Here is a 55,346-nt window from a genome sequence, read left to right as displayed (position 1 = left end):
CAGACCATGATGTATTTGGCGCCGGCACCTTGCAGCGTACGGACGCTGTCGGCCAGGCGATCTGCCGCCGCGCTGGCCTGATCGAGGCTGAGCACGCGGCCCTGGAGGAAGTCGTTACCGCCACCGGACAGGTAATACAGCGCATTCGGATCGGCGCGCAAGCCATTCGAGGGCAGGTAACCGCTGCGGGTGCGCTCACCGGTGGCCGATTGCGTGGTGATCGAGTCGAGAATCTGGTCAGTGCGGTAGCCACCCACCGCCCAGTTGTTGCCATCCGCCAGACCCTCACCGGCACGCACGGCCGAGGACGAGGACGCCGTCTGATCCGGGCTGAAACCCAGTTTGCCGCCGATAATCTGCGTGGCGTTGAGGTCGCGGTTTTCGCCAGTGCCATCCTTGTACAGCGGGCCGGTGCGGTTGGTGTAGCGCTGCGTGGCGCCGGCCGGGCCGCCAGTGTCCTTGAAGGTCCCGGCATCATTCAGGCTGTCGCCGAAGACGATGAAATTGGAATAGGGCGCGGGTGCTGCGTAGGCCTGGGCGCATGCAATGGCGAGCAGGCATCCGGCAAGCGGTACAAACAACGTCTGTTTGATCATGAGCAAGTCCGTTTATTTATTGTTGTAGGTGAACGAAACGACAGTACCAAAAACTTCCGGCCTTTTGCCATCGGTCGTGAACCCTCCTAAAGTTTGACCCCCTGCCGACCCCGCCATATTGCACGCTCTGCCCAGCTAAGTTACTGTGCTGGAACGTATGAACGAGACCTTCCCCGTGTTGATCACCAGCAAACTTCTGGATCAAGTCATCAAGGCACACGCCCGCTGGCGTTGGCGCGCCTGAATCCTTTCTGCCGGCCCCGCCGGATCTGTATCGCTTTGCCTTCCTTGCCCGTTTGATATCCCGCTGTGCCGACGCGCATCCCCGCGTCCGACATCGTGCAGCGCCCTGCGGGCAAGTCATCTGAAGGCTGTCTTCAAGTCAGAATTCAAGAGGTTCGAAACGCCATGTTGCTGATGATCGACAACTACGACTCCTTTACTTACAACGTTGTGCAATACCTCGGCGAGCTGGGTGCCGAGGTCAAAGTCGTGCGCAACGACGAATTGACCATCGCCGAAATCGAAGCGCTCAACCCGGAGCGCATCGTGGTTTCCCCAGGTCCGTGCACACCGACCGAAGCCGGCATCTCCATCGAAGCCATCAAGCACTTCGCCGGCAAACTGCCGATCCTCGGCGTTTGCCTGGGCCATCAGTCCATCGGTCAGGCCTTCGGCGGCGATGTGGTGCGTGCCCGTCAGGTGATGCACGGTAAGACTAGTCCGGTATTCCACGAGGACAAGGGCGTTTTTGCCGGTCTGAATCATCCGCTGACGGTTACCCGCTACCACTCGCTGATCGTCAAACACGATACTTTGCCCGATTGCCTGGAGCTAACGGCGTGGACCCAGCACGATGACGGCAGCGTCGACGAAATCATGGGCCTGCGTCACAAGACCCTGAACATTGAGGGCGTACAGTTCCACCCCGAGTCGATCCTGACGGAGCAGGGCCATGAACTGTTTGCCAACTTCCTCAAACAAACCGGCGGCACGCGCTAAGGACTTTCCATGAATATCAAGACAGCCCTGAGCCGTATCGTCGAACACCTCGACCTCAGCACCGAAGAAATGCGCGACGTGATGCGCGAAATCATGACCGGCCAATGCACCGACGCGCAGATTGGCGCGTTCATGATGGCCATGCGCATGAAGAGCGAGAGCATCGACGAAATCGTCGGCGCCGTGTCGGTGATGCGTGAGCTGGCAGATCAGGTCGAACTCAAAACTCTCGACGGCGTAGTCGACGTGGTCGGCACCGGCGGTGACGGCGCGAACATCTTCAACGTGTCGACCGCTTCTTCCTTTGTTGTCGCAGCCGCCGGTTGCACAGTGGCCAAGCACGGCAACCGCGCGGTATCGGGCAAGAGCGGCAGCGCCGACTTGCTGGAAGCCGCCGGCATCTACCTGAACCTGACGCCGGTGCAGGTTGCCCGTTGCATCGACAACGTCGGCATCGGTTTCATGTTTGCCCAGACCCATCACAAAGCCATGAAGTACGCCGCCGGCCCGCGCCGCGATCTCGGCCTGCGTACGCTGTTCAACATGCTCGGCCCGCTTACGAATCCGGCCGGTGTGAAACATCAGGTGGTGGGCGTGTTCACCCAGGCCTTGTGCCGGCCATTGGCCGAAGTCTTGCAGCGCCTGGGCAGCAAACACGTGCTGGTGGTGCATTCCAAAGACGGTCTGGACGAGTTCAGCCTGGCCGCGCCGACGTATGTCGCCGAGCTGAAGAACAACGAGATCACTGAGTATTGGGTCGAGCCGGAAGATCTGGGCATGAAGAGCCAGAGCCTGCATGGCCTGTCGGTTGACGGTCCGGAAGCGTCGCTGGCGCTGATCCGCGATGCACTGGGCAAGCGCAAAACCGAAAACGGCCAGAAAGCTGCTGAAATGATTGTGCTCAATGCCGGTGCCGCACTGTACGCTGCCGACCTGGCCTCAAGTTTGAAAGAAGGCGTGGCGCTTGCGCACGACGCCCTGCACACCGGTCTCGCTCGGGAGAAACTCGAAGAGTTGGGTGCCTTTACCGCGGTATTCAAAGTGGAGAATGAGGGATGAGTGTACCGACGGTTCTGGAAAACATTCTGGCGCGCAAAGTCCAGGAGGTCGCCGAACGTAGCGCTCGCGTCAGCCTGAGCGAGCTGGAAAGTCTGGCCAAGGCGGCCGATGCACCCCGTGGTTTTGCCCAGGCATTGCTGGCGCAGGCCAAGAAGAAACAACCGGCGGTGATCGCTGAAATCAAGAAGGCTTCGCCGAGCAAAGGTGTGATCCGCGAGAACTTCGTGCCCGCCGACATCGCCAGGAGCTACGAGAAGGGCGGGGCGACCTGCCTGTCGGTGCTGACCGACATCGATTACTTCCAGGGCGCCGATGCTTACCTGCAACAGGCCCGCGCCGCGTGCAAGTTGCCGGTGATCCGCAAGGACTTCATGATCGATCCGTACCAGATCGTCGAAGCCCGCGCGCTGGGCGCCGACTGCGTGCTGTTGATCGTCTCCGCACTGGATGACGTGAAAATGGCCGAGCTGGCTTCGGTCGCCAAAGGCGTCGGTCTTGACGTGCTGGTGGAAGTGCACGACGGTGATGAGCTGGAGCGCGCGCTGAAAACCCTCGACACGCCACTGGTCGGGGTCAACAACCGCAATCTGCACACCTTCGACGTCAGCCTGGAAACCACCCTCGACCTGCTGCCGCGCATCCCGCGCGATCGTCTGGTGATCACCGAGAGCGGCATCCTCAACCGCGCCGATGTCGAACTGATGGAAATCAGCGACGTCTACGCGTTCCTGGTGGGCGAGGCGTTCATGCGTGCCGAAAGCCCGGGCACCGAGCTGCAACGCCTGTTCTTCCCGGAGCGTGGCGTTCCGGTCAGCGGTTCGACCCTCGACTGACTCGGTCAGACCGAGTAGACGCCATTGCGAGCAGGCTCACTCCTACACTTGGAATGCGTTCCCCCTGTAGGAGTGAGCCTGCTCGCGATGACGACATAAGATTCACCTCAGACTGAACGTCCTACGGAAACCTTATGATCCCTGCCTCCCTCACCATCGAAGCCGGCCTGCAAGCCGAACAGGATTTGCTGGCCTCGGTCTGCGCTGGTAACGCCGAATTCGACCTGCTGTTCTGGCAACCCAGCGATCGCGCGCTGGTCATGCCGCGCCGCCTCAACCGCCTGCCCGGTTTTGAGCATGCCTGCGAAGTCTCCGCCGCTGCCGGCTGGCCGGTGCTGTTGCGTGAAACAGGCGGCGAACCGGTCCCGCAATCGGCTTCAACCATCAACATCGCTCTGGTCTATGCTCCGCCTCGCAGCGAAGGCGATCTGAACCGCATCGAAACCGGTTACCGGCGTCTGTGTGATCCGATCCGCGAGTTGCTGGATGAACTGGGCGGCACGTCGTCCTTGGGTGAAATCGACGGTGCATTCTGCGACGGTCGTTTCAACGTCAACCTCGACGGGCGCAAGATGGTCGGTACGGCCCAGCGCTGGCGCCAGAGTCAGGGCGGTCAGCGCCCGGTGGGTCTGGTGCACGGGGCGATGCTGGTGGCTAACGAGCGCGAGTCGATGGTCGCAGCGGTCAATCGCTTCAATGAGGCTTGCGGACTGGAGCAGCGAGTGCGTGCCGAAAGCCATATCGCCCTGCACGAGAAGTTCGCCGCGCCAAATGCACTGGCGCGTCTTGCTGAGCTGTTTCGTTTGATGCTGGCGCAGGTCTACAGCGCCTGACGGTGCGCGCTTAGCGGGTACCGAAGACCACCATGGTCTTGCCTTTCACATCGACCAGGTTGCGTTCTTCCAGATCCTTGAGCACGCGACCGACCATCTCCCGCGAACAACCGACAATCCGCCCGATTTCCTGACGGGTTACCTTGATCTGCATGCCGTCCGGGTGGGTCATAGCGTCGGGTTGTTTGCACAGTTCCAGCAGGCAGCGAGCCACGCGACCGGTGACGTCGAAGAACGCCAGGTCGCCCACTTTGCGCGTGGTATTGCGCAGACGTTGTGCGATTTGTCCGCTGAGGACGTAAAGAATGTCTGGATCCTGCTGCGACAATTCGCGGAACTTCACATAACTGATTTCAGCGATTTCGCATTCGACCTTGGCCCGCACCCAGGCACTGCGCTCCTGTTCCTGGCCAGCTTGTTCGAACAGGCCCAGCTCACCGAAGAAATCTCCGGCATTGAGGTAGGCGATGATCATTTCGCGACCGTCGTCGTCCTCAATCAGGATGGTGACCGAACCCTTGATGATGAAGTACAGCGTGTCCGAGCGATCGCCGGCGCAGATGATGTTGCTCTTGGCCGCATGGCGACGGCGCTGGCAATGCAACAACAGCTTGTCGAGGTTCTTGATTTTGGGTGTGGGGGTAATAGCAACCATGGTTGTATCCCGAAAAGACTGCACGGTGATGTTTGATTTTTTTATGAGGCGCTGAAGGTGGTCGCTACACAGGCTGACAATTGGCGCCAGCGAATTGGCGCCAGCTTACCAGACACTTCGTCGAAAATTCGAGAAATTACCTACGTTGCAAAGGCCTCCGTCCTAAGAGCGGCGTGCGCTGTCAAAGCAAAGGCCTGTGCTAAGCTGGCGACCCTTTTTTCTACAGTGGAGTCTTGGCGATGAAGGCACGCATCCAATGGGCTGGCGAAGCCATGTTCCTCGGCGAATCCGGTAGCGGTCATGTCGTGGTCATGGACGGTCCGCCGGACGCCGGTGGTCGTAATCTAGGGGTTCGCCCGATGGAAATGCTCCTGTTGGGCGTTGGCGGTTGCAGCAACTTCGACGTGGTCAGCATCCTCAAGAAGTCGCGTCAGGCGGTTGAGAGCTGCGAAGCCTTCCTCGAAGCCGAGCGTGCAACCGAAGATCCGAAGGTGTTTACCAAGATCCACATGCACTTCGTGGTCAAGGGTCGTGGCCTGAAGGAAGCCCAGGTCAAACGCGCCATCGAACTGTCTGCAGAGAAGTATTGCTCGGCCTCGATCATGCTCGGCGCGGCCGGCGTGGCGATCACTCACGATTATGAAATCGTCGAACTCGGTTGAACCGACATTCAACTATCATAAAAGCAGTGCAGACTCTGGCGATCCCTCGCTGACGTCTGCATAATGCGCCACTTTTTTCAGGGCAGTGATCGGTCAACCGACGGGTCATCCGCCTGAACAGATAACCAAAATCGCCATCGCGAAGAGGTGTTAACCGTCCTACGCAGGTGCGTTGTTCGCACTTGACGGGCATGCTTGATCACGCGGCTGCGCCGCATACATAGAGAGTTTTTAACGGTGAAAAGCAAACTCAAGCTCCACGGGTTCAATAACCTGACAAAGACCTTGAGCTTCAACATCTATGACATCTGCTACGCGGAAACCCCGCAAGACCAGCAGGCTTACGTCGAGTACATCAATCAAGAGTACAACGCCGAACGCCTGACGCAGATCCTCACGGAAGTTGTCGAAATCATTGGTGCCAACATTCTGAACATTGCCAGTCAGAACTATGAGCCTCAGGGTGCCAGCGTCACGATTCTGATCTCGGAAGAGCCGGTGACCCCGACTGACAGCCAGATCGAAGAGTCCCCGGGTCCATTGCCCGAAATCATCCTTGCCCACCTCGACAAGAGCCACATCACGGTGCACACCTACCCGGAAATCCATCCGGACGCCGGTATTGCGACGTTCCGTGTGGACATTGACGTGTCGACCTGTGGTGTCATTTCACCGCTTAAAGCGCTCAACTTCCTCATTCACCAGTTCGATTCGGACATCGTGACTGTGGACTACCGTGTGCGCGGCTTCACCCGTGACGTTGAAGGCAACAAGCACTTCATCGATCACGAGATCAACTCGATCCAGAACTACCTTTCCGAAGACACCCGCGACGCGTACCAGATGACCGACGTGAACGTGTACCAGGAAAACCTGTTCCACACCAAAATGCTGCTGAAGAACTTCGAACTGGATAACTACCTGTTCGGCGACGCCACCAGCAACCTGTCCCCTGAGCAACGCGCTCAGGTGACCGAGCGGGTGAAGCACGAAATGCTCGAAATCTTCTACGCACGCAATATGCCGGCGTAAGCTTTCAACGCACAAAAAAGGCGACTACTTTGCGGTAGTCGCCTTTTTTATTGCCGAAATGCAGAACCTGTAGGGGTTGCGCCAGACAGCGCCAAATTCAGATCCTGTAGGTGCTCTTGGTCATCACCTTGGCCAACAGACTCATCCCGAATTTCACCGGCGCCGGAAAACGGAAACCACCGGCATCCAGCGCACTCTCCGCATGATGTTCTTCATCGATGCGCATCTGCTGCAGAATCGCCCGGGACTTCTCGTCTTCGGCCGGCAATTGCTCAAGGTGCTCGTTCAAGTGCTTGCACACCTGATGCTCGGTGGCCGCGACGAAACCGAGGCTGACCTTGTCGCTGATCAGGCCGGCCACCGCGCCAATGCCGAACGACATGCCGTAGAACAGTGGGTTGAGCACGCTGGTGTGGCTGCCCAGTTGATGGATGCGCTGTTCGCACCACACCAAGTGATCAATTTCTTCTTCGGCAGCGTGCTCCATGGCGGCACGCACCTGCGGCAACTTGGCGGTCAGCGCCTGCCCTTGGTACAGCGCCTGGGCGCAGACTTCACCGGTATGGTTGATGCGCATCAGGCCGGCAACGTGACGGGTGTCCTCGTCGCTCATTTGCACTTCAGGCTGCACGATCGCTGGCGACGGGCGGTAAGGCTGGCCGCTGAAGGGCAGCAGGGTACGCATCGCGGCATCGGCTTGCAGCAGAAGACGGTCAATCGGCGAGTAGTGACGTTGGGTAGTCATGCTGACCTCCGGGAAAAATCTCGACCGCCAGTTTAACCGAATCGGCCGGGGAAGGTTTGCGCTGGGTCATTTGCCGCACGGTATAGGGGGGCGTGCGTTCATGCTCTGGGTGGGAGTGGGCTTGCTCGCGAAGACGCCGGCACATTCAAAATCTCATTGCCAGACAATCCGCTTCGCGAGCAAGCCCGCTCCCACAGGATTTCCGCTGAATCAGCCCGGTGGCCAGTTCATCTGGCGCTGACCCAGTACGTGCATATGAATGTGATAGACGGTCTGCCCACCTTTTTCATTGCAGTTCATTACCACCCGGAAACCTTCCTCGCAGCCCAGTTCCAGCGCCAGGCGCTGAGCAGTGAACAGAATGTGCCCGGCCAGTGCCTTGTCGTCCTCGGTCAGGTCATTGAGGGTGCGCACCGGTTTCTTCGGGATCACCAGAAAATGCACCGGTGCCTGTGGGGCGATGTCGTGGAACGCCAGAACCTGGTCGTCCTCGTAGATGATCTTGGCCGGGATCTCCCGGTTGATGATCTTGGTGAACAGAGTATCCACTGCTGTTTTCTCCGTTGTGTGGGCTGGCCTGAGTGTACTCATGGGAAATGACCCCGCCCAGTGTTTTGCCGTAGGACAGTTCAGCGCGGGCAGTAAGCCTTGTTGACCATGCCGACGATGGTGCGATTGAGCCAGCGTGAACCGAGGCGCGGCAGGAAGGCGAGCCAGCGGTTGCGGCGTCCCGGAATGATGATTGCGCGGTTTTTCTCCAGTGCGCGCACGGTGTACAGCGCGACTTCCTCAGGACTCATCAGTAGCTTGCTGTCCTTGAGTTTGTCGCTGTTGAGCTGCGCGGTGCGGAAAAACGCGGTGCGGGTCGGGCCGGGGCAGAGCACCGAGACCTTGACCGCGCTCTGTTTGAGCTCAACCCGCAGCGCTTCGGAGAAGTGCAATACGTAAGCCTTGCTGGCGTAGTAGGTGCTCATCCACGGACCGGGATTGAACGCCGCCATCGAGGCGACGTTGAGAATCTGCCCACCGCCCTGCAACGCCATGCTGTTGCCAATGGCGTGGCACAGGCGGGTGAGGGCGAGGATGTTCACTTCGATTAGGTCCTGCTCGGTCATCCAGTCCTGCGCCAGAAACGGGCCGCAGGTGCCGATGCCGGCGCAGTTGACCAACAGATCGATCTGTCGGTCGCCTTCTTCCAGTTCCAGCAGGAAGCCGGACAGGCGCAAAGGCTCGCCGAGGTCGCAGGCACGGAACAAGACCTCCACGCCAAAGCGCTGGGTCAGTTCGATTGCGATACTTTCCAGCTGATCACGCTGTCGGGCCACCAGAATCAGGCTGCGGCCGCGCCGGGCCAGGGCTTCGGCCATGGCCAGGCCGATGCCGCTGGAGGCGCCAGTGATCAGAGCGTAACGGGTCATGCAATTCTCCATCGCAACAGCTCCGCGCCAGCGACGCAGGTGTCACGGCGGGGAGCGTTGTTCATTCTTTCGCAGAGTCTACAGGGGCCGGAGCCGCTTCGGCTGCATCGTCCACCGAATTCGCCGCGGGTGTGGTCTCGATCTCGACTTCATCGGTGGTGACCGAACCGCTTTCATAGCTGCTCTCAAGGTTGGTCTCATATTCCTGCTGAATGGCCGAGATGCCGCCCAGCATGCCGCCGGCAAATACCAGCGCGAAGAATACGATCCACAGCGAGCACAGCACCTTGACCGCGGTGCTGTTGGGGGGCGGTGGCGGGCCGTAGCGGTTGGCGCCGGTGTTGCCGGGTACGACCATGATCACCAGCGGGAAGAAGCTGCCCACGAAGGGCACCAGGTTCAGCAGCCATAACCAGCCGGACCAGCCGATGTCGTGCAGGCGCTGCACGCTGAACAGGATGCTGACAATGATGAAACCGAGGAACAGGAAGACCGCAAAAATCCCGCCGATGATCAGGCCGGTGGTGGAGTCGCCGCTGACAAGTCCCAAGGCGATCAGTGCGAATACGCCAACGATCGGCAGGGTCACCAGGCTCAGCACCATCGTCCATGCGAGGAAGCGCAGGCGACCGATCCGTCCTTCGACACTGAATGGCTTGAGCGCAGCGAACGCCGGCAGGTGCTCGCCAACGTTGGCGCGCGGTGGTGCGTAGGGGGAGTCCGGTTCTGCAGCAGCGGACGGATGTTCGTGCACGTCCGCCAGGTTCAGCTCGATCGCCGTTTCGCTTTCGATCCGCGCGTCGATCCCGGTCTTGCTCAGTGCTTGCAGATAGGTCTGGGCGTCACTGTGGGACAGGTCGTGCTTGAGGGCGATGGTGTTGCCATTGAACAGGCGTTCGATGGCGGCCACATCGCTTTTGAACAGGGCTGCCAGATTGAGCTTGGCAGTGTTGATATCGACACCGGGCTGTAGAGCACCGTCGAAAACAATCTTGTAACGGGGTTCGCTCATGGCCGAGGCATCCTTGTCGCGAATGAATTGAAGGTCGAATTGTAAGGCCAGTCGGTCGGCGACTGACCTGGTTTTTCTCAGCGTGGCCAGCGTTTCTGCAACTGCGCTGCGCGTTCCAGTGCCTGACGGTATTGCGCGTCGAGCCGGGCGATCAACTGATCCACACTCGGCAGGTCGTCGATTTGCCCTACGCCCTGACCGGCGGACCACACGGTTTTCCAGGCTTTGGCTTCATCGTTGATCGGCTTGAGCTTGTCGCCGAAATTGACTTCGCCCTTGCCTTGCAGCGCGGCCATGTCGAAACCCGCTGCCTCCAGACTCTGGCGCATGAAGCTGGCCGGTACGCCTGAGACCGCAGGAGTATGAATGATGTCCGTCGCTTTGGCAGTCAGGAGCATCTGCTTGTAGGCGTCAGGCGCATGGCTTTCGGTGGTGCCGATAAATCGCGTGCCGAAGTAGGCCAGATCGGCACCGAGCAACTGTGCGGCAAGAATTTCATGGCCGTGGTTAAGGCATCCTGCAAGCAGCAGGGTTTTATCGAAGAATTCGCGGATCTCGGCGATCAGTGCAAACGGGCTCCAGGTGCCGGCGTGGCCGCCAGCGCCGGCCGCAACCGCGATCAAACCGTCGACCCCGGCTTCGGCGGCTTTCTCGGCATGGCGGCGCGTGGTCACATCGTGGAAAACCAGGCCGCCATAACTGTGAACCGCGTCGACCAGTTCCTTCACCGCGCCGAGGCTGGTGATGACAATCGGCACCTTGTGTTCGACGCAGATGTTCAAGTCCGCCTGCAGGCGCGGGTTGCTGCTGTGGACGATCAGGTTCACCGCATACGGTGCCGGATTGTCGAGTGTCGCCAGTCCGGCCTCGATCTGTTCCAGCCAGGCTTTGAAGCCGCTGCTTTCACGCTGGTTCAGGGCTGGAAAGCTGCCGACCACGCCGTTGCGGCAGCAGGCTAGCACCAGCTCCGGGTTGGAAATCAGGAACATCGGCGCCGCCACGACGGGCAGACGCAGACGTTGTTCGAGCAGAGCGGGCAGCGACATTGGAAATCCCCCGAAGTGTGGTGCCTGTTGAAGTTAGAACGGCTTGACCACGACCAGAATTACGATAGCCAGCAATATCAGAACCGGCACTTCATTGAACCAGCGATAAAAGACATGGCTGCGGGTGTTCTCGCCACGGGCGAAACGTTTTACCTGCGCGCCGCACATGTGGTGATAGCCGATCAGCAAGACCACCAGGGTCAGCTTGGCGTGAATCCAGCCGCCCATGCTGAAGATGCCCGGATTGAGGTAGATCAGCCAGCCGCCGAAGATCAGCGTAGCGATCATCGCCGGGCCCATGATGCCGCGATACAGCTTGCGTTCCATGAGGCTGAAGCGTTCCTTGCTGATCGCGTCTTCACTTTGCGCGTGATAAACGAACAGCCGCGGCAGGTAGAACAGCCCGGCAAACCAGCACACGACGCTGACGATATGAAACGCTTTGATCCATAGATAGAGCATTTTTGGTTATTCCCAGGTTCACGGTAGCCGGGATAGTAGAGGCTTGAGCGTCCGCACGTCACCTTGACGGTTGTCGCAGGCGCGCGCGGCCCCTATTATCGACAGCTTTCCAGTGGGTTCGTTGAGGGCAGGTTTATGGTCAAGGTCGGTATCGTCGGCGGCACGGGTTACACCGGTGTCGAACTGCTGCGTCTGTTGGCACAGCATCCGCAGGCAGAAGTGGTTGTGATCACTTCTCGATCCGAGGCCGGTCTGGCCGTGGCTGACATGTATCCGAACCTGCGCGGCCACTACGATGGCCTGGCATTCAGCATGCCGGACATCAAGACCCTGGGTGCTTGCGACGTGGTTTTTTTCGCCACCCCGCACGGCGTAGCTCATGCTCTGGCCGGCGAACTGCTGGCGGCGGGCACCAAGGTCATCGACCTGTCGGCGGATTTTCGTCTGCAGGACGCTGAAGAGTGGGCCAAGTGGTACGGTCAGCCGCACGGCGCCCCCGCGCTGCTGGACGAAGCGGTCTACGGTTTGCCCGAAGTGAATCGCGAGCAGATCAAGAAGGCACGCCTGATTGCCGTTCCGGGTTGCTATCCAACCGCTACGCAACTGGGTTTCCTGCCGCTTCTGGAAGCGGGTCTGGCCGATACTTCGCGTCTGATCGCCGACTGCAAATCCGGTGTCAGCGGTGCCGGTCGTGGCGCAGCGGTAGGCTCGCTGTACTCCGAGACATCGGAAAGCATGAAGGCTTACGCGGTGAAAGGTCATCGTCACCTGCCGGAAATTCGCCAGGGCCTGCGTCGCGCCGCCGGTAAGGACGTCGGCCTGACCTTCGTTCCACACCTGACGCCAATGATCCGTGGCATTCACTCCACGCTCTACGCGACCGTGGTTGATCGCTCGGTGGATCTGCAGGCGCTGTTCGAAAAGCGTTATGCCAACGAGCCGTTCGTCGATGTGATGCCGGCCGGCAGCCATCCGGAAACCCGCAGTGTTCGCGGCGCCAACGTCTGCCGCATTGCGGTTCACCGTCCGCAGGATGGCGATCTGGTGGTGGTGTTGTCGGTGATCGACAATTTGGTCAAGGGTGCGTCGGGCCAGGCGGTGCAGAACATGAACATCCTGTTCGGACTGGACGAGCGCTTCGGTTTGTCCCACGCCGGTATGCTGCCGTAACACTTTCGGCAACACAGCAAAAAGGCCCGTCAGACGGGCCTTTTTGCATTCTGGGCAGTTGGTCGGTTTATTGATATACCGTAACAATAGTTGACCGATTTTCTAGGACAAGCGGATAATGCGCGTCATCACGCATTATGGCGGCGTAACGCCGGGAGATAGTCAGCATGAGCGTCGAATCCTTCACCCCCACGGCTTTGCAATTCACCCAAGGTGCTGCGCACAAGGTGAAGAGCCTGGTCGATGAAGAGGGGAATGATCGCTTGAAGCTGCGCGTATTCGTTACGGGCGGCGGTTGTTCAGGGTTTCAGTACGGTTTCACCTTCGATGAAGATGTAGCCGAAGACGACACCATCGTCGAGCGCGAAGGCGTGAGTCTGGTGGTTGATCCGATGAGCTTCCAGTACCTGGCCGGTGCCGAAGTCGACTACCAGGAAGGTCTGGAAGGTTCGCGCTTCGTGATCAAGAACCCGAACGCCACCACGACCTGTGGTTGCGGCTCTTCGTTCTCGATCTGATCGCACCGCGCTGCACACAACAAAACGCCGCAGAGCCTTACGGTTCTACGGCGTTTTTTGTTGTCTGCGTTTTGCTTAGTTAGGGTAGATCGCGCCGAGTACGCGCAGGCCTTTGGCGCCGGTGACACTTGGACGGTTCGCGGCTATGCCTTCGAGGCAGCAATGGGCCAGCCAGGCGAAGGCCATGGCCTCGACCCAGTCTGGATCAACGCCATGGCTGGCAGTGCTGGCAACGACTGCGTTTGGCAGTAGATCTGCCAGGCGTTTCATCAGTGTGGCATTGTGCGCGCCACCACCACAGACCAACATTTCCTGGGTATCGGCTTGAGCACTTTGCAGCGACTCGACGATGGTCAGTACCGTCAACTCCAGCAGCGTAGCCTGGACGTTTTCAGCCGCAAAGACCGGTAACTTTGATAGGTGGTGTTCCAGCCAAGGCAGGTTGAACACTTCGCGCCCAGTGCTCTTCGGGCCTTTTGTCACGAAGAACGGGTCTCTGATCATGGCTTTCAACAGCGCGGGTTCGACATTGCCAGTGGCTGCCCATTGGCCGTTGCGATCATAGTTCTCGCCACGTTGCTGGTGAATCCAGGCATCCATCAGCACATTCCCTGGGCCGCAGTCGAAACCGGCTACAGGCCTGGTCGGCTCAATCAGACTGAGATTGCTGAAACCGCCGACATTCAAGACCGCACGGTTACCGGTACGCTCTTCGAACAAAGCCTCGTGGAAGGCAGGCACTAACGGGGCACCTTGGCCGCCGGCTGCGACATCGCGGCTACGGAAATCACTGACGACAGTGATACCGGTCAGCTCCGTAAGCAGCGCAGGGTTGCCGATCTGCACGGTGAAGCCACGGGCGGGCTCATGACGAATGGTTTGGCCATGGCTGCCGATGGCGCGAATGGCTTCAGGCTTGAGTCGCTGTTGGTCGAGCAGGGTGTGGATACCCTGCGCCGCGAGTCTCACCCAATGTTGCTGGGCAATCGCCGAGCGGGCAATCTCGTCAGGGCCGCTGGCGCACAAGCTCAAGAGCTCAGTGCGCAGGGAGTCAGGCATGGGAATGTAGTGTGTGGCGATCAGCTTGATCGCCGGGGTCTGTTCGATCAGCGCGATGTCCAGTCCATCGAGGCTGGTGCCGGACATCACACCGATATAGAGGGCCATGGCTTAACGCTTGCTCGAAGCCAGCATGGTGGCCTTCTCTTGGTCCATGCGCGCCATCAGCGGCTGGCTCTGTGCAAGGAAGCGGGCACGTTCGGACTTGGCAATCGGGTCGGCCATCGGCAGCTTCTGGCCCAGAGGGTCGACGTGAACGCCGTTGACCTGGAACTCATAGTGCAAGTGCGGACCGGTGGACAGGCCGGTAGTGCCGATATAACCGATCACTTGACCCTGTTTGACGGTACCGCCGGTCTTCACGCCTTTGGCGAAGCCCTGCATGTGGCCGTAGAGCGTACGGTAGGTGTTGCCGTGCTGAATGATCACGGTGTTGCCGTAGCCGCCGCGGCGACCGGCCAGCAGTACTTTACCGTCACCGGCGGCCTTGATTGGCGTACCGCGCGGCGCTGCGTAATCGACGCCTTTATGGGCGCGGATCTTGTTGAGGATCGGGTGTTTGCGGCCCATGGAGAACTTCGAGCTGATGCGGGCAAAGTCCACCGGAGTCCGGATGAACGCCTTGCGCATGCTGTTGCCATCGGCAGTGTAATAGCTGCTGTTGCCTTGCTTGTTGGTGTAACGCACGGCTGTGTAGGTCTTGCCGCGGTTGGTGAAGCGCGCGGAAAGAATAGGACCAGTGCCGACTGCCTTGCCGTTGACTACCTTCTGCTCGTAGATCACATCGAATTCGTCACCCTGGCGGATGTCCTGGGCGAAATCAACGTCGTAGCCGAAGACGCTGGCCATATCCATGGTCATGCTGTGGGAGAGACCGGCGCGAGCGGCGGATTGTGACAGCGAGCTATTGATGACGCCGTGTACATAAGCGGTGCGAACGGTAGGTTTTGCGGTGGCCCGGTTGAACGCATAACCCTTGTCATTCTTGGTCAGGGTGATGGTTTCTACATCACTGACCTTGCTGTGCAGGCTGGTCAGTTGGCCTTGTGGGTTCACTTCGAATTCAAGTTTCTGGCCGTGCTTGAGCTGGCTGAACTGCTTGGCTTGTTTGTCACTGGCCAGTACCTCATGCACAGCAGCAGATGGCAGACCAACCTTTTCAAACAGGGTGGACAGCGTGTCGCCCTTGGCAACGATCACTTCCCGATGGCCGGGAGCCTTTGGTTTTTCGGCGACTGGAGCCGGCGCGGGTGCGGCTTCAGCGGTTTTCGGCGTGTTTTCTTCAGCGTTTTCGATCTGGGCAAATGGCGAAGCGACTGGCTCACTTGTGGCTTGAGCCGCATCAGCAGCGTCTTGATCTTGTGTCAGTTGTTCAGCAGGACTTTCCAGTTCAAGGCTCAGGGTCGTCTTTTTGGCTTCAACATCACTGGAAGGGAATACCAGGAGCGCCAGGCTGAGAAGGGCGGCGATTCCACTTGCTGCGAGCAGGTGGGTCTTCGGGTAAAGCGGTGGCGCTTTAGACGGTTCAGTGGTCATAAGTAATTTTGACTTTGAAAAAAGATGAATTGGAAAAGATGAATGACATGATGAAGATGAAATAACTGTATAAAATATAACCAAATCATCCCCGAAGCAAGTCTACAGACGCCCTGTCTGTAGATTGGTGTCCGTGCGCCGGGCAAAACTTGTAATTGGTGCGCGATCTTGTATGGTTGGTTCCCTTTGAATCTGAGCCTTGCGGGTCTGTTATGAAGTCGGTTGAAGAGCAGCTAGCGCTGATTAAACGTGGTGCGGAAGAACTGTTGGTCGAGTCCGAGCTGATCGAGAAGCTCAAGCGCGGCCAGCCGCTGCGTATCAAGGCTGGTTTCGATCCAACCGCTCCGGACCTGCACCTGGGTCATACCGTGCTTATTAATAAGCTGCGTCAGTTCCAGAAGCTGGGGCATCAGGTGATCTTCCTTATAGGTGACTTCACCGGGATGATCGGTGATCCGAGCGGCAAGAGCGCCACGCGCCCACCTTTGACTCGTGAGCAGGTTCTGGAAAATGCCGAGACTTATAAGTCTCAGGTATTCAAAATTCTTGATCCGGCCAAAACCGAAGTTGCGTTCAACTCCACCTGGATGGATCAGATGGGGCCTGCGGACTTCATTCGCCTGACTTCGCAATACACCGTCGCTCGCATGCTCGAGCGCGATGACTTCGACAAGCGCTATACCACCAATCAGCCAATCGCTATCCATGAGTTCCTCTATCCGCTGGTTCAGGGTTATGACTCGGTTGCTTTGCGCGCGGATGTCGAGTTGGGTGGTACTGATCAGAAGTTCAACCTGCTGATGGGGCGTGAACTGCAGCGTGGTTATGGTCAGGAGGCTCAGTGCATTCTGACCATGCCGTTGCTTGAAGGTCTGGATGGTGTGAAGAAGATGTCCAAATCGTTGGGCAACTACGTCGGTATCCAGGAAGCGCCAGGTGTCATGTATGGCAAGCTGGTTTCGATCCCGGATGCATTGATGTGGCGTTACTTCGAACTGCTCAGCTTTCGGTCAATGGATGAGATCAATGCTTTCCGTGCAGATGTAAAGGCAGGTGCTAACCCGCGCGACATCAAGATCAAGTTGGCGGAAGAGATTGTTGCGCGCTTCCATGGTGAGGAAGCGGCAGCCAATGCTCATCGCGCTGCGGGTAACCGTATGAAGGATGGTGAGCTGCCGGATGATCTGCCAGAGATCGAGCTGACTTCCGCTGAGGATATGCCGATTGCTGCTGTCCTTAATAAGGCAGGCCTGGTGAAGAACTCGGCGGCTGCACGCGACCTGTTGGCTTCTGGTGGTGTGCGAGTTGATGGTGAAGTGGTTGATCGTTCCTTTATATATGTACTGGGCACGACTCACGTTTGTCAGGCGGGCAAGAAGGCATTTGCGCGTATCGCGTTGAAATCTGAATAAATTTTCAAGTAGGGGTTGACGGCGAATTTTAGAAGTCTATAATTCGCCCCACTTCCGGCGCAGTCGAAACGGAAAACTCCTTGAGATTCAATGAGTTATGTAGGTTTCGGCAGTGGGTTGCTTCAGTTCATCGAAGCCGAAAGGAAGTTGAAAAAGAGGTGTTGACAACAGCGAGTAACGCTGTAGAATTCGCCTCCCGCTGACGAGAGATCGGAAGCGCAAGTGGTTGAAGTTGTTGAAGAAATCTTCGAAAACTTCTGAAAATAATCACTTGACAGCAAATGAGGCTGCTGTAGAATGCGCGCCTCGGTTGAGACGAAAGATCTTAACCAACCGCTCTTTAACAACTGAATCAAGCAATTCGTGTGGGTGCTTGTGGAGTCAGACTGATAGTCAACAAGATTATCAGCATCACAAGTTACTCCGCGAGAAATCAAAGATGGAACCAACGATTGCTGAGCCAAGTTTAGGGTTTCTTAAAAACCCAAAGATGTTTGAACTGAAGAGTTTGATCATGGCTCAGATTGAACGCTGGCGGCAGGCCTAACACATGCAAGTCGAGCGGATGAAAGGAGCTTGCTCCTGGATTCAGCGGCGGACGGGTGAGTAATGCCTAGGAATCTGCCTGGTAGTGGGGGACAACGTTTCGAAAGGAACGCTAATACCGCATACGTCCTACGGGAGAAAGCAGGGGACCTTCGGGCCTTGCGCTATCAGATGAGCCTAGGTCGGATTAGCTAGTTGGTGAGGTAATGGCTCACCAAGGCGACGATCCGTAACTGGTCTGAGAGGATGATCAGTCACACTGGAACTGAGACACGGTCCAGACTCCTACGGGAGGCAGCAGTGGGGAATATTGGACAATGGGCGAAAGCCTGATCCAGCCATGCCGCGTGTGTGAAGAAGGTCTTCGGATTGTAAAGCACTTTAAGTTGGGAGGAAGGGCATTAACCTAATACGTTAGTGTTTTGACGTTACCGACAGAATAAGCACCGGCTAACTCTGTGCCAGCAGCCGCGGTAATACAGAGGGTGCAAGCGTTAATCGGAATTACTGGGCGTAAAGCGCGCGTAGGTGGTTCGTTAAGTTGAATGTGAAATCCCCGGGCTCAACCTGGGAACTGCATCCAAAACTGGCGAGCTAGAGTATGGTAGAGGGTGGTGGAATTTCCTGTGTAGCGGTGAAATGCGTAGATATAGGAAGGAACACCAGTGGCGAAGGCGACCACCTGGACTGATACTGACACTGAGGTGCGAAAGCGTGGGGAGCAAACAGGATTAGATACCCTGGTAGTCCACGCCGTAAACGATGTCAACTAGCCGTTGGGAGCCTTGAGCTCTTAGTGGCGCAGCTAACGCATTAAGTTGACCGCCTGGGGAGTACGGCCGCAAGGTTAAAACTCAAATGAATTGACGGGGGCCCGCACAAGCGGTGGAGCATGTGGTTTAATTCGAAGCAACGCGAAGAACCTTACCAGGCCTTGACATCCAATGAACTTTCCAGAGATGGATTGGTGCCTTCGGGAACATTGAGACAGGTGCTGCATGGCTGTCGTCAGCTCGTGTCGTGAGATGTTGGGTTAAGTCCCGTAACGAGCGCAACCCTTGTCCTTAGTTACCAGCACGTAATGGTGGGCACTCTAAGGAGACTGCCGGTGACAAACCGGAGGAAGGTGGGGATGACGTCAAGTCATCATGGCCCTTACGGCCTGGGCTACACACGTGCTACAATGGTCGGTACAGAGGGTTGCCAAGCCGCGAGGTGGAGCTAATCCCACAAAACCGATCGTAGTCCGGATCGCAGTCTGCAACTCGACTGCGTGAAGTCGGAATCGCTAGTAATCGCGAATCAGAATGTCGCGGTGAATACGTTCCCGGGCCTTGTACACACCGCCCGTCACACCATGGGAGTGGGTTGCACCAGAAGTAGCTAGTCTAACCTTCGGGAGGACGGTTACCACGGTGTGATTCATGACTGGGGTGAAGTCGTAACAAGGTAGCCGTAGGGGAACCTGCGGCTGGATCACCTCCTTAATCGACGACATCAGCTGCTCCATAAGTTCCCACACGAATTGCTTGATTCATTGAAGAAGACGATAGAAGCAGCTTTAAGCTCCAAGCTGATAGCTCTTAGCTAATCAGTTACGCGCTCGAAATTGGGTCTGTAGCTCAGTTGGTTAGAGCGCACCCCTGATAAGGGTGAGGTCGGCAGTTCGAATCTGCCCAGACCCACCAATTTTGTATGGGGCCATAGCTCAGCTGGGAGAGCGCCTGCCTTGCACGCAGGAGGTCAACGGTTCGATCCCGTTTGGCTCCACCATTAACTGCTTCTGCTTGTTAGAGTTTAGAAATGAATATTCCGGTGTGAATATTGATTTCTAGTCTTTGATTAGATCGTTCTTTAAAAATTTGGGTATGTGATAGAAAGATAGACTGGATAGCACTTTCACTGGTGTTTATTCAGGCTAAGGTAAAATTTGTGAGTTTAATCGCGAATTTTCGGCGAATGTCGTCTTCACAGTATAACCAGATTGCTTGGGGTTATATGGTCAAGTGAAGAAGCGCATACGGTGGATGCCTTGGCAGTCAGAGGCGATGAAAGACGTGGTAGCCTGCGAAAAGCTTCGGGGAGTCGGCAAACAGACTTTGATCCGGAGATGTCTGAATGGGGGAACCCAGCCATCATAAGATGGTTATCTTGTACTGAATACATAGGTGCAAGAGGCGAACCAGGGGAACTGAAACATCTAAGTACCCTGAGGAAAAGAAATCAACCGAGATTCCCTTAGTAGTGGCGAGCGAACGGGGACTAGCCCTTAAGTGGCTTTGAGATTAGCGGAACGCTCTGGAAAGTGCGGCCATAGTGGGTGATAGCCCTGTACGCGAAAATCTCTTGGTCATGAAATCGAGTAGGACGGAGCACGAGAAACTTTGTCTGAATATGGGGGGACCATCCTCCAAGGCTAAATACTACTGACTGACCGATAGTGAACTAGTACCGTGAGGGAAAGGCGAAAAGAACCCCGGAGAGGGGAGTGAAATAGATCCTGAAACCGTATGCGTACAAGCAGTGGGAGCCCACTTTGTTGGGTGACTGCGTACCTTTTGTATAATGGGTCAGCGACTTATTTTCAGTGGCGAGCTTAACCGAATAGGGGAGGCGTAGCGAAAGCGAGTCTTAATAGGGCGTCTAGTCGCTGGGAATAGACCCGAAACCGGGCGATCTATCCATGGGCAGGTTGAAGGTTAGGTAACACTGACTGGAGGACCGAACCGACTACCGTTGAAAAGTTAGCGGATGACCTGTGGATCGGAGTGAAAGGCTAATCAAGCTCGGAGATAGCTGGTTCTCCTCGAAAGCTATTTAGGTAGCGCCTCATGTATCACTGTAGGGGGTAGAGCACTGTTTCGGCTAGGGGGTCATCCCGACTTACCAAACCGATGCAAACTCCGAATACCTACAAGTGCCGAGCATGGGAGACACACGGCGGGTGCTAACGTCCGTCGTGAAAAGGGAAACAACCCAGACCGTCAGCTAAGGTCCCAAAGTTATGGTTAAGTGGGAAACGATGTGGGAAGGCTTAGACAGCTAGGAGGTTGGCTTAGAAGCAGCCACCCTTTAAAGAAAGCGTAATAGCTCACTAGTCGAGTCGGCCTGCGCGGAAGATGTAACGGGGCTCAAACCATACACCGAAGCTACGGGTATCACTTAGGTGATGCGGTAGAGGAGCGTTCTGTAAGCCTGTGAAGGTGAGTTGAGAAGCTTGCTGGAGGTATCAGAAGTGCGAATGCTGACATGAGTAACGACAATGGGTGTGAAAAACACCCACGCCGAAAGACCAAGGTTTCCTGCGCAACGTTAATCGACGCAGGGTTAGTCGGTCCCTAAGGCGAGGCTGAAAAGCGTAGTCGATGGAAAACAGGTTAATATTCCTGTACTTCTGGTTATTGCGATGGAGGGACGGAGAAGGCTAGGCCAGCTTGGCGTTGGTTGTCCAAGTTTAAGGTGGTAGGCTGAGATCTTAGGTAAATCCGGGATCTTAAGGCCGAGAGCTGATGACGAGTTACCCTTTGGGTGACGAAGTGGTTGATGCCATGCTTCCAAGAAAAGCTTCTAAGCTTCAGGTAACCAGGAACCGTACCCCAAACCGACACAGGTGGTTGGGTAGAGAATACCAAGGCGCTTGAGAGAACTCGGGTGAAGGAACTAGGCAAAATGGCACCGTAACTTCGGGAGAAGGTGCGCCGGTGAGGGTGAAGGACTTGCTCCGTAAGCTCATGCCGGTCGAAGATACCAGGCCGCTGCGACTGTTTATTAAAAACACAGCACTCTGCAAACACGAAAGTGGACGTATAGGGTGTGACGCCTGCCCGGTGCCGGAAGGTTAATTGATGGGGTTAGCTAACGCGAAGCTCTTGATCGAAGCCCCGGTAAACGGCGGCCGTAACTATAACGGTCCTAAGGTAGCGAAATTCCTTGTCGGGTAAGTTCCGACCTGCACGAATGGCGTAACGATGGCGGCGCTGTCTCCACCCGAGACTCAGTGAAATTGAAATCGCTGTGAAGATGCAGTGTATCCGCGGCTAGACGGAAAGACCCCGTGAACCTTTACTATAGCTTTGCACTGGACTTTGAATTTGCTTGTGTAGGATAGGTGGGAGGCTTTGAAGCGTGGACGCCAGTTCGCGTGGAGCCATCCTTGAAATACCACCCTGGCAACTTTGAGGTTCTAACTCAGGTCCGTTATCCGGATCGAGGACAGTGTATGGTGGGTAGTTTGACTGGGGCGGTCTCCTCCTAAAGAGTAACGGAGGAGTACGAAGGTGCGCTCAGACCGGTCGGAAATCGGTCGTAGAGTATAAAGGCAAAAGCGCGCTTGACTGCGAGACAGACACGTCGAGCAGGTACGAAAGTAGGTCTTAGTGATCCGGTGGTTCTGTATGGAAGGGCCATCGCTCAACGGATAAAAGGTACTCCGGGGATAACAGGCTGATACCGCCCAAGAGTTCATATCGACGGCGGTGTTTGGCACCTCGATGTCGGCTCATCACATCCTGGGGCTGAAGCCGGTCCCAAGGGTATGGCTGTTCGCCATTTAAAGTGGTACGCGAGCTGGGTTTAGAACGTCGTGAGACAGTTCGGTCCCTATCTGCCGTGGACGTTTGAGATTTGAGAGGGGCTGCTCCTAGTACGAGAGGACCGGAGTGGACGAACCTCTGGTGTTCCGGTTGTCACGCCAGTGGCATTGCCGGGTAGCTATGTTCGGGAAAGATAACCGCTGAAAGCATCTAAGCGGGAAACTTGCCTCAAGATGAGATCTCACTGGAACCTTGAGTTCCCTGAAGGGCCGTCGAAGACTACGACGTTGATAGGTTGGGTGTGTAAGCGCTGTGAGGCGTTGAGCTAACCAATACTAATTGCCCGTGAGGCTTGACCATATAACACCCAAGCAATTTGCGAACTCGAGAGAGGCCAGATTGCGGTGTGTGAAGACGAAACGAACCGAAAGTTCGAGAGAAACACACAAACTATCGCATACCCAATTTGCTGAAGCGTCGAAAGACGAGTCGGCACACCGAATTTCTTGACGACCATAGAGCGTTGGAACCACCTGATCCCATCCCGAACTCAGCAGTGAAACGATGCATCGCCGATGGTAGTGTGGGGTTTCCCCATGTGAGAGTAGGTCATCGTCAAGATTAAATTCCGAAACCCCAATTGCGAAAGCAATTGGGGTTTTGTTTTGCCCGCAGGAAAGTGGTTTGCTTGATTTCTATGCAATCGCTCGGCTCATGGCTATTATTCGGGCCTCATTGTGAGGCGAGACCTGCATGCTGACGTTGTTGAATCTTTTAAAGGATGGTCGATTCCATTCTGGCCAGGCTCTGGGGCTTGCTCTGGGTATCAGTCGAAGTGCTGTATGGAAGCAGCTTCAGCATCTTGAGGCTGAACTCGGGTTGTCCATTAATAAGGTCCGGGGTCGAGGCTATCAACTTGCGGCACCCTTGACGTTGCTTGATCCTCTGGAAATCAGCGCCCTGGCTTCGGTTTGGCCGATGACTGTCTTTGACTCCATAGACTCCACCAATGCAGAGGCGCTGCGCGCGATCAATCAAGGGTGTGCGGCTCCGTTTCTGGTATTGGCGGAGCGGCAGATCTCCGGTCGAGGTCGCAGGGGGCGCAAGTGGGTAAGTCCTTTTGCTGAAAACCTCTATTACAGCCTTGTACTGCGTATTGAAGGCGGCATGCGCCAGCTTGAGGGGTTGAGTCTTGTGGTCGGTCTGGCGGTTATGCATGTCCTGCGAAAGCTCGGTGTGTCGGGCGCTGGATTGAAGTGGCCCAACGACGTATTGGTCGGAAACAAGAAAATTGCCGGTATTCTTCTGGAACTCGTAGGGGATCCTGCAGACGTTTGTCACGTGGTGCTGGGCATAGGCATTAACGTGAATATGCAGGTTGCTGACGAGGTCGGCCAGCAATGGACGTCGATTCGACTCGAGACGGGCAGGAGCTGTGATCGCAACGTATTGGTGGCGGAGCTAAGCGAGCAGTTGCGTGGCTATATCCATCGCCATCAGGTCGATGGCTTTTCAGCACTCCAGGATGAGTGGCAAAAGGATCATATGTGGCAAGGTCGCTCGGTTTCGTTGATAGCCGGCACTAGTCATATTGAAGGTGTAGTGCTCGGTATTGATGGTCAAGGGGCGCTGCGCTTGAAGGTGGATGGCGTGGAAAAAGTATTTAGCGGTGGTGAGCTCAGTCTGAGGTTGCGTGATGATTCTTGAGCTCGACTGTGGGAACAGCTTTATCAAGTGGCGGGTATTGAATTCCGCTGCCGGAGATCTTTTCGCGGAAGGTGTGGTCGACTCGGATCAGGCCCTGGTGGCTAGTCTGCATGCATTGGACGGCCTATCACTGCGCAACTGTCGCTTGGTTAGTGTCAGGACTAACGAGGAGACCGCCGCTCTGACTCGGATTCTCGAGCAGATGTTCGCCCTTTCTGTAGTGTGTGCGAAGCCGGCCAATGAAGTGTCTGGTGTCAAGAATGGCTATGACGACTATGAGCGTCTGGGGCTGGATCGTTGGTTGGCAATGCTCGGCGGTTTTCACTTGGCCGCAGGCGCTTGTCTGATTCTTGATTTCGGCACTGCAGTGACCGCGGACTTCATTAGTGCCGAGGGGGAGCATCTGGGAGGGTTCATTTGTCCGGGGATGCCATTGATGCGAAATCAGCTGCGCACACATACTCGGAATATCCGTTATGGAGATTTGGCTGCCGAGCGGGCTCTGACAAGTCATGCTCCGGGGCGGAGTACCGTTGAGGCGGTGGAGCGTGGGTGCTCGTTGATGTTGAGAGGTTTCGTGCTGACCCAAATGGAGATGGCCCGATCCTATTGGGGTGAACGCTTCACCGTCTTTATTACTGGTGGCGACGCAGGTTTGGTTGCGGATGTTGTGCCTGATGCCCGAGTCGTCCCGGATCTGGTCTTTGTGGGGTTGGCCATGGCGTGTCCCCTATCTTGAGGTTTGTATGCGTTGGTTGTTCCTGCTGCTTGTTGTTCTCAATGTGTTCTATTACGTCTGGCATCAGCAGGAGGCGCCCTTGCGAGCAAAAGATGTCACGCCACTCAGCATGTACCGTGGATCCCAGCAAGACATTCGTTTGCTGAGTGAAGCTGGTGGTGATTCCCGAGAGGGGCAGGGTGCGCGACGCGCAGCGCAGGATTGCCTGTTCTTGGGTGGCTTGGCTCGAGAGGAGGCTATTTCTGCGCTGCAACAGCGGCTTGTGGCGATGAATGTGAAGGCTCAGCCATCGCAAAGGGATCTTCTCGAGCCCGGTTACTGGCTGCGCATTGCGCCCGAAAGCCAGCGTTTGTTGGGGGATGTGCAGTTGCAGAACCTTTCCAAGGAATTCAATGAGTTAAAACATAAAATAATGCTGTGTGAGGGGGTTGCACCGTTGGAATAGTTTGCATAGAATGGCGCCCGCTCCACAGCGAACACCTAAACAGGTTATCAAAGTGGGGTGATGTCAGTGCAGCTAACCTCAGGTTTTTAATGAGAAAATGCTTGACAGAAGGTCGGCATAGTATAGAATGCCGGCTCGCTTAGGAGGGGTTCCCGAGCGGCCAAAGGGATCAGACTGTAAATCTGACGTCTACGACTTCGAAGGTTCGAATCCTTCCCCCTCCACCATTTTTAGCGTGAGCTGCAAGCTCCGCGGGTATAGTTTAGTGGTAGAACCTCAGCCTTCCAAGCTGATGATGCGGGTTCGATTCCCGCTACCCGCTCCAAGTTTGCAGGTTGTGCAAAGTGTTACGCTCTTGTAGCTCAGTTGGTAGAGCACACCCTTGGTAAGGGTGAGGTCAGCGGTTCAAATCCGCTCAAGAGCTCCATATAACAAGGCAGATATGAAAATATCTGCCTTTGTTTTAATGGTTGATATTGTTTGTCTAATTTCTTCTGTTGAGGGTGATATCGATGGCTAAGGAAAAATTTGATCGTTCCCTGCCCCACGTCAACGTTGGGACCATTGGTCACGTTGACCACGGTAAAACCACTCTGACTGCTGCTCTGACTCGCGTTTGCTCCGAAGTTTTCGGTTCTGCAATCGTTGACTTCGACAAGATTGACAGCGCACCAGAAGAAAAAGCTCGCGGTATCACCATCAACACCGCACACGTTGAGTACAACTCGAAGATCCGTCACTACGCTCACGTTGACTGCCCAGGTCACGCTGACTACGTGAAGAACATGATCACCGGTGCTGCTCAAATGGACGGCGCTATTCTGGTTTGCTCGGCCGCTGATGGTCCGATGCCACAAACCCGTGAGCACATCCTGCTGTCCCGTCAGGTAGGCGTTCCGTACATCGTGGTTTTCCTGAACAAGGCTGACTTGGTAGACGACGCTGAGCTGCTGGAGCTGGTTGAGATGGAGGTTCGCGACCTGCTGTCCACCTATGACTTCCCGGGCGATGACACTCCAATCATCATCGGTTCGGCTCGTATGGCGCTGGAAGGCAAAGACGACAACGAGATGGGCACTACCGCTGTTAAGAAGCTGGTAGAGACTCTGGATGCCTACATTCCAGAGCCAGTTCGTATGATCGACAAGCCGTTCCTGATGCCAATCGAAGACGTGTTCTCGATCTCGGGTCGCGGTACTGTTGTGACTGGTCGTATCGAGCGCGGTATCGTTCGCGTTCAGGATCCGCTGGAAATCGTTGGTCTGCGTGACACCACCGTTACTACTTGCACCGGTGTTGAAATGTTCCGCAAGCTGCTCGACGAAGGTCGTGCTGGCGAGAACTGCGGCGTTCTGCTGCGTGGCACCAAGCGTGACGACGTTGAGCGTGGTCAGGTTCTGGTTAAGCCGGGTTCGGTTAAGCCGCACACCAAGTTCACTGCAGAAGTTTATGTTCTGAGCAAGGAAGAAGGCGGTCGTCACACACCGTTCTTCAAAGGCTACCGTCCACAGTTCTACTTCCGTACTACTGACGTGACTGGTAACTGCGAGCTGCCAGAAGGCGTTGAAATGGTAATGCCAGGTGACAACATTCAGATGACTGTTACCTTGATCAAAACCATCGCAATGGAAGACGGTCTGCGTTTCGCTATCCGTGAAGGCGGTCGTACCGTCGGCGCTGGCGTCGTAGCCAAAATCATCGAATAAGCGGTTGTAATGTATTTTTCGGGCCGGCATAATGGTCGGCCTGATTTTGTTTTAGGTCAGTAGCTCAATTGGCAGAGCGACGGTCTCCAAAACCGTAGGTTGGGGGTTCGATTCCCTCCTGACCTGCCAGATTCACTCGGTGTGTCTGGCTTTCTTTTCACAGGATCTTCATAGATGACTCCTAAAGCTGAAGCTCAAGGCTCTCGCTTCGATCTGCTCAAGTGGCTTGTAGTTGTCGCTTTGGTGGTTGTTGGCGTTGTTGGCAATCAGTATTACTCTGCTTCGCCGATCCTGTACCGTGTACTCGCATTGCTTGTCATTGCTGCTGTAGCTGCCTTTGTAGGCCTGCAGACTGCGAAGGGCAAGTCTTTCTTTGTGCTGGTTAAGGAAGCTCGTACCGAGATTCGTAAAGTCGTGTGGCCAACTCGCCAAGAAACCACGCAGACCACCCTGATTGTGGTGGCTGTTGTTCTGGTTATGGCGTTGCTGTTGTGGGGGCTTGATTCCCTGCTCGGTTGGCTTGTTTCCTTGATTGTTGGCTAAGGGTGTCCCGTGGCTAAGCGTTGGTATGTTGTGCATGCTTACTCGGGTTACGAGAAGCATGTGATGCGCTCGCTGATCGAGCGCGTAAAGCTGGCAGGCATGGAAGATGGCTTCGGCGAGATTCTGGTTCCCACTGAAGAAGTGGTTGAAATGCGTAATGGCCAGAAGCGCAAAAGCGAGCGTAAGTTCTTTCCGGGCTACGTGCTGGTTCAGATGGATATGAATGAGGGTACTTGGCACTTGGTCAAGGATACTCCTCGGGTGATGGGTTTCATTGGCGGTACCGCCGACAAGCCTGCACCAATTACCGACAAAGAGGCGGAAGCAATTCTGCGTCGCGTGGCTGATGGTAGTGACAAGCCGAAGCCGAAGACTCTGTTTGAGCCAGGTGAAGTGGTTCGTGTTACTGACGGTCCATTCGCTGACTTTAACGGCACTGTCGAAGAAGTTAACTACGAAAAAAGCCGTGTCCAGGTGGCAGTGCTTATTTTCGGTCGCTCTACTCCGGTAGAGTTGGAGTTCAGTCAGGTCGAAAAGGTCTAACTGAGCAAGCATCCCAACCCCGCAGCCCTAGGCTGTGGGGTTTTGTCGTCACTGGGATAAACGCGCAAGTAACCGGGGAGCCTTTCGAGGCGTTCGAACCCGTAATTGGAGTGCCTCATGGCCAAGAAGATTACCGCTTACATCAAGCTGCAAGTGAAGGCCGCTCAGGCTAACCCAAGCCCACCTGTTGGTCCTGCTCTGGGTCAGCACGGCGTGAACATCATGGAATTCTGCAAGGCTTTCAACGCCCGTACTCAGGGTCTTGAAGCAGGTCTGCCGACTCCAGTGATCATCACTGTCTACAGCGACCGTAGCTTCACTTTCGAAACCAAATCCACCCCTGCTTCGGTTCTGCTGAAGAAGGCGGCCGGTCTGACCAGCGGTTCCGCTCGTCCGAACACCGTTAAGGTTGGCACTGTTACCCGTGCTCAGCTGGAAGAAATCGCGAAAACCAAAAACGCGGATCTGACTGCAGCTGATATGGATGCAGCCGTGCGTACTATCGCCGGTTCTGCTCGTAGCATGGGCCTTAACGTGGAGGGTGTGTAATGGCTAAGCTGACCAAGCGTCAAAAGGCTATCGCCGGCAAAATCGAAGCAGGCAAGGCCTACAACATTGTAGACGCTGCTGCTCTGCTGGCTGAGCTGTCGACTGTCAAGTTCAGCGAGTCGTTTGACGTTGCTGTAAACCTGGGCGTAGACCCGCGTAAATCCGACCAGGTTGTTCGTAGCGCTACTGTGCTGCCACACGGCACTGGCAAGACCGTTCGCGTTGCTGTGTTCACCCAGGGTCCAGCTGCTGAAGCCGCTCTGGCTGCCGGCGCTGACCGTGTAGGTATGGACGACCTTGCTGCCGAAATGAAAGGCGGCGACCTGAACTATGACGTAGTGATCGCATCCCCTGATGCCATGCGCGTTGTAGGTCAGCTGGGTCAGATCCTCGGTCCACGTGGCCTGATGCCTAACCCGAAAGTCGGCACCGTAACTCCAGACGTAGCCACCGCGGTTAAAAACGCCAAGGCTGGTCAGGTTCGCTATCGCACCGACAAAAACGGCATCATCCACACTTCCGTTGGCAAGATCGGCTTCGATGCCGTCAAGCTGAAGGAAAACGTTGAAGCCCTGATCGCTGATCTGAAGCGTATCAAACCAGCTTCTTCGAAAGGTATCTACGTCAAGCGCGTTACCCTGAGCACCACTATGGGCCCAGGTCTGGTCATCGACCAGAGCTCGCTGGACGCGTAAGACAAAGGTTGGCGCGATTGTTCGCGCCAATTGAAAGATTGGGGTCCCTGCCTGGCGGGGGCTATCCAAGACCGTAGGCGGCGCAAGTCTTAAACCATAAGCCTACGCAGATGGTGCTCCCGGTTCCTTACCGAATCAGACACCAAAACGACATTCGGTTTCGGCCGAGTGAAACGGTAACAAGCAGGAGTTAAACCCGTGGCAATTAATCTCGAAGACAAGAAGGCCATCGTCGCTGAAGTCAACGAGGCTGCCAAAGTCGCTCTGTCCGCTGTCGTGGTTGATGCACGTGGCGTAACAGTAGGCGCAATGACCGGACTCCGTAAAGAGGCTCGTGAAGCTGGCGTTTACGTACGTGTTGTACGTAACACCCTGCTCAAGCGCGCTGTTGCTGACACTCAATACAGTGTTCTCAACGACGTGTTCACCGGCCCGACCCTGATTGCATTCTCGAACGAACATCCGGGCGCTGCTGCCCGTATCTTCAAAGAGTTTGCCAAGGGTCAGGACAAGTTCGAGATCAAGGCAGCTGCGTTCGAGGGCAAGTTCCTCGCAGCTAATCAGATCGACGTACTGGCAACTCTGCCGACCCGTGACGAAGCAATTTCTCAGCTGATGAGCGTGATTCAAGGCGCTACCAGCAAGTTGGCTCGTACTCTGGCGGCAATTCGCGACCAGAAAGAAGCTGCCGCAGCCTAAGGCTCGTCAACTTCTCGCGTTTTTTGTTTATTTCGATGGTCGCGAAGGCCGTCCCCCAATTCAGGAATTGAGTCATGTCTCTGACTAACGAACAAATCATCGAAGCAATCGGCCAGAAATCCGTAGTGGAAATCGTTGAGCTGATCAAAGCGATGGAAGAAACCTTCGGTGTTACCGCTGCTGCTGCTTCGGCTGGTCCAGCTGCTGCTGCCGCTGTTGTTGAAGAGCAAACCGAGTTCAACGTTGTTCTGCTGGAAGCTGGCGAGAAGAAGGTTAACGTGATCAAGGCAGTTCGTGAACTGACCGGTCTGGGCCTGAAAGAAGCCAAAGAGAAAGTAGACGGCGCTCCTCAGGTTGTAGCTGAAGGCGTTTCGAAAGAAGCTGCTGAAGACGCCAAGAAGAAGCTGGAAGAAGCAGGCGCTAAAGTCGAGCTGAAATAAGTATCGACTTTGCTCCTCCAGCCCGAGCGTCAAGCGACAGGCTGATGGCTGGTGGCTCTTGCCACCGGCCTTTTTCCGTTATTGGCAGCCGACTGGGTCGGTGCTGATAAAGGCGCTGTAACCACCCGATGCGGTGGCGCAAACCATGGGGTTTGCACGATTTTCTGGCTGCTCCCGTCGGGAGGGGCCAAACAAGCAGGTGACCAAGCTGGGGAACGCTGATGGCTTACTCATATACTGAGAAAAAACGTATCCGCAAGGACTTTAGCAAGTTGCCGGACGTCATGGATGTGCCGTACCTCCTGGCCATCCAGCTGGATTCGTATCGTGAATTCTTGCAAGCGGGAGCGACTAAAGATCAGTTCCGCGACGTGGGCCTGCATGCGGCCTTCAAATCCGTTTTCCCGATCATCAGCTACTCCGGCAATGCTGCGCTGGAGTACGTCGGTTATCGCCTGGGCGAACCGGCATTTGATGTCAAAGAATGCGTATTGCGCGGTGTAACTTTCGCCGTACCTTTGCGGGTAAAAGTGCGCCTGATCATTTTCGACAAAGAGTCGTCGAACAAAGCGATCAAGGACATCAAAGAGCAAGAAGTCTACATGGGTGAAATCCCCCTGATGACTGAGAACGGTACCTTCGTAATCAACGGTACCGAGCGTGTAATCGTTTCCCAGCTGCACCGTTCCCCGGGCGTGTTCTTCGACCACGACCGCGGCAAGACGCATAGCTCCGGCAAACTGCTGTACTCCGCGCGCATCATTCCTTACCGCGGTTCGTGGTTGGACTTCGAGTTCGACCCGAAAGACTGCGTATTCGTGCGTATTGACCGTCGTCGCAAGCTGCCGGCATCGGTACTGCTGCGTGCGCTCGGCTATACCACTGAAGAAGTGCTGGACGCTTTCTACACCACCAACGTTTTCAAACTGAGCGGCGAGACCCTCAGTCTGGAACTGATTGCTTCGCGTCTGCGTGGTGAAATTGCGGTTCTGGATATCCAGGACGAGAAGGGCAAGGTCATCGTTGAAGCGGGCCGCCGTATTACCGCGCGCCACATCAACCAGATCGAAAAAGCCGGTATCAAGACGCTGGAAGTGCCTCTGGACTACGTCCTCGGTCGCACCACCGCCAAGGTCATCGTGCACCCGGCTACCGGCGAAATCCTGGCAGAGTGCAACACCGAGCTGAACACTGAAGTCCTGGCAAAAATTGCCAAGGCTGGCGTTGTTCGCATCGAAACTCTGTACACCAACGACATCGACTGCGGTCCGTTCGTCTCCGACACGCTGAAGATCGACTCCACCAGCAACCAATTGGAAGCGCTGGTCGAGATCTATCGCATGATGCGTCCAGGCGAGCCGCCAACCAAAGACGCTGCCGAAACCCTGTTCAACAACCTGTTCTTCAGTCCTGAGCGCTACGACCTGTCTGCGGTCGGCCGGATGAAGTTCAACCGTCGTATCGGTCGTACCGAGATCGAAGGTTCGGGCGTGCTGTGCAAGGAAGACATCGTCGCGGTACTGAAGACTCTGGTCGACATCCGTAACGGTAAAGGCATCGTCGATGACATCGACCACCTGGGTAACCGTCGTGTTCGCTGCGTAGGCGAAATGGCCGAGAACCAGTTCCGCGTTGGCCTGGTACGTGTTGAGCGTGCGGTCAAAGAGCGTCTGTCGATGGCTGAAAGCGAAGGCCTGATGCCGCAAGACCTGATCAACGCCAAGCCAGTGGCTGCGGCGGTGAAAGAGTTCTTCGGTTCCAGCCAGCTCTCGCAGTTCATGGACCAGAACAACCCGCTGTCCGAGATCACCCACAAGCGTCGTGTCTCTGCACTCGGCCCTGGCGGTCTGACTCGTGAGCGCGCAGGCTTTGAAGTCCGTGACGTACACCCGACTCACTACGGTCGTGTATGCCCGATTGAAACGCCGGAAGGTCCGAACATCGGTCTGATCAACTCCCTGGCTGCGTACGCTCGCACCAACCAGTACGGCTTCCTGGAAAGCCCGTACCGCGTGGTGAAAGAGGGTGTGGTCACCGACGAAATCGTGTTCCTGTCCGCTATTGAAGAAGCCGATCACGTGATCGCGCAGGCTTCGGCGACCATGAACGACCAGAAAGTCCTGATCGACGAACTGGTAGCCGTACGTCACCTGAACGAATTCACCGTCAAGACGCCTGAAGAAGTCACCTTGATGGACGTTTCGCCGAAGCAGGTAGTTTCGGTTGCAGCGTCGCTGATTCCGTTCCTCGAGCACGACGACGCCAACCGTGCGTTGATGGGTTCGAACATGCAGCGTCAGGCTGTACCAACCCTGCGCGCTGACAAGCCGCTGGTAGGTACCGGCATGGAGCGTAACGTAGCCCGTGACTCCGGCGTTTGTGTCGTGGCTCGTCGTGGCGGCGTGATCGACTCTGTTGATGCCAGCCGTATCGTGGTTCGTGTTGCTGATGACGAAGTTGAAACCGGCGAAGCTGGTGTCGACATCTACAACCTGACCAAATACACCCGCTCGAACCAGAACACCTGCATCAACCAGCGTCCGCTGGTGAGCAAGGGTGATCGCGTTCAGCGTAGCGACATCATGGCCGACGGCCCGTCCACCGACATGGGTGAACTGGCACTGGGTCAGAACATGCGCATCGCGTTCATGGCATGGAACGGCTTCAACTTCGAAGACTCCATCTGCCTGTCCGAGCGTGTGGTTCAGGAAGACCGTTTCACCACGATCCACATCCAGGAACTGACCTGTGTGGCCCGTGACACCAAGCTTGGGCCTGAAGAGATCACTGCAGACATCCCGAACGTGGGTGAAGCTGCACTGAACAAACTGGACGAAGCCGGTATCGTTTACGTAGGTGCTGAAGTTGGCGCAGGCGACATCCTGGTCGGTAAGGTCACTCCGAAAGGCGAGACCCAACTGACTCCGGAAGAAAAACTGCTGCGTGCAATCTTCGGTGAAAAAGCCAGCGACGTTAAAGACACCTCCCTGCGCGTACCTACCGGTACCAAAGGTACTGTCATCGACGTACAGGTCTTCACTCGTGACGGCGTCGAGCGTGATGCTCGTGCACTGTCGATCGAGAAGACTCAGCTCGACGAGATCCGCAAGGATCTGAACGAAGAGTTCCGTATCGTTGAAGGCGCAACTTTCGAACGTCTGCGTTCCGCTCTGGTAGGCCACAAGGCTGAAGGCGGCGCAGGTCTGAAGAAAGGTCAGGACATCACCGACGAAGTGCTCGACGGTCTTGAGCATGGTCAGTGGTTCAAACTGCGCATGGCTGAAGATGCTCTTAACGAGCAACTCGAGAAGGCTCAGGCCTACATCGTTGATCGCCGCCGTCTGCTGGACGACAAGTTCGAAGACAAGAAGCGCAAACTGCAGCAGGGCGATGACCTGGCTCCAGGCGTGCTGAAAATCGTCAAGGTTTACCTGGCAATCCGTCGTCGCATCCAGCCGGGCGACAAGATGGCCGGTCGTCACGGTAACAAAGGTGTGGTCTCCGTGATCATGCCGGTTGAAGACATGCCGCACGATGCCAATGGCACCCCGGTCGACGTCGTCCTCAACCCGCTGGGCGTACCTTCGCGTATGAACGTTGGTCAGATCCTTGAAACCCACCTGGGCCTCGCGGCCAAAGGTCTGGGTGAGAAGATCAACCGGATGGTCGAAGAGCAGCGTAAAGTCGCTGAACTGCGCACCTTCCTGGACGAGATCTACAACCAGATCGGCGGTCGTAACGAAGATCTTGACAGCTTCTCCGATCAGGAAATCCTGGATCTGGCGAAGAACCTGCGTGGCGGCGTTCCAATGGCCACTCCAGTGTTCGACGGTGCCAAGGAAAGCGAAATCAAGGCCATGCTAAAACTGGCAGACCTGCCGGAAAGCGGCCAGATGCAGCTGACTGACGGCCGTACTGGCAACAAGTTCGAGCGTCCAGTTACCGTTGGCTACATGTACATGCTGAAGCTGAACCACTTGGTAGACGACAAGATGCACGCGCGTTCTACCGGTTCGTACAGCCTGGTTACCCAGCAGCCGCTGGGTGGTAAGGCGCAGTTCGGTGGTCAGCGTTTCGGGGAGATGGAGGTCTGGGCACTGGAAGCATACGGTGCCGCTTACACTCTGCAAGAAATGCTCACAGTGAAGTCGGACGATGTGAACGGCCGTACCAAGATGTACAAAAACATCGTGGATGGCGATCACCGTATGGAGCCGGGCATGCCCGAGTCCTTCAACGTGTTGATCAAGGAAATTCGTTCCCTCGGCATCGATATCGATCTGGAAACCGAATAACACGTGACGCGAATCGAGAGCGGGGCAGGATTGCCCGCTCTCTGCTCCGCCAGGAGGAAAGGCCTTGAAAGACCTACTGAATTTGCTGAAAAACCAGGGTCAAGTCGAAGAGTTCGACGCCATCCGTATCGGATTGGCCTCGCCTGAGATGATCCGCTCGTGGTCGTTCGGTGAAGTTAAAAAGCCGGAAACCATCAACTACCGTACGTTCAAACCTGAGCGTGACGGTCTGTTCTGCGCCAAGATCTTTGGCCCGGTAAAGGATTACGAGTGCCTGTGCGGTAAGTACAAGCGCTTGAAGCACCGTGGTGTGATCTGCGAGAAGTGCGGCGTTGAAGTTGCACTGGCCAAGGTTCGTCGTGAGCGCATGGCGCACATCGAACTGGCTTCGCCGGTTGCCCACATCTGGTTCCTGAAATCGCTGCCGTCCCGTATCGGCTTGCTGATGGACATGACCCTGCGTGATATCGAACGCGTTCTCTACTTCGAGAGCTATGTCGTTATCGATCCAGGCATGACCACCCTTGAAAAAGGTCAGCTGCTGAACGACGAGCAGTACTTCGAAGCGCTGGAAGAGTTCGGTGATGACTTCGACGCCCGTATGGGTGCTGAAGCTGTCCGTGAACTGCTGCACGCTATCGACCTGGAGCACGAGATTGGCCGCCTGCGTGAAGAAATTCCGCAAACCAACTCCGAAACCAAGATCAAGAAGCTGTCCAAGCGTCTGAAGTTGATGGAAGCCTTCCAGGGTTCCGGCAACCTGCCAGAGTGGATGGTACTGACCGTTCTGCCGGTTCTGCCGCCAGATCTGCGTCCGCTGGTCCCGCTGGATGGCGGTCGTTTCGCGACTTCCGACCTCAACGATCTGTATCGTCGAGTGATCAACCGTAACAACCGCTTGAAGCGCCTGCTGGATCTGTCCGCTCCGGACATCATCGTGCGCAACGAAAAGCGTATGTTGCAGGAAGCTGTCGATGCTCTGCTCGACAACGGTCGTCGTGGCCGCGCTATCACCGGTTCCAACAAGCGTCCTCTGAAATCCCTGGCTGACATGATCAAGGGTAAGCAGGGGCGTTTCCGTCAGAACTTGCTCGGTAAGCGTGTTGACTACTCCGGTCGTTCGGTAATTACCGTAGGCCCGACCCTGCGTCTGCATCAGTGTGGTCTTCCGAAGAAGATGGCTCTCGAGCTGTTCAAACCGTTCATTTTCGGCAAGCTGGAAATGCGTGGTCTCGCGACCACCATCAAAGCGGCCAAGAAAATGGTCGAGCGCGAACTGCCAGAGGTTTGGGACGTTCTCGCTGAAGTGATTCGCGAACACCCGGTTCTTCTCAACCGTGCACCGACCCTTCACCGTCTGGGTATCCAGGCGTTTGAACCGGTACTGATCGAAGGTAAGGCTATCCAGCTGCACCCGCTGGTCTGCGCCGCGTACAACGCCGACTTCGACGGCGACCAAATGGCCGTGCACGTACCGCTGACACTGGAAGCCCAGTTGGAAGCGCGCGCGTTGATGATGTCGACCAACAACATTCTGTCGCCAGCCAACGGTGAGCCAATCATCGTTCCGTCGCAGGACGTTGTATTGGGTCTGTACTACATGACTCGTGAAGCGATCAACGCCAAAGGCGAAGGTCGTGTATTCGCGGATCTGCAGGAAGTTGACCGTGTGTTCCGTGCCGGCGAAGCCGCACTGCACGCCAAGGTTAAAGTGCGGATCAACGAAACCGTCAACGACCGTGACGGCAACAGCGTGAGCGGTACCCGTATCGTCGACACCACCGTCGGCCGTGCGCTGCTGTTCCAGGTTGTGCCAAAAGGTCTGTCGTACGACGTCGTCAACCTGCCGATGAAGAAAAAGGCGATCTCCAAGCTGATCAACCAGTGCTACCGCGTGGTTGGTCTGAAAGAGACCGTGATCTTCGCTGACCAGTTGATGTACACCGGTTTCGCTTACTCGACCATTTCCGGCGTTTCCATCGGTGTTAACGACTTCGTTATCCCGGACGAGAAAGCTCGCATCATCGGTGCTGCCACCGACGAAGTGAAAGAGATCGAGAGTCAGTACGCCTCCGGCCTGGTAACCCAGGGCGAGAAGTACAACAAAGTGATCGACCTCTGGTCGAAAGCGAACGACGAAGTTTCCAAGGCTATGATGGCCAACCTCTCGAAAGAGAAGGTTATCGACCGTCATGGCGTTGAAGTCGATCAAGAGTCTTTCAACTCGATGTACATGATGGCCGACTCGGGTGCGCGGGGTTCCGCAGCACAGATTCGTCAGCTGGCCGGTATGCGTGGTCTGATGGCCAAGCCGGACGGTTCCATCATTGAAACGCCGATTACTGCGAACTTCCGTGAAGGTTTGAGCGTACTTCAGTACTTCATCTCGACTCACGGTGCTCGTAAAGGTCTGGCGGATACCGCGTTGAAAACTGCGAACTCCGGTTACCTGACTCGTCGTCTGGTAGACGTGGCGCAGGATCTGGTTGTAACCGAGATCGATTGCGGCACCGAGCACGGTCTGCTGATGACTCCGCACATTGAAGGCGGTGACGTTGTAGAGCCGTTGGGTGAGCGCGTATTGGGTCGTGTCATTGCCCGTGACGTATTCAAACCAGGCACTGAGGAAGTCATCGTTCCTGCCGGTACTCTGGTAGACGAGAAGTGGGTTGAATTCATCGAGCTGAACAGCATCGACGAAGTGATCGTGCGTTCGCCGATCAGCTGCGAAACCCGCTATGGCATTTGCGCCAAGTGCTACGGCCGTGATCTGGCTCGTGGTCACCAGGTGAACATCGGTGAAGCGGTCGGCGTTATCGCTGCCCAGTCCATCGGTGAGCCGGGTACCCAGCTGACGATGCGTACGTTCCACATCGGTGGTGCGGCAAGCCGTACTTCCGCAGCCGACAGCGTTCAGGTGAAGAATGGCGGTACTGTCCGTCTGCACAACCTGAAGCACGTTGAGCGAGTGGATGGCCACCTGGTTGCTGTGTCCCGTTCCGGTGAGCTGGCAATCGCTGATGACTTCGGTCGTGAGCGCGAGCGTTACAAGCTGCCGTACGGTGCTGTGATTTCGGTTAAAGAAGGTGACAAGGTCGACGCTGGCGCAATCGTGGCCAAGTGGGATCCGCACACTCACCCGATCGTTACCGAAATGAAAGGTACCGTGACCTACGTGGGCATGGAAGAAGGCATCACGATCAAGCGTCAGACTGACGAATTGACCGGTATGACCAACATTGAAGTACTCGACGCGAAAGATCGTCCAGCTGCGGGCAAAGAAATCCGTCCAGCGGTGAAGATGGTCGACGACAACGGCAAGGATCTGTTGCTGCCAGGCACTGACGTTATCGCTCAGTACTTCCTGCCAGCCAACGCCTTGGTCGGTGTTGCGGACGGTGCGAAGATCGCGATCGGTGATGTTATCGCTCGTATCCCGCAAGAAACTTCGAAGACCCGCGACATCACCGGTGGTCTGCCGCGTGTTGCCGACTTGTTCGAAGCTCGTCGTCCGAAAGAAGCGTCGATTCTGGCTGAAGTCAGCGGCACCATCGCGTTCGGTAAAGAGACCAAAGGCAAGCGCCGTCTGGTTATCACCCCGAACGACGGTTCCGATCCGTACGAAGAGCTGATTCCGAAGTGGCGTCACCTGAACGTGTTCGAAGGCGAGCAGGTAAACCGCGGCGAAGTTATCTCCGACGGTCCAAGCGATCCGCACGACATCCTGCGTCTGCTGGGTGTGAGCGCGCTGGCCAAGTACATCGTTAACGAGATCCAGGACGTTTACCGTCTGCAAGGCGTGAAGATCAACGACAAGCACATCGAGACCATCCTGCGTCAGATGCTGCGTAAAGTTGAAATCGCTGAATCCGGCGATTCCAGTTTCATCAAGGGTGACCAGATGGAACTGACTCACGTACTAGTAGAGAACGAGCGTCTGGGTGGCGAAGACAAGTTCGTCTCCAAGTACACTCGCGTTCTGCTGGGTATCACCAAGGCGTCGTTGTCCACTGAATCGTTCATCTCGGCGGCTTCCTTCCAGGAAACCACTCGCGTACTGACCGAAGCGGCAGTCACCGGCAAGCGCGATTACCTGCGCGGCCTGAAAGAAAACGTGGTCGTGGGTCGTCTGATCCCGGCTGGTACCGGTCTGGCTTATCACAGCGAGCGCAAGCGTCGTCGTGATGCTGACAAACCGTTGCGCGTAAGCGCCAGTGAGGTGGAAGCTGCACTGACCGAAGCGCTGAACTCGAGCGGTAACTGAGTTCTGCGATAAATGAGCGTAAGGCCCTGATCGCTCCGTTCATCGAATCGAGACATTTTGTCGAGGTTCGAGGGGCGGGGAGGTCGGGGCCTTGCCTTGACTGGGGACAAGATCCTCTTTAGACTCTTGATCCCCTAAATTTGGCGGGAATTCGTTCCTGCCATTTTGCTTTTCTTGCAAGACAATAGCGTCGCAAGACAACAGTGGAGCTAGTAGATGGCAACTATCAACCAGCTGGTACGTCAGCCGCGTAAGCGTATCGTCGAGAAATCCGACGTGCCTGCGCTGCAGAACTGCCCGCAACGTCGTGGCGTGTGCACCCGTGTGTACACCACTACGCCGAAAAAACCTAACTCGGCACTGCGTAAAGTATGCCGTGTGCGCCTGACCAACGGTTTCGAGGTTTCCTCGTACATCGGTGGTGAAGGCCACAACCTGCAAGAGCACAGCGTGGTACTGATCCGCGGCGGTCGTGTAAAAGACTTGCCAGGTGTTCGTTATCACACCGTTCGCGGCTCCTTGGATACTTCCGGCGTCAAAGGCCGTAACCAGGGTCGTTCGAAGTACGGTACCAAGCGTCCGAAGTAATCGGCCGTTTTGCAGATTTTCATTTTATTGAGTCGATAAGAGTAAGGTCGGGCACGCATCCATTGGATCTGTCCCGAGCTAACCTGAAGACCGCTTGAGGGCTTATCATGCCAAGACGTCGCGTAGCAGCAAAGCGTGAGATTCTGGACGATCCGAAATACGGAAGCCAGATCCTCGCCAAATTCATGAACCACGTTATGGAAAGCGGCAAGAAAGCCGTTGCCGAGCGTATCGTTTATGGTGCCCTGGAAACCGTTGCGACCCGTAAGGCTGGCACCGATCCCCTGGAACTCTTCGAAAAAGCACTCGACGCCATCGCTCCGCTGGTCGAAGTGAAGTCGCGCCGCGTTGGTGGTGCTACTTACCAGGTTCCGGTCGAGGTTCGTCCTTCCCGTCGTAACGCTCTGGCAATGCGCTGGTTGGTAGACTTCGCCCGTAAGCGTGGCGAGAAGTCTATGGCTCTGCGTTTGGCTGGCGAACTGCTGGATGCTGCTGAAGGTAAAGGTGCTGCTGTTAAGAAGCGTGAAGACGTGCACCGTATGGCTGAAGCTAACAAAGCTTTCTCGCACTACCGCTTCTAATTTTAGCTTCACTAATTTTGCGAGGGCTTTATGGCTCGTACTACTCCGATTAGCCGCTACCGTAACATCGGTATCGTCGCTCACGTGGATGCTGGTAAAACCACCACCACCGAGCGCGTCCTTTTTTACACCGGCAAAAGTCACAAAATGGGCGAGGTGCATGATGGCGCCGCGACCACAGACTGGATGGTGCAGGAGCAGGAGCGTGGTATTACCATTACTTCTGCTGCTATCACTGCCTTCTGGAAAGGTTCCGAGAAGCAGTATGCGCACGAGCATCGCTTCAACGTAATCGATACCCCGGGCCACGTAGACTTCACCATTGAAGTAGAGCGTTCCCTGCGCGTACTCGACGGCGCTGTTGTAGTGTTCTGCGGTACTTCGGGTGTTGAGCCTCAGTCGGAAACCGTATGGCGTCAAGCCAACAAATACGGCGTTCCACGTCTTGTTTACGTAAACAAGATGGACCGTGCTGGTGCCAACTTCCTGCGCGTGATCGGTCAGATCAAGCAGCGTCTGGGTCACACTCCGGTGCCGATCCAGTTGGCCATCGGTTCCGAAGACAACTTTCAGGGTCAGATCGATCTGATCAACATGCAAGCTGTTTACTGGAACGACTCTGACAAAGGTATGGTCCCTGTTCGCAAGGACATTCCTGCCGAGCTCCAAGAGCTGGCTGAAGAGTGGCGCAACAACATGGTTGAGGCTGCCGCCGAAGCCAACGAAGAGCTGATGAACAAGTACCTTGAAGGCGAAGAGCTGACGATCGAAGAGATCAAAGCTGCTTTGCGTCAGCGTACTATCGCCGGCGAAATCGTTCTGGCCGTTTGCGGTTCGTCGTTCAAGAACAAGGGTGTTCCCCTGGTTCTCGACGCCGTTATCGACTTCCTGCCTGCTCCGACCGACATTCCTGCTATCAAGGGTTCTAATCCTGATAACGAGGAAGAGGAAATGGAGCGTCACGCAAGTGATGACGAGCCGTTTGCTGCTCTGGCGTTCAAAATCGCCACCGACCCATTCGTGGGTACCTTGACCTTCGTCCGCGTTTACTCGGGCGTGTTGAACTCCGGCGACGGCGTGATCAACTCGGTTAAAGGCAAGAAAGAGCGCGTGGGTCGTATGGTGCAAATGCACGCAAACGCCCGTGAAGAGATCAAGGAAGTGCGCGCTGGTGACATCGCGGCCCTGATCGGCATGAAGGACGTCACCACTGGTGAAACCCTCTGCAACGCTGACAAGCCAATCATCCTGGTTCGTATGGACTTCCCGGAGCCGGTTATTTCGGTTGCCGTAGAACCTAAGACCAAGGATGACCAGGAAAAAATGGGTATCGCTCTGGGCAAACTTGCTCAGGAAGACCCGTCTTTCCGCGTCAAGACTGATGAAGAGACTGGTCAGACGATCATCTCCGGCATGGGCGAGTTGCACCTGGACATCCTGGTTGACCGGATGCGCCGTGAGTTCAACGTCGAAGCCAACATCGGTAAGCCTCAGGTTTCCTATCGTGAGCGCATCACGAAGAACTGTGAAATCGAAGGCAAGTTCGTTCGTCAGTCCGGCGGTCGTGGTCAGTTCGGCCACTGCTGGATCCGTTTTGCTCCTGCTGACGAAGGTCAGGAAGGTCTGCAATTCGTGAACGAGGTTGTAGGTGGTGTGGTTCCTAAGGAATACATCCCGGCTATCCAGAAGGGTATCGAAGAGCAGATGAAGAACGGCGTTGTTGCCGGCTATCCGCTGATCGGCCTGAAGGCTACCGTGTTCGATGGTTCTTACCACGACGTCGACTCCAACGAGATGGCGTTTAAAGTGGCTGCCTCCATGGCGACCAAGCAACTGGCCCAGAAGGGCGGTGGTGAGTTGCTCGAGCCGATCATGGCTGTAGAGGTTGTTACGCCTGAAGACTATATGGGTGATGTGATGGGCGACCTTAACCGTCGTCGCGGCATGATCCAGGGTATGGAAGACACAGTGTCCGGCAAGGTTATCCGTGCCGAGGTTCCACTGGGTGAGATGTTCGGTTATGCGACCGACGTTCGTTCCATGTCCCAGGGTCGCGCAAGCTACTCTATGGAATTCAAAAAATACGATACGGCTCCGTCGCACATCGTCGAATCCGTAACCAAAAAACAAGGCTGATTCAGCCCCTTTAGGCTAGGAGTTAATTGTCGTGGCTAAAGAAAAATTTGATCGTTCCCTACCGCACGTCAACGTTGGCACCATTGGTCACGTTGACCACGGTAAAACCACTCTGACTGCTGCTCTGACTCGCGTTTGCTCCGAAGTTTTCGGTTCCGCAATCGTTGACTTCGACAAGATTGACAGCGCACCAGAAGAAAAAGCTCGCGGTATCACCATCAACACCGCGCACGTTGAGTACAACTCGAAGATCCGTCACTACGCTCACGTTGACTGCCCAGGTCACGCTGACTACGTGAAGAACATGATCACCGGTGCTGCTCAAATGGACGGCGCTATTCTGGTTTGCTCGGCCGCTGATGGTCCGATGCCACAAACCCGTGAGCACATCCTGCTGTCCCGTCAGGTAGGCGTTCCGTACATCGTGGTTTTCCTGAACAAGGCTGACCTGGTAGACGACGCTGAGCTGCTGGAACTGGTTGAGATGGAAGTTCGCGACCTGCTGTCCACCTATGACTTCCCGGGCGATGACACTCCAATCATCATCGGTTCGGCTCGTATGGCGCTGGAAGGCAAAGACGACAACGAGATGGGCACTACCGCTGTTAAGAAGCTGGTAGAGACTCTGGATGCCTACATTCCAGAGCCAGTTCGTATGATCGATAAGCCGTTCCTGATGCCAATCGAAGACGTGTTCTCGATCTCGGGTCGCGGTACTGTTGTGACTGGTCGTATCGAGCGCGGTATCGTTCGCGTTCAGGATCCGCTGGAAATCGTTGGCCTGCGTGACACCACCGTTACTACTTGCACCGGTGTTGAAATGTTCCGCAAGCTGCTCGACGAAGGTCGTGCTGGCGAGAACTGCGGCGTTCTGCTGCGTGGCACCAAGCGTGACGACGTTGAGCGTGGTCAGGTTCTGGTTAAGCCGGGTTCGGTTAAGCCGCACACCAAGTTCACTGCAGAAGTTTATGTTCTGAGCAAGGAAGAAGGCGGTCGTCACACTCCGTTCTTCAAAGGCTACCGTCCACAGTTCTACTTCCGTACTACTGACGTGACTGGTAACTGCGAGCTGCCAGAAGGCGTTGAAATGGTAATGCCAGGTGACAACATTCAGATGACTGTTACCCTGATCAAAACCATCGCAATGGAAGACGGTCTGCGTTTCGCTATCCGTGAAGGCGGTCGTACCGTCGGCGCTGGTGTCGTAGCAAAAATCATCGAGTAATTCTTTTTTATAGAGTCTGCTTGATGAATTGAAAAAGCCCCCGCTTAGCGGGGGCTTTTTTATTGGGTTGACACCTATCTGGGGCGTCTATAGAATTGCGCCTCCTTTTAACGGGCGTATTGCGCCCGGTGGGAATAGCAGCCGGAGTCTGAAATCCAATGCAAAATCAGCAAATCCGTATCAGGTTGAAGGCTTTCGACCATCGCCTGATCGACCAATCAACCCAGGAAATCGTGGAAACCGCGAAACGTACTGGTGCTCAAGTGCGTGGTCCAATTCCACTGCCTACCCGTAAAGAGCGGTTCACCGTTCTGGTTTCCCCGCACGTCAACAAAGACGCGCGCGACCAGTACGAAATCCGCACTCATAAGCGCGTTCTGGACATCGTCCAGCCAACGGATAAAACCGTTGATGCTCTTATGAAGCTTGATCTTGCGGCCGGTGTGGAAGTGCAGATCAGCCTCGGCTAAGACTCGGTCTTAGTCGTGTAACGCTCTGAAATGGGCGGCCATAGCGGGTGAAAGCCCCGTACACTCATGAGGTTTACAACATGACTATTGGTGTAGTCGGTCGTAAATGCGGTATGACCCGTATTTTCACCGAAGAAGGTGTCTCCATTCCGGTCACGGTCATTGAGATCGAACCGAATCGCGTCACCCAGTTCAAAACTGAAGAGACCGATGGCTATCGTGCAGTGCAAGTCACTGTCGGCGAGCGTCGCGCTTCGCGTGTAACAGCAGCTCAAGCTGGCCACTTCGCCAAGGCGAACGTAGCCGCTGGTCGCACCATCATGGAATTCCGTCTTGAAGAAGGCGAGTACCAAGCTGGCGATCTGATCAACGCTGAAATCTTCGCCGCTGGTCAACTGGTTGATGTAACCGGTCAGTCCAAAGGTAAAGGTTTCCAGGGTACGATCAAGCGTTGGAATTTCCGCGGGCAAGATAACACCCACGGTAACTCCGTATCCCACCGCGTCCCAGGCTCTATCGGCCAGTGCCAGACTCCTGGTCGTGTATTCAAGGGCAAAAAAATGTCCGGTCATATGGGCGCTGAGCGCGTGACCGTGCAGTCCCTGGAAGTAGTGCGCGTGGACGCTGAACGCAATCTGTTGTTGGTCAAGGGCGCTGTTCCTGGCGCTACTGGCGGCAACCTGGTTGTACGTCCAGCAGCCAAGGCTCGCGGTTAAGGGGAAGCTGACATGCAATTAAATGTAAATGACGCTCAAGCGATCGAAGTTTCCGAACTGACATTTGGCGGCGAGTTCAACGAGACGCTGGTTCACCAAGCAGTCGTGGCCTACATGGCCGGCGGCCGTCAGGGTAGCAAGCAGCAAAAGACCCGTTCCGACGTTCGTGGTGGCGGCAAGCGCCCATGGCGTCAGAAAGGTACTGGCCGTGCTCGTGCCGGTACTATCCGTAGCCCAATCTGGCGTGGCGGTGGTACCACTTTCGCAGCTCGTCCACAGGATCACTCCCAGAAGCTGAACAAGAAGATGTATCGCGCAGCAATGCGTTCCATCCTTGCTGAGCTGGTGCGTACTGATCGTCTGGTCGTGGTTCAGGATTTCGCTGTTGAAACTCCGAAAACCAAAGATCTGCTGGGCAAGCTGAACAACATGAGCCTGACCGACGTTCTGATCGTGTCGGACGCTGTTGATCAGAACCTGTACCTGGCTGCTCGTAACCTGCCACACGTAGATGTACGTGATGTGCAAGGTTCCGATCCAGTTAGTCTGATCGCATACGACAAGGTGTTGATCACCGTGTCGGCCGTGAAGAAATTCGAGGAGCTGCTGGGATGAACCAGGAACGCGTATTTAAAGTTCTGCTTGGCCCGCACGTTTCCGAGAAGGCTACGGTTCTGGCAGACAAGAAAGGCCAGTTCGTTTTCAAGGTTGCTACTGACGCAACCAAGCTGGAAATCAAGAAGGCCGTCGAAAGCCTGTTCAGCGTGAAAGTAGAGCGCGTCACTACCCTGAACGTTCTGGGTAAGAGCAAGCGCACTGCTCGCGGTCTGGGCAAGCGTAATGACTGGAAGAAGGCAGTTATCTCCCTTCAGCCAGGCCAAGATCTCGATTTCAGCAGCAGTGCTGAGTAAGGAAGGGGTGCATCATGGCAATCGTTAAATGCAAACCGACTTCCCCTGGCCGCCGTTTTGTGGTCAAGGTGGTCAACCAGGAGCTGCATAAAGGCGCTCCTCACGCACCGCTGCTCGAGAAAAAATCGAAGACTGGTGGTCGTAACAACAATGGCCGTATTACCACTCGTCACATCGGTGGTGGTCATAAGCAGCATTACCGTATGGTCGATTTCCGTCGCAACGACAAAGATGGCATCGTCGCCACTGTCGAGCGTATCGAATACGATCCAAACCGTACTGCTCACATCGCACTGCTCTGCTACGCAGACGGCGAGCGCCGCTACATCATCGCCCCTAAAGGCGTGAGTGCTGGCGACCAGCTGATCGCAGGCGCTCTGGCTCCAATCAAGCCAGGTAACGCTCTGCAACTGCGCAACATTCCAGTCGGTTCTACCGTACACGGCATCGAACTGAAGCCAGGTAAAGGCGCACAGATCGCTCGTTCTGCTGGTGCTTCGGCTCAGCTGATCGCTCGTGAAGGTGTGTACGTGACCCTGCGTCTGCGTTCCGGTGAAATGCGTAAAGTCCTGGCTGAATGCCGTGCGACCCTGGGCGAAGTCTCGAACTCCGAGCACAGCCTGCGTTCGCTGGGTAAAGCTGGTGCCAAGCGCTGGCGTGGCGTTCGCCCAACCGTTCGTGGTGTTGCCATGAACCCGGTTGACCACCCACATGGTGGTGGTGAAGGTCGTACCTCTGGTGGTCGTCATCCGGTATCGCCATGGGGCTTCCCGACTAAGGGCGCGAAGACTCGTGGTAATAAGCGTACCGACAAAATGATCGTCCGTCGTCGCAAGTAAATAGAGGGATACGACAGTGCCACGTTCTCTGAAAAAAGGTCCTTTTATTGATCTTCACCTACTGAAGAAGATCGAAGTGGCGGCGGAAAAGAACGATCGCAAACCAATTAAGACTTGGTCGCGTCGTTCGATGATCCTGCCACAAATGGTCGGTCTGACCATCGCAGTACACAACGGCCGTCAGCACGTCCCAGTTCTCGTGAACGAAGACATGGTTGGCCATAAACTGGGCGAGTTCGCCGGTACCCGCACTTATCGTGGGCACGTGGCTGACAAGAAAGCCAAGCGTTAAGGGGTAAGGAAATGGAAGTAGCCGCTAAGTTGTCGGGCGCTCGAATCTCCGCCCAGAAAGCCCGCTTGGTCGCCGACCAGATCCGCGGGAAGAAGGTGGGCGAAGCGCTCAACCTGTTGGCTTTCAGCAGTAAGAAAGCCGCCGAGATCATGAAGAAAGTGCTGGAGTCGGCCGTAGCCAACGCCGAGCATAACGAAGGCGCAGACGTTGATGACCTGAAGGTCAGCACCGTTTTCGTCAACGAAGGGCGTTCGCTGAAGCGCATCATGCCACGAGCCAAAGGCCGTGCTGATCGCATCGTCAAGCGGTCTTGCCATATCACTGTCAAGGTTGCTGACAAGTAACGGAGTCGAAGAGATGGGTCAGAAAGTACATCCCATTGGCATTCGCCTGGGAATCGTCAAGGAGCACACCTCCGTCTGGTACGCAGACGGTCGGACTTATGCGGACTACTTGTTCGCAGATCTGAAAGTGCGTGAGTATCTCCAAGACAAACTAAAAAGCGCGTCCGTAAGCCGTATCGATATCCATCGTCCGGCCCAAACTGCACGCATCACCATCCACACCGCTCGTCCAGGTATCGTTATCGGGAAGAAAGGTGAAGATGTTGAGAAACTGCGTCAGGACCTGACCAAGCAAATGGGTGTGCCTGTGCACATCAATATCGAAGAGATCCGCAAGCCGGAGCTCGACGGTATGCTGGTTGCGCAGAGCGTAGCTCAGCAGCTGGAGCGTCGTGTAATGTTCCGTCGCGCTATGAAGCGCGCAGTACAGAACGCCATGCGCATTGGTGCCAAAGGCATCAAAATCCAAGTGAGCGGTCGTCTCGGCGGTGCTGAAATCGCACGTACTGAATGGTATCGCGAAGGTCGTGTGCCACTGCACACCCTGCGTGCCGACATCGACTATGCCAACTACGAAGCTCACACCACTTATGGTGTGATCGGTGTAAAGGTTTGGATCTTCAAAGGCGAAGTAATTGGTGGTCGCCAAGAAGAGCTGAAGCCACAAGCACCAGCGCCTCGTAAAAAAGCTGCTAAGTAAGGGGTACGCCAAATGTTGCAACCAAAGCGTACGAAGTTCCGCAAGCAGATGACCGGCCACAACCGTGGTCTGGCACTGCGCGGTAGCAAAGTCAGCTTCGGCGAGTTCGCGCTGAAGTCTGTTGCTCGTGGTCGTCTCACCGCTCGTCAGATCGAGTCAGCGCGTCGTGCTCTGACCCGTCACGTAAAACGTGGCGGCAAGATCTGGATCCGTGTATTCCCGGACAAGCCGATCTCCAAAAAACCTCTCGAGGTTCGTATGGGTAAAGGTAAGGGTAACGTGGAGTACTGGGTTGCCCAGATTCAGCCAGGCAAAGTCCTGTATGAAATCGAGGGTGTTTCTGAAGAGCTGGCGCGTGAGGCTTTCGCCCTGGCTGCTGCAAAGCTGCCGCTCGCCACCTCCTTTGTTAAACGGACGGTGATGTGATGAAAGCGAATGAACTTCGTGAAAAATCCGCACAGCAGCTGAACGAGCAACTGCTCGGCTTGCTGCGCGACCAGTTCAATCTGCGCATGCAGAAAGCAACTGGCCAGTTGGGGCAGTCTCATCTGCTCTCGCAAGTTAAGCGTGACATCGCTCGCGTGAAGACTGTGCTCAACCAGCAGGCAGGTAAGTGATCATGGCTGAAGCCGAAAAAACTGTCCGTACGCTGACTGGCCGTGTTGTCAGCGACAAGATGGACAAAACCATCACCGTTCTGATCGAGCGTCGCGTTAAGCACCCGATCTACGGTAAATACGTTAAGCGTTCGACTAAGCTGCACGCGCACGACGAAACCAATCAGTGCCACATCGGCGACAAAGTCACTATTCGTGAAACTCGTCCGATGGCCAAGACCAAGTCTTGGGCACTGGTTGATGTTCTCGAACGCGCTGTGGAAGTCTAAGGGCTAGGGGTCGGAGAAATTATATGATTCAGACTCAATCCATGCTCGATGTGGCCGATAACAGCGGCGCTCGCCGCGTTATGTGCATCAAGGTGCTGGGTGGCTCCCATCGTCGTTACGCTGGTATCGGTGACATCATCAAAGTTACCGTGAAGGAAGCAATTCCTCGCGGTAAAGTGAAAAAAGGCCAAGTGATGACTGCTGTTGTAGTCCGCACTCGTCACGGCGTACGTCGTGCTGATGGCTCCATTATCCGCTTTGATGGCAACGCTGCTGTTCTTCTGAACAACAAGCAAGAGCCGATCGGCACCCGTATCTTTGGGCCAGTGACCCGTGAACTTCGTACTGAGAAGTTCATGAAGATCGTCTCGCTCGCCCCAGAAGTGCTGTAAGGAGATCCGACATGCAAAAGATTCGTCGTGACGACGAGATCATCGTGATCGCCGGCAAAGACAAAGGTAAGCGCGGTAAGGTGCTGAAGGTTCTTGCTGACAACCGTCTGGTTGTTGGTGGTCTGAACCTGGTCAAGCGTCATACCAAGCCTAACCCGATGTCGGGCGTACAGGGCGGTATCGTCGAGAAAGAAGCGCCACTGCACGCTTCCAACGTCGCCATCTTCAACGGCGAAACCAACAAGGCTGACCGCGTTGGTTTCAAAGTAGAAGACGGTAAGAAAATTCGTGTCTTCAAGTCGACCCAAAAAGCGGTTGATGCTTGAACACTGCTAGGTAGAAGACCATGGCACGACTAAAAGAGATTTACCGGAAGGAAATCGCTCCGAAACTTAAGGAAGAACTTAAGCTTTCGAACGTGATGGAAGTTCCGCGCGTTACCAAAATCACCCTGAACATGGGTCTGGGCGAAGCGATCGGCGACAAAAAAGTCATCGAGCACGCTGTTGCTGACCTGGAAAAGATCACCGGCCAAAAAGTCGTTGTGACCTACGCTCGTAAATCCATCGCTGGCTTTAAAGTCCGTGAAGGATGGCCGATCGGCGTCAAAGTGACTCTGCGCCGTGAGCGTATGTACGAGTTCCTGGATCGTCTGCTGTCGATCTCCCTGCCTCGGGTTCGCGACTTCCGCGGCCTGAATGCCAAGTCCTTCGATGGTCGTGGCAACTACAGCATGGGCGTGAAAGAGCAGATCATTTTCCCGGAAATCGACTACGACAAGATCGATGCTCTCCGCGGTCTGGACATTACCCTGACCACCACTGCCAAGAACGATGATGAAGGCCGCGCTCTGCTGCGTGCTTTCAAATTCCCGTTCCGCAACTGATTGGAGTAGGAAAATGGCCAAGAAGAGCATGAAAAACCGTGAGCTGAAGCGTCAGCTCACTGTTGCCAAGTACGCCACCAAGCGTGCAGCGCTGAAAGCTATCATCGTCGATCTGAACGCAAGTCCAGAAGCGCGTTGGGAAGCTACCGTAGCTCTGCAGAAGCAACCACGTGACGCAAGCGCTTCGCGCATGCGTAACCGTTGCCGCCTGACTGGTCGTCCGCACGGCGTTTACCGCAAGTTCGGCCTGGGCCGTAACAAACTGCGTGAAGCGGCAATGCGTGGTGACGTTCCAGGTCTGGTTAAAGCCAGCTGGTAATCGCTGTCAAAGTCTCGATGTTCGGGTTCGCAAGAACCTGACCATCGGTGGCCTTGAATCTGAATCAAGCCCCTTTTGGGGCTTGATTCATTTCTGGGGTATGTCTAGAATGACCGGCTCGCCTGAGCCCGTGTTTTTCATGCCCGGAGTTTCTCGGCGACAAGTAGTAGCCGTAAGGCTAATTTTTCTGTATTAGGAGCGTCTAGCCCATGAGTATGCAGGACCCGTTAGCGGACATGCTAACTCGAATCCGTAATGCCCAGATGGCTGAAAAGTCTGTCGTAAGCATGCCGTCTTCCACGCTGAAGGTGGCTGTAGCAAAAGTCCTGAAGGACGAAGGTTACATCGCGGATTTTCAGATCACCACCGACGCTAAGCCGTCGTTGTCCATCGAGCTGAAGTACTTCGAAGGCCGTCCGGTTATCGAAGAAGTGAAGCGCGTTAGTCGTCCAGGCCTGCGTCAGTACAAGTCCGTTGAAGATCTGCCGAAAGTTCGTGGCGGTCTTGGCGTGTCTATCGTCTCCACCAACAAAGGTGTGATGACGGATCGTGCTGCGCGCGCTGCCGGTGTCGGCGGCGAAGTTCTTTGCACTGTGTTCTAAGGGGGGATAAGCATGTCTCGCGTCGCTAAGAACCCCGTTAAGCTGCCAGCCGGTGTCGAAGTAAAATTCGCAGGCCAACAGCTTTCGGTGAAGGGTGCCAAGGGTACTCTTGAACTGAACATCCATTCGTCCGTTGAGATCGTTGAAGAAGCTGGTGAGCTGCGTTTCGCTGCTCGCAATGGCGATCAACAAACTCGCGCAATGGCCGGTACCACGCGTGCGTTGGTAAACAACATGGTCCAAGGCGTAAGCCAAGGCTTCGAGCGTAAGCTCCAGCTGGTCGGTGTTGGTTACAAGGCGCAAGCAAAAGGCACGGTTTTGAACCTGGCCCTTGGCTTCTCGCACCCAGTGGATTACGAACTGCCGGAAGGCATCACCGCTGAGACTCCTAGCCAGACCGATATCCTGATCAAGGGCATCGACAAGCAGCTAGTAGGTCAAGTGGCCGCTGAGATCCGCGACTTCCGTCCACCAGAGCCGTACAAAGGCAAAGGTGTGCGCTACGCGGACGAAGTCGTCCGTCGTAAAGAAGCCAAGAAGAAGTAGGGCATAGCAAATGACCGACAAAAAAGTTACTCGACTGCGTCGCGCTCGCAAAGCACGCCTGAAAATGCACGAACTAGAAGTCGTGCGTCTCTGCGTGTTCCGCTCGTCGCAGCACATCTACGCCCAGGTCATCTCGGCCGACGGCAACAAAGTCCTGGCAAGCGCCTCGACTTTGGATAAAGAACTGCGTGATGGTGCCACTGGCAACATCGACGCGGCCACAAAGGTTGGCCAGCTGGTCGCTACGCGTGCTAAGGCCGCTGGCGTCTCGCAAGTGGCTTTCGACCGCTCTGGCTTCAAGTACCACGGCCGCGTTAAAGCGCTGGCTGATGCTGCTCGTGAAGCTGGGCTGGAGTTCTAAGTTATGTCAAATAACGACCAAAAGCGCGACGAAGGCTACATTGAGAAGCTGGTTCAAGTTAACCGCGTAGCCAAAACCGTTAAAGGCGGCCGTATCTTCACTTTCACCGCGTTGACCGTGGTAGGTGATGGTAAAGGGCGTGTTGGCTTCGGCCGTGGCAAGTCGCGTGAAGTGCCTGCTGCGATCCAGAAGGCAATGGAAGCTGCTCGCCGTAACATGATCCAAGTTGACCTGAACGGCACCACTCTGCAGTACGCAATGAAGTCCGCTCACGGCGCTTCGAAGGTGTACATGCAGCCTGCTTCTGAAGGTACCGGTATCATCGCTGGCGGCGCTATGCGTGCTGTCCTCGAAGTTGCTGGCGTTCAGAACGTTCTGGCCAAGTGCTACGGCTCGACTAACCCGGTAAACGTGGTTCACGCCACTTTCAAAGGTTTGAAAGCTATGCAGTCTCCTGAATCCATTGCCGCCAAGCGTGGCAAAAGCGTCAAGGAGATCTTCTGATCATGGCTACCGTTAAAGTAACGCTGATCAAAAGCATGACCGGCCGCATCCCTAACCACAAACTGTGCGTTAAGGGTCTGGGTCTGCGTCGCATCGGTCACACTGTAGAAGTCCAGGATACTCCCGAGAATCGCGGGATGATCAACAAGGCCTACTACATGCTGCGTGTCGAGGGTTAATCGATGAAACTCAATGATCTGAGTCCAGCGCCGGGTTCCCGTCGCGAAAAGCATCGTCCGGGCCGTGGTATCGGTAGCGGTTTGGGTAAGACTGGTGGCCGTGGCCACAAAGGTCAAACCTCCCGTTCCGGTGGCACCATTGCTCCAGGCTTTGAAGGCGGTCAACAGCCGCTGCATCGTCGTCTGCCGAAGTTCGGTTTCGTTTCCCTGAAAGCCATGGATCGCGCAGAAGTGCGTCTGTCCGAGCTGGCTAAAGTGGAAGGCGACATCGTCACCGTGCAGTCCCTGAAAGATGCCAACGTGATCAACGTCAACGTACAGCGTGTGAAAATCATGCTGTCCGGTGAAGTGACTCGCGCTGTCACTATCGGCAAGGGAATCGGCGCCACCAAAGGTGCGCGTGCGGCTATCGAAGCAGCTGGCGGCAAGTTCGAGGAATAAATGGCTAAGCAAGGTGCTCTCTCTGCGCTCGGCAAAGGCGGTATGTCTGAACTCTGGGCTCGTCTGCGTTTTCTATTCCTGGCGATTATCGTCTACCGAATAGGCGCACACATCCCGGTTCCAGGTATCAACCCGGACCGACTCGCAGACCTGTTTCGACAGAATGAGGGGACCATTCTTAGCTTGTTCAACATGTTCTCCGGCGGCGCGCTGGAGCGGATGAGCATCTTTGCACTGGGGATCATGCCGTACATTTCGGCATCGATCATCATGCAACTGATGACCGCCGTCAGCCCGCAGTTGGAGCAGTTGAAGAAGGAAGGTGAAGCTGGCCGTCGCAAGATCAGCCAGTACACCCGCTACGGCACCGTCGTTCTCGCTCTCGTTCAGGCTATTGGCATGTCCATTGGTCTGGCGGGGCAGGGCGTTGCGTTCACTGGTGACTTTGGCTTCCATTTCGTCGCGGTATCCACGTTTGTGGCTGGTGCGATGTTCATGATGTGGCTGGGTGAGCAGATTACTGAGCGTGGTGTAGGCAACGGTATCTCGATGTTGATTTTTTCGGGTATCGTCGCCGGTCTTCCGAGAGCGATCGGGCAGTCTTTCGAGTCTGCACGTCAGGGTGATATCAATATTTTCGCCTTGGTTGCCATCGGTTTGCTGGCAGTAGCGATTATCGGTTTTGTGGTGTTCATTGAGCGTGGTCAGCGTCGTATTGCTGTTCACTACGCCAAGCGTCAGCAGGGCCGCAAGGTTTTTGCTGCGCAGACGAGCCACTTGCCGCTGAAGGTGAACATGGCCGGTGTTATTCCGGCTATTTTCGCGAGCAGCATTTTGCTGTTCCCGGCTTCGTTGGGTGCCTGGTTTGGTCAGTCTGAAGGTATGGGCTGGTTGCAGGACATCTCGCAGTCGATCGCTCCTGGTCAGCCGTTGAATATTCTGCTGTTTAGTGCAGGGATTATTTTCTTCTGCTTCTTCTATACGGCGTTGATGTTCAATCCGAAAGACGTAGCGGAAAACCTGAAGAAGTCCGGTGCCTTTATTCCGGGCATCCGTCCAGGTGAGCAGTCTGCGCGCTACATTGATGGCGTTCTGACTCGCTTGACCATGTTCGGTGCTCTTTACATGACGGCCGTGTGCTTGTTGCCCCAGTTCCTGGTGGTTGCAGCAAACGTTCCGTTCTACCTTGGCGGGACCTCGTTGCTGATCGTGGTCGTGGTTGTGATGGACTTCATGTCCCAAGTACAATCGCACCTCGTTTCGCACCAGTACGAATCCCTGATGAAGAAAGCCAACCTGAAGGGTTACGGCAGCGGCATGTTGCGCTGAGTACCCATAAGGTTCGAGGAGTTGGTGATGAAAGTTCGTGCATCGGTGAAAAAGCTGTGCCGTAACTGCAAGATTATTCGCCGCGAAGGTGTTGTTCGAGTAATTTGCAGCGCGGAACCGCGTCACAAACAGCGCCAAGGCTGAGTGTGATTGTGCTTCAAGCCCGGCAGCTAGTGCGCTGCCGGGTTGATTATTTGTTATTACAGCGATATTATCTCGCGCCCTATTTCTTGGCTTCCGGGGCGTAGGTAGCTGTCAATTGGAGTCCCACTGAATGGCCCGTATTGCAGGCGTTAACATTCCAGATAACAAGCATACTGTTATCTCGCTGACCTACATCTATGGTGTCGGTCGCACTACTGCACAGAAAATCTGTGCAGACACTGGGGTAAACCCAGCAGCAAAGATCAAAGATCTGAGCGACGAGCAAATTGAACAGCTGCGTGGCGAAGTGGCGAAGTTCACCACTGAAGGTGACCTGCGTCGCGAAATCAACATGAAAATCAAGCGCTTGATGGACCTCGGTTGCTATCGCGGTCTGCGTCATCGTCGCGGTCTTCCAGTGCGCGGTCAGCGTACCAAGACCAACGCGCGTACCCGTAAAGGTCCGCGTAAGCCGATCCGCAAGTAATCGCCCCAGCGAATCGACAGGAATTTAATCATGGCAAAACCTGCTGCTCGTCCTCGTAAAAAAGTTAAAAAGACAGTGGTTGATGGCATCGCCCACATCCATGCTTCTTTTAACAACACCATCGTGACCATTACCGACCGTCAAGGTAACGCTCTTTCCTGGGCTACCTCCGGTGGTTCGGGTTTCCGCGGTTCCCGCAAGTCCACCCCGTTTGCTGCTCAAGTAGCTGCTGAACGTGCTGGTCAAGCTGCGCTGGAATACGGCCTGAAAAACCTTGATGTTAACGTCAAGGGCCCAGGTCCAGGTCGTGAATCCGCAGTCCGCGCTTTGAACGGCTGTGGCTACAAGATCGCCAGCATCACCGACGTGACGCCAATCCCGCACAACGGGTGCCGTCCGCCGAAGAAGCGCCGCGTGTAATCCAGGAGATTGTAAAGAATGGCTCGTTACATTGGTCCAAAATGCAAACTCGCTCGTCGCGAAGGCACCGATCTCTTCCTGAAGAGCGGCGTGCGCGCGATCGAATCGAAGTGCAACATTGAAGCAGCACCTGGTATCCACGGCCAACGCCGCGGTCGCCAGTCCGACTACGGCACCCAACTGCGTGAAAAGCAGAAGGTCCGTCGTATCTACGGCGTTCTCGAGCGTCAGTTCAGCGGCTACTACAAAGAAGCTGCTGGCAAGAAAGGTGCAACCGGTGAAAACCTGCTGCAAC

61 protein-coding genes, 6 tRNA genes and 3 rRNA genes (2 of these 70 running past the window's edge) are annotated in these 55,346 nt (G+C 55.7%); 60 read left to right on the top strand and 10 right to left on the bottom strand.

The window, feature by feature from the left end; all coding sequences use genetic code 11:
• On the bottom strand, positions 1-596 hold the start of the coding sequence (gene estP / locus QMK55_RS10445; protein ID WP_320329130.1) for an esterase EstP. Its footprint begins 1,315 nt before the window's first position; 596 of the gene's 1,911 nt are visible here — the first part of the coding sequence; it begins with the start codon at positions 594-596; the stop codon falls past the left edge of the window.
• A gap of 408 nt (positions 597-1,004) precedes the next feature.
• Here estP and QMK55_RS10440 point away from each other — a divergent pair, with 408 nt between their 5' ends.
• From QMK55_RS10440 to QMK55_RS10425, 4 genes are all read left to right on the top strand, one after another.
• Positions 1,005-1,598, top strand: coding sequence for an aminodeoxychorismate/anthranilate synthase component II (locus QMK55_RS10440; RefSeq protein WP_025113531.1), 594 nt, complete (start codon positions 1,005-1,007; stop codon positions 1,596-1,598).
• 9 nt (positions 1,599-1,607) lie between these two features.
• Positions 1,608-2,657: an anthranilate phosphoribosyltransferase gene (gene trpD / locus QMK55_RS10435; protein ID WP_102356213.1), complete on the top strand. Its 1,050-nt coding sequence runs from the start codon at positions 1,608-1,610 to the stop codon at positions 2,655-2,657.
• Positions 2,654-3,490, top strand: a complete 837-nt coding sequence (gene trpC, locus QMK55_RS10430) for an indole-3-glycerol phosphate synthase TrpC (protein ID WP_102356212.1) — start codon at positions 2,654-2,656, stop codon at positions 3,488-3,490. The genes trpD and trpC overlap by 4 nt, the downstream gene beginning before the upstream one ends.
• Positions 3,491-3,624: 134 nt before the next feature.
• Positions 3,625-4,323, top strand: coding sequence for a biotin/lipoate A/B protein ligase family protein (locus QMK55_RS10425; protein WP_102356211.1), 699 nt, complete (start codon positions 3,625-3,627; stop codon positions 4,321-4,323).
• Positions 4,324-4,333: 10 nt separating this feature from the next.
• On the opposite strand, the gene crp is transcribed toward QMK55_RS10425, so the two are convergent.
• Complete coding sequence (gene crp, locus QMK55_RS10420) at positions 4,334-4,978, bottom strand: cAMP-activated global transcriptional regulator CRP (protein WP_102356210.1); 645 nt, start codon at positions 4,976-4,978, stop codon at positions 4,334-4,336.
• 239 nt (positions 4,979-5,217) lie between these two features.
• On the opposite strand from crp, the gene QMK55_RS10415 reads away from it, so the two are divergent.
• Together QMK55_RS10415 and speD are read left to right on the top strand one after the other, a co-directional pair.
• Positions 5,218-5,640, top strand: a complete 423-nt coding sequence (locus tag QMK55_RS10415) for an OsmC family protein (RefSeq protein WP_003228794.1) — start codon at positions 5,218-5,220, stop codon at positions 5,638-5,640.
• Between the two features lie 237 nt (positions 5,641-5,877).
• Positions 5,878-6,672 (top strand): adenosylmethionine decarboxylase, encoded by a 795-nt coding sequence (gene speD / locus QMK55_RS10410; protein ID WP_025113535.1) that lies wholly within the window; start codon positions 5,878-5,880, stop codon positions 6,670-6,672.
• Between the two features lie 97 nt (positions 6,673-6,769).
• On the opposite strand, the gene coq7 is transcribed toward speD, so the two are convergent.
• From coq7 to hemJ, 6 genes are all read right to left on the bottom strand, one after another.
• Positions 6,770-7,417: a 2-polyprenyl-3-methyl-6-methoxy-1,4-benzoquinone monooxygenase gene (gene coq7 / locus QMK55_RS10405; RefSeq protein WP_041070133.1), complete on the bottom strand. Its 648-nt coding sequence runs from the start codon at positions 7,415-7,417 to the stop codon at positions 6,770-6,772.
• A gap of 210 nt (positions 7,418-7,627) precedes the next feature.
• Positions 7,628-7,966, bottom strand: a complete 339-nt coding sequence (locus tag QMK55_RS10400; protein WP_003228789.1) for a histidine triad nucleotide-binding protein — start codon at positions 7,964-7,966, stop codon at positions 7,628-7,630.
• An 80-nt stretch (positions 7,967-8,046) separates the two neighbouring features.
• Positions 8,047-8,835: an SDR family oxidoreductase gene (locus tag QMK55_RS10395; protein ID WP_320329129.1), complete on the bottom strand. Its 789-nt coding sequence runs from the start codon at positions 8,833-8,835 to the stop codon at positions 8,047-8,049.
• A gap of 61 nt (positions 8,836-8,896) precedes the next feature.
• A complete protein-coding gene (locus QMK55_RS10390; protein ID WP_320329128.1) occupies positions 8,897-9,847 on the bottom strand; it encodes a DUF805 domain-containing protein in 951 nt (316 codons plus the stop codon).
• 77 nt (positions 9,848-9,924) lie between these two features.
• Positions 9,925-10,893: a nitronate monooxygenase family protein gene (locus QMK55_RS10385; RefSeq protein ID WP_320329127.1), complete on the bottom strand. Its 969-nt coding sequence runs from the start codon at positions 10,891-10,893 to the stop codon at positions 9,925-9,927.
• A 33-nt stretch (positions 10,894-10,926) separates the two neighbouring features.
• The gene (hemJ, locus tag QMK55_RS10380) at positions 10,927-11,355 is read right to left on the bottom strand and encodes a protoporphyrinogen oxidase HemJ (protein WP_027610742.1); all 429 of its coding nucleotides are present in this window, start codon (positions 11,353-11,355) and stop codon (positions 10,927-10,929) included.
• Between the two features lie 135 nt (positions 11,356-11,490).
• Between hemJ and argC the strand changes: the two genes are divergently transcribed.
• A complete protein-coding gene (gene argC, locus QMK55_RS10375; protein WP_320329126.1) occupies positions 11,491-12,525 on the top strand; it encodes an N-acetyl-gamma-glutamyl-phosphate reductase in 1,035 nt (344 codons plus the stop codon).
• Positions 12,526-12,692: 167 nt separating this feature from the next.
• A complete protein-coding gene (gene erpA / locus QMK55_RS10370) occupies positions 12,693-13,043 on the top strand; it encodes an iron-sulfur cluster insertion protein ErpA (protein WP_003228776.1) in 351 nt (116 codons plus the stop codon).
• Between the two features lie 75 nt (positions 13,044-13,118).
• Here the strand turns inward: erpA and QMK55_RS10365 are convergent, their stop codons facing one another.
• Together QMK55_RS10365 and QMK55_RS10360 are read right to left on the bottom strand one after the other, a co-directional pair.
• Positions 13,119-14,210: an anhydro-N-acetylmuramic acid kinase gene (locus QMK55_RS10365; protein WP_102356205.1), complete on the bottom strand. Its 1,092-nt coding sequence runs from the start codon at positions 14,208-14,210 to the stop codon at positions 13,119-13,121.
• A gap of 3 nt (positions 14,211-14,213) precedes the next feature.
• Positions 14,214-15,638: a peptidoglycan DD-metalloendopeptidase family protein gene (locus tag QMK55_RS10360; protein WP_320329125.1), complete on the bottom strand. Its 1,425-nt coding sequence runs from the start codon at positions 15,636-15,638 to the stop codon at positions 14,214-14,216.
• Positions 15,639-15,850: 212 nt separating this feature from the next.
• Between QMK55_RS10360 and tyrS the strand changes: the two genes are divergently transcribed.
• The 52 genes from tyrS to rpsD form a co-directional block, all read left to right on the top strand.
• The gene (tyrS, locus tag QMK55_RS10355; RefSeq protein WP_320329124.1) at positions 15,851-17,050 is read left to right on the top strand and encodes a tyrosine--tRNA ligase; all 1,200 of its coding nucleotides are present in this window, start codon (positions 15,851-15,853) and stop codon (positions 17,048-17,050) included.
• Between the two features lie 496 nt (positions 17,051-17,546).
• A 16S ribosomal RNA gene (locus QMK55_RS10350) occupies positions 17,547-19,083 on the top strand.
• Between the two features lie 124 nt (positions 19,084-19,207).
• Positions 19,208-19,284, top strand: a tRNA-Ile gene (locus QMK55_RS10345).
• A gap of 9 nt (positions 19,285-19,293) precedes the next feature.
• A tRNA-Ala gene (locus QMK55_RS10340) sits at positions 19,294-19,369 on the top strand.
• Between the two features lie 227 nt (positions 19,370-19,596).
• Positions 19,597-22,488 (top strand): 23S ribosomal RNA (locus QMK55_RS10335).
• A gap of 145 nt (positions 22,489-22,633) precedes the next feature.
• Positions 22,634-22,749 (top strand): 5S ribosomal RNA (rrf, locus tag QMK55_RS10330).
• Together the 16S, 23S and 5S rRNA genes with 2 tRNA genes alongside form the textbook arrangement of a ribosomal RNA operon.
• Positions 22,750-22,881: 132 nt before the next feature.
• Positions 22,882-23,835 (top strand): bifunctional biotin--[acetyl-CoA-carboxylase] ligase/biotin operon repressor BirA, encoded by a 954-nt coding sequence (birA, locus tag QMK55_RS10325; protein WP_320329123.1) that lies wholly within the window; start codon positions 22,882-22,884, stop codon positions 23,833-23,835.
• Positions 23,825-24,574, top strand: coding sequence for a pantothenate kinase (locus QMK55_RS10320; protein ID WP_102358884.1), 750 nt, complete (start codon positions 23,825-23,827; stop codon positions 24,572-24,574). The genes birA and QMK55_RS10320 overlap by 11 nt, the downstream gene beginning before the upstream one ends.
• Positions 24,575-24,581: 7 nt before the next feature.
• The gene (locus QMK55_RS10315; protein WP_102358883.1) at positions 24,582-25,019 is read left to right on the top strand and encodes a hypothetical protein; all 438 of its coding nucleotides are present in this window, start codon (positions 24,582-24,584) and stop codon (positions 25,017-25,019) included.
• Positions 25,020-25,161: 142 nt separating this feature from the next.
• A tRNA-Tyr gene (locus tag QMK55_RS10310) sits at positions 25,162-25,246 on the top strand.
• Between the two features lie 24 nt (positions 25,247-25,270).
• Positions 25,271-25,344: transfer RNA gene (locus QMK55_RS10305), tRNA-Gly, on the top strand.
• Between the two features lie 26 nt (positions 25,345-25,370).
• Positions 25,371-25,446 (top strand) — tRNA-Thr (locus QMK55_RS10300).
• An 85-nt stretch (positions 25,447-25,531) separates the two neighbouring features.
• Positions 25,532-26,725 (top strand): elongation factor Tu, encoded by a 1,194-nt coding sequence (gene tuf, locus QMK55_RS10295; RefSeq protein ID WP_064361246.1) that lies wholly within the window; start codon positions 25,532-25,534, stop codon positions 26,723-26,725.
• A 53-nt stretch (positions 26,726-26,778) separates the two neighbouring features.
• Positions 26,779-26,854: transfer RNA gene (locus QMK55_RS10290), tRNA-Trp, on the top strand.
• Positions 26,855-26,899: 45 nt separating this feature from the next.
• Entirely contained in the window at positions 26,900-27,268 is a 369-nt protein-coding gene (gene secE / locus QMK55_RS10285; protein ID WP_007916493.1) for a preprotein translocase subunit SecE, read from the top strand.
• A 9-nt stretch (positions 27,269-27,277) separates the two neighbouring features.
• Complete coding sequence (gene nusG / locus QMK55_RS10280; protein WP_025113545.1) at positions 27,278-27,811, top strand: transcription termination/antitermination protein NusG; 534 nt, start codon at positions 27,278-27,280, stop codon at positions 27,809-27,811.
• Between the two features lie 117 nt (positions 27,812-27,928).
• Complete coding sequence (rplK, locus tag QMK55_RS10275) at positions 27,929-28,360, top strand: 50S ribosomal protein L11 (RefSeq protein WP_003228756.1); 432 nt, start codon at positions 27,929-27,931, stop codon at positions 28,358-28,360.
• Positions 28,360-29,055, top strand: coding sequence for a 50S ribosomal protein L1 (gene rplA, locus QMK55_RS10270; RefSeq protein WP_003228754.1), 696 nt, complete (start codon positions 28,360-28,362; stop codon positions 29,053-29,055). Before rplK ends, rplA begins: the two co-directional genes overlap by 1 nt.
• A 198-nt stretch (positions 29,056-29,253) precedes the next feature.
• Complete coding sequence (rplJ, locus tag QMK55_RS10265) at positions 29,254-29,754, top strand: 50S ribosomal protein L10 (protein WP_008081912.1); 501 nt, start codon at positions 29,254-29,256, stop codon at positions 29,752-29,754.
• Between the two features lie 74 nt (positions 29,755-29,828).
• The gene (gene rplL / locus QMK55_RS10260) at positions 29,829-30,194 is read left to right on the top strand and encodes a 50S ribosomal protein L7/L12 (RefSeq protein ID WP_003228750.1); all 366 of its coding nucleotides are present in this window, start codon (positions 29,829-29,831) and stop codon (positions 30,192-30,194) included.
• 221 nt (positions 30,195-30,415) lie between these two features.
• Positions 30,416-34,489, top strand: coding sequence for a DNA-directed RNA polymerase subunit beta (gene rpoB / locus QMK55_RS10255; protein WP_102358881.1), 4,074 nt, complete (start codon positions 30,416-30,418; stop codon positions 34,487-34,489).
• Positions 34,490-34,553: 64 nt separating this feature from the next.
• Positions 34,554-38,753 carry a DNA-directed RNA polymerase subunit beta' gene (gene rpoC, locus QMK55_RS10250; RefSeq protein WP_102358880.1) on the top strand — a complete coding sequence of 1,400 codons (4,200 nt, stop codon included), beginning with the start codon at positions 34,554-34,556 and terminating at the stop codon, positions 38,751-38,753.
• A gap of 216 nt (positions 38,754-38,969) precedes the next feature.
• Positions 38,970-39,341, top strand: coding sequence for a 30S ribosomal protein S12 (gene rpsL / locus QMK55_RS10245; RefSeq protein ID WP_003186084.1), 372 nt, complete (start codon positions 38,970-38,972; stop codon positions 39,339-39,341).
• Between the two features lie 107 nt (positions 39,342-39,448).
• Positions 39,449-39,922: a 30S ribosomal protein S7 gene (rpsG, locus tag QMK55_RS10240; RefSeq protein WP_007916467.1), complete on the top strand. Its 474-nt coding sequence runs from the start codon at positions 39,449-39,451 to the stop codon at positions 39,920-39,922.
• Between the two features lie 30 nt (positions 39,923-39,952).
• Positions 39,953-42,058: an elongation factor G gene (gene fusA, locus QMK55_RS10235; protein WP_102358879.1), complete on the top strand. Its 2,106-nt coding sequence runs from the start codon at positions 39,953-39,955 to the stop codon at positions 42,056-42,058.
• A gap of 31 nt (positions 42,059-42,089) precedes the next feature.
• Positions 42,090-43,283 (top strand): elongation factor Tu, encoded by a 1,194-nt coding sequence (gene tuf / locus QMK55_RS10230; RefSeq protein WP_064361246.1) that lies wholly within the window; start codon positions 42,090-42,092, stop codon positions 43,281-43,283.
• A 158-nt stretch (positions 43,284-43,441) separates the two neighbouring features.
• A complete protein-coding gene (rpsJ, locus tag QMK55_RS10225; protein WP_003186070.1) occupies positions 43,442-43,753 on the top strand; it encodes a 30S ribosomal protein S10 in 312 nt (103 codons plus the stop codon).
• 80 nt (positions 43,754-43,833) lie between these two features.
• The gene (gene rplC / locus QMK55_RS10220) at positions 43,834-44,469 is read left to right on the top strand and encodes a 50S ribosomal protein L3 (RefSeq protein ID WP_102354612.1); all 636 of its coding nucleotides are present in this window, start codon (positions 43,834-43,836) and stop codon (positions 44,467-44,469) included.
• 12 nt (positions 44,470-44,481) lie between these two features.
• Positions 44,482-45,084 carry a 50S ribosomal protein L4 gene (gene rplD / locus QMK55_RS10215; protein ID WP_003228735.1) on the top strand — a complete coding sequence of 201 codons (603 nt, stop codon included), beginning with the start codon at positions 44,482-44,484 and terminating at the stop codon, positions 45,082-45,084.
• Positions 45,081-45,380 (top strand): 50S ribosomal protein L23, encoded by a 300-nt coding sequence (gene rplW / locus QMK55_RS10210; RefSeq protein WP_002555488.1) that lies wholly within the window; start codon positions 45,081-45,083, stop codon positions 45,378-45,380. The genes rplD and rplW overlap by 4 nt, the downstream gene beginning before the upstream one ends.
• 14 nt (positions 45,381-45,394) lie before the next feature.
• Positions 45,395-46,219 carry a 50S ribosomal protein L2 gene (gene rplB, locus QMK55_RS10205; RefSeq protein WP_003228734.1) on the top strand — a complete coding sequence of 275 codons (825 nt, stop codon included), beginning with the start codon at positions 45,395-45,397 and terminating at the stop codon, positions 46,217-46,219.
• 16 nt (positions 46,220-46,235) lie between these two features.
• Positions 46,236-46,511, top strand: coding sequence for a 30S ribosomal protein S19 (gene rpsS, locus QMK55_RS10200; RefSeq protein WP_003228731.1), 276 nt, complete (start codon positions 46,236-46,238; stop codon positions 46,509-46,511).
• A gap of 11 nt (positions 46,512-46,522) precedes the next feature.
• The gene (gene rplV, locus QMK55_RS10195; RefSeq protein WP_003103908.1) at positions 46,523-46,855 is read left to right on the top strand and encodes a 50S ribosomal protein L22; all 333 of its coding nucleotides are present in this window, start codon (positions 46,523-46,525) and stop codon (positions 46,853-46,855) included.
• A gap of 13 nt (positions 46,856-46,868) precedes the next feature.
• On the top strand, positions 46,869-47,555 hold the full coding sequence (rpsC, locus tag QMK55_RS10190) for a 30S ribosomal protein S3 (RefSeq protein WP_003176422.1): 687 nt from the start codon (positions 46,869-46,871) through the stop codon (positions 47,553-47,555).
• 12 nt (positions 47,556-47,567) lie between these two features.
• Complete coding sequence (gene rplP / locus QMK55_RS10185; RefSeq protein WP_003228729.1) at positions 47,568-47,981, top strand: 50S ribosomal protein L16; 414 nt, start codon at positions 47,568-47,570, stop codon at positions 47,979-47,981.
• The gene (gene rpmC, locus QMK55_RS10180; RefSeq protein WP_002555481.1) at positions 47,981-48,172 is read left to right on the top strand and encodes a 50S ribosomal protein L29; all 192 of its coding nucleotides are present in this window, start codon (positions 47,981-47,983) and stop codon (positions 48,170-48,172) included. Before rplP ends, rpmC begins: the two co-directional genes overlap by 1 nt.
• A gap of 2 nt (positions 48,173-48,174) precedes the next feature.
• Positions 48,175-48,441, top strand: a complete 267-nt coding sequence (rpsQ, locus tag QMK55_RS10175) for a 30S ribosomal protein S17 (RefSeq protein WP_003194644.1) — start codon at positions 48,175-48,177, stop codon at positions 48,439-48,441.
• A 23-nt stretch (positions 48,442-48,464) separates the two neighbouring features.
• Positions 48,465-48,833, top strand: coding sequence for a 50S ribosomal protein L14 (gene rplN, locus QMK55_RS10170; RefSeq protein WP_002555479.1), 369 nt, complete (start codon positions 48,465-48,467; stop codon positions 48,831-48,833).
• Between the two features lie 11 nt (positions 48,834-48,844).
• Positions 48,845-49,159, top strand: coding sequence for a 50S ribosomal protein L24 (gene rplX, locus QMK55_RS10165; protein WP_003186046.1), 315 nt, complete (start codon positions 48,845-48,847; stop codon positions 49,157-49,159).
• A gap of 20 nt (positions 49,160-49,179) precedes the next feature.
• Entirely contained in the window at positions 49,180-49,719 is a 540-nt protein-coding gene (gene rplE, locus QMK55_RS10160) for a 50S ribosomal protein L5 (protein ID WP_003210069.1), read from the top strand.
• Between the two features lie 13 nt (positions 49,720-49,732).
• Positions 49,733-50,038: a 30S ribosomal protein S14 gene (rpsN, locus tag QMK55_RS10155; RefSeq protein WP_003228726.1), complete on the top strand. Its 306-nt coding sequence runs from the start codon at positions 49,733-49,735 to the stop codon at positions 50,036-50,038.
• Between the two features lie 209 nt (positions 50,039-50,247).
• Positions 50,248-50,640, top strand: a complete 393-nt coding sequence (rpsH, locus tag QMK55_RS10150; protein ID WP_007918458.1) for a 30S ribosomal protein S8 — start codon at positions 50,248-50,250, stop codon at positions 50,638-50,640.
• A gap of 12 nt (positions 50,641-50,652) precedes the next feature.
• Positions 50,653-51,186, top strand: coding sequence for a 50S ribosomal protein L6 (gene rplF, locus QMK55_RS10145; RefSeq protein WP_003176412.1), 534 nt, complete (start codon positions 50,653-50,655; stop codon positions 51,184-51,186).
• A gap of 10 nt (positions 51,187-51,196) precedes the next feature.
• Positions 51,197-51,547, top strand: a complete 351-nt coding sequence (gene rplR / locus QMK55_RS10140; protein ID WP_003186037.1) for a 50S ribosomal protein L18 — start codon at positions 51,197-51,199, stop codon at positions 51,545-51,547.
• 3 nt (positions 51,548-51,550) lie between these two features.
• On the top strand, positions 51,551-52,051 hold the full coding sequence (rpsE, locus tag QMK55_RS10135; protein ID WP_003186035.1) for a 30S ribosomal protein S5: 501 nt from the start codon (positions 51,551-51,553) through the stop codon (positions 52,049-52,051).
• Between the two features lie 2 nt (positions 52,052-52,053).
• Positions 52,054-52,230 carry a 50S ribosomal protein L30 gene (gene rpmD / locus QMK55_RS10130; protein WP_003176408.1) on the top strand — a complete coding sequence of 59 codons (177 nt, stop codon included), beginning with the start codon at positions 52,054-52,056 and terminating at the stop codon, positions 52,228-52,230.
• A gap of 3 nt (positions 52,231-52,233) precedes the next feature.
• Complete coding sequence (gene rplO / locus QMK55_RS10125; RefSeq protein WP_003228720.1) at positions 52,234-52,671, top strand: 50S ribosomal protein L15; 438 nt, start codon at positions 52,234-52,236, stop codon at positions 52,669-52,671.
• Positions 52,672-54,000 carry a preprotein translocase subunit SecY gene (secY, locus tag QMK55_RS10120; RefSeq protein WP_003228718.1) on the top strand — a complete coding sequence of 443 codons (1,329 nt, stop codon included), beginning with the start codon at positions 52,672-52,674 and terminating at the stop codon, positions 53,998-54,000.
• Between the two features lie 27 nt (positions 54,001-54,027).
• A complete protein-coding gene (rpmJ, locus tag QMK55_RS10115) occupies positions 54,028-54,144 on the top strand; it encodes a 50S ribosomal protein L36 (RefSeq protein ID WP_002555468.1) in 117 nt (38 codons plus the stop codon).
• Positions 54,145-54,274: 130 nt separating this feature from the next.
• The gene (gene rpsM / locus QMK55_RS10110; protein ID WP_008374135.1) at positions 54,275-54,631 is read left to right on the top strand and encodes a 30S ribosomal protein S13; all 357 of its coding nucleotides are present in this window, start codon (positions 54,275-54,277) and stop codon (positions 54,629-54,631) included.
• Between the two features lie 30 nt (positions 54,632-54,661).
• Complete coding sequence (rpsK, locus tag QMK55_RS10105) at positions 54,662-55,051, top strand: 30S ribosomal protein S11 (RefSeq protein WP_002555466.1); 390 nt, start codon at positions 54,662-54,664, stop codon at positions 55,049-55,051.
• 18 nt (positions 55,052-55,069) lie between these two features.
• Positions 55,070-55,346, top strand: partial view of a 30S ribosomal protein S4 gene (gene rpsD, locus QMK55_RS10100; protein ID WP_003176404.1) — the 5' end (the start) only. It continues 344 nt past the right edge of the window; 277 of the gene's 621 nt are visible here — the first part of the coding sequence; its start codon is at positions 55,070-55,072; the stop codon falls past the right edge of the window.

This window comes from Pseudomonas sp. P8_229, assembly GCF_034008635.1.
In the GTDB taxonomy this organism is placed as follows: domain Bacteria; phylum Pseudomonadota; class Gammaproteobacteria; order Pseudomonadales; family Pseudomonadaceae; genus Aquipseudomonas.
This window is presented reverse-complemented; position numbering and strand designations above follow the sequence as displayed.

Coding starts and splice junctions, on each gene's coding strand:
- crp (WP_102356210.1), bottom strand. CDS start 4,978: ATGGTTGCTATTACCCCCACACCCAAAATCAAGAACCTCGACAAGCTG.
- rplD (WP_003228735.1), top strand. CDS start 44,482: ATGCAATTAAATGTAAATGACGCTCAAGCGATCGAAGTTTCCGAACTG.
- erpA (WP_003228776.1), top strand. CDS start 12,693: ATGAGCGTCGAATCCTTCACCCCCACGGCTTTGCAATTCACCCAAGGT.
- QMK55_RS10415 (WP_003228794.1), top strand. CDS start 5,218: ATGAAGGCACGCATCCAATGGGCTGGCGAAGCCATGTTCCTCGGCGAA.
- rpsH (WP_007918458.1), top strand. CDS start 50,248: ATGAGTATGCAGGACCCGTTAGCGGACATGCTAACTCGAATCCGTAAT.
- coq7 (WP_041070133.1), bottom strand. CDS start 7,417: ATGACTACCCAACGTCACTACTCGCCGATTGACCGTCTTCTGCTGCAA.
- rpsM (WP_008374135.1), top strand. CDS start 54,275: ATGGCCCGTATTGCAGGCGTTAACATTCCAGATAACAAGCATACTGTT.
- QMK55_RS10440 (WP_025113531.1), top strand. CDS start 1,005: ATGTTGCTGATGATCGACAACTACGACTCCTTTACTTACAACGTTGTG.
- QMK55_RS10385 (WP_320329127.1), bottom strand. CDS start 10,893: ATGTCGCTGCCCGCTCTGCTCGAACAACGTCTGCGTCTGCCCGTCGTG.
- hemJ (WP_027610742.1), bottom strand. CDS start 11,355: ATGCTCTATCTATGGATCAAAGCGTTTCATATCGTCAGCGTCGTGTGC.
- rpsL (WP_003186084.1), top strand. CDS start 38,970: ATGGCAACTATCAACCAGCTGGTACGTCAGCCGCGTAAGCGTATCGTC.
- rplO (WP_003228720.1), top strand. CDS start 52,234: ATGAAACTCAATGATCTGAGTCCAGCGCCGGGTTCCCGTCGCGAAAAG.
- rplW (WP_002555488.1), top strand. CDS start 45,081: ATGAACCAGGAACGCGTATTTAAAGTTCTGCTTGGCCCGCACGTTTCC.
- rplC (WP_102354612.1), top strand. CDS start 43,834: ATGACTATTGGTGTAGTCGGTCGTAAATGCGGTATGACCCGTATTTTC.
- fusA (WP_102358879.1), top strand. CDS start 39,953: ATGGCTCGTACTACTCCGATTAGCCGCTACCGTAACATCGGTATCGTC.
- rplX (WP_003186046.1), top strand. CDS start 48,845: ATGCAAAAGATTCGTCGTGACGACGAGATCATCGTGATCGCCGGCAAA.
- rpmD (WP_003176408.1), top strand. CDS start 52,054: ATGGCTACCGTTAAAGTAACGCTGATCAAAAGCATGACCGGCCGCATC.
- rplA (WP_003228754.1), top strand. CDS start 28,360: ATGGCTAAGCTGACCAAGCGTCAAAAGGCTATCGCCGGCAAAATCGAA.
- rpsK (WP_002555466.1), top strand. CDS start 54,662: ATGGCAAAACCTGCTGCTCGTCCTCGTAAAAAAGTTAAAAAGACAGTG.
- QMK55_RS10395 (WP_320329129.1), bottom strand. CDS start 8,835: ATGACCCGTTACGCTCTGATCACTGGCGCCTCCAGCGGCATCGGCCTG.
- QMK55_RS10390 (WP_320329128.1), bottom strand. CDS start 9,847: ATGAGCGAACCCCGTTACAAGATTGTTTTCGACGGTGCTCTACAGCCC.
- argC (WP_320329126.1), top strand. CDS start 11,491: ATGGTCAAGGTCGGTATCGTCGGCGGCACGGGTTACACCGGTGTCGAA.
- secY (WP_003228718.1), top strand. CDS start 52,672: ATGGCTAAGCAAGGTGCTCTCTCTGCGCTCGGCAAAGGCGGTATGTCT.
- rplP (WP_003228729.1), top strand. CDS start 47,568: ATGTTGCAACCAAAGCGTACGAAGTTCCGCAAGCAGATGACCGGCCAC.
- rpsJ (WP_003186070.1), top strand. CDS start 43,442: ATGCAAAATCAGCAAATCCGTATCAGGTTGAAGGCTTTCGACCATCGC.
- rplN (WP_002555479.1), top strand. CDS start 48,465: ATGATTCAGACTCAATCCATGCTCGATGTGGCCGATAACAGCGGCGCT.
- trpC (WP_102356212.1), top strand. CDS start 2,654: ATGAGTGTACCGACGGTTCTGGAAAACATTCTGGCGCGCAAAGTCCAG.
- tyrS (WP_320329124.1), top strand. CDS start 15,851: ATGAAGTCGGTTGAAGAGCAGCTAGCGCTGATTAAACGTGGTGCGGAA.
- rpsE (WP_003186035.1), top strand. CDS start 51,551: ATGTCAAATAACGACCAAAAGCGCGACGAAGGCTACATTGAGAAGCTG.
- QMK55_RS10425 (WP_102356211.1), top strand. CDS start 3,625: ATGATCCCTGCCTCCCTCACCATCGAAGCCGGCCTGCAAGCCGAACAG.
- rplV (WP_003103908.1), top strand. CDS start 46,523: ATGGAAGTAGCCGCTAAGTTGTCGGGCGCTCGAATCTCCGCCCAGAAA.
- rplF (WP_003176412.1), top strand. CDS start 50,653: ATGTCTCGCGTCGCTAAGAACCCCGTTAAGCTGCCAGCCGGTGTCGAA.
- QMK55_RS10315 (WP_102358883.1), top strand. CDS start 24,582: ATGCGTTGGTTGTTCCTGCTGCTTGTTGTTCTCAATGTGTTCTATTAC.
- rpoB (WP_102358881.1), top strand. CDS start 30,416: ATGGCTTACTCATATACTGAGAAAAAACGTATCCGCAAGGACTTTAGC.
- QMK55_RS10360 (WP_320329125.1), bottom strand. CDS start 15,638: ATGACCACTGAACCGTCTAAAGCGCCACCGCTTTACCCGAAGACCCAC.
- rpsG (WP_007916467.1), top strand. CDS start 39,449: ATGCCAAGACGTCGCGTAGCAGCAAAGCGTGAGATTCTGGACGATCCG.
- rpsN (WP_003228726.1), top strand. CDS start 49,733: ATGGCCAAGAAGAGCATGAAAAACCGTGAGCTGAAGCGTCAGCTCACT.
- rplK (WP_003228756.1), top strand. CDS start 27,929: ATGGCCAAGAAGATTACCGCTTACATCAAGCTGCAAGTGAAGGCCGCT.
- secE (WP_007916493.1), top strand. CDS start 26,900: ATGACTCCTAAAGCTGAAGCTCAAGGCTCTCGCTTCGATCTGCTCAAG.
- rpmC (WP_002555481.1), top strand. CDS start 47,981: ATGAAAGCGAATGAACTTCGTGAAAAATCCGCACAGCAGCTGAACGAG.
- QMK55_RS10320 (WP_102358884.1), top strand. CDS start 23,825: ATGATTCTTGAGCTCGACTGTGGGAACAGCTTTATCAAGTGGCGGGTA.
- rplR (WP_003186037.1), top strand. CDS start 51,197: ATGACCGACAAAAAAGTTACTCGACTGCGTCGCGCTCGCAAAGCACGC.
- rplB (WP_003228734.1), top strand. CDS start 45,395: ATGGCAATCGTTAAATGCAAACCGACTTCCCCTGGCCGCCGTTTTGTG.
- rpsQ (WP_003194644.1), top strand. CDS start 48,175: ATGGCTGAAGCCGAAAAAACTGTCCGTACGCTGACTGGCCGTGTTGTC.
- birA (WP_320329123.1), top strand. CDS start 22,882: ATGCTGACGTTGTTGAATCTTTTAAAGGATGGTCGATTCCATTCTGGC.
- rpsC (WP_003176422.1), top strand. CDS start 46,869: ATGGGTCAGAAAGTACATCCCATTGGCATTCGCCTGGGAATCGTCAAG.
- rplL (WP_003228750.1), top strand. CDS start 29,829: ATGTCTCTGACTAACGAACAAATCATCGAAGCAATCGGCCAGAAATCC.
- tuf (WP_064361246.1), top strand. CDS start 25,532: ATGGCTAAGGAAAAATTTGATCGTTCCCTGCCCCACGTCAACGTTGGG.
- QMK55_RS10365 (WP_102356205.1), bottom strand. CDS start 14,210: ATGGCCCTCTATATCGGTGTGATGTCCGGCACCAGCCTCGATGGACTG.
- trpD (WP_102356213.1), top strand. CDS start 1,608: ATGAATATCAAGACAGCCCTGAGCCGTATCGTCGAACACCTCGACCTC.
- rpmJ (WP_002555468.1), top strand. CDS start 54,028: ATGAAAGTTCGTGCATCGGTGAAAAAGCTGTGCCGTAACTGCAAGATT.
- rplE (WP_003210069.1), top strand. CDS start 49,180: ATGGCACGACTAAAAGAGATTTACCGGAAGGAAATCGCTCCGAAACTT.